General features: G+C 26.5%; 78 protein-coding genes (2 of these 78 cut by a window edge). 8 read left to right on the forward strand and 70 right to left on the reverse strand.

From position 1 onward, the window contains the following. The 62 genes from E0D94_RS12395 to E0D94_RS12690 form a co-directional block, all read right to left on the reverse strand. Positions 1-376, reverse strand: partial view of an ASCH domain-containing protein gene (locus tag E0D94_RS12395; protein ID WP_130807878.1) — the 5' portion only. 98 nt of this gene lie to the left of the window's left edge; only the first 376 of its 474 coding nucleotides appear in the window; the start codon lies at positions 374-376; its stop codon lies beyond the left edge, outside the window. 74 nt (positions 377-450) lie between these two features. Continuing rightward, positions 451-651, reverse strand: coding sequence for a GNAT family N-acetyltransferase (locus E0D94_RS12400; RefSeq protein WP_130807879.1), 201 nt, complete (start codon positions 649-651; stop codon positions 451-453). Next, positions 652-1,275: a hypothetical protein gene (locus E0D94_RS12405; protein ID WP_130807880.1), complete on the reverse strand. Its 624-nt coding sequence runs from the start codon at positions 1,273-1,275 to the stop codon at positions 652-654. A gap of 1 nt (position 1,276) precedes the next feature. Beyond that, positions 1,277-1,405 carry a hypothetical protein gene (locus tag E0D94_RS15145; protein WP_278044706.1) on the reverse strand — a complete coding sequence of 43 codons (129 nt, stop codon included), beginning with the start codon at positions 1,403-1,405 and terminating at the stop codon, positions 1,277-1,279. A 176-nt stretch (positions 1,406-1,581) separates the two neighbouring features. Further along, complete coding sequence (locus E0D94_RS12410) at positions 1,582-2,322, reverse strand: hypothetical protein (protein WP_130807881.1); 741 nt, start codon at positions 2,320-2,322, stop codon at positions 1,582-1,584. 213 nt (positions 2,323-2,535) lie between these two features. Beyond that, positions 2,536-3,093 (reverse strand): GrpB family protein, encoded by a 558-nt coding sequence (locus tag E0D94_RS12415; RefSeq protein WP_130807882.1) that lies wholly within the window; start codon positions 3,091-3,093, stop codon positions 2,536-2,538. Next, the gene (locus tag E0D94_RS12420; protein ID WP_130807883.1) at positions 3,090-3,380 is read right to left on the reverse strand and encodes a hypothetical protein; all 291 of its coding nucleotides are present in this window, start codon (positions 3,378-3,380) and stop codon (positions 3,090-3,092) included. The genes E0D94_RS12415 and E0D94_RS12420 overlap by 4 nt, the downstream gene beginning before the upstream one ends. 19 nt (positions 3,381-3,399) lie before the next feature. After that, entirely contained in the window at positions 3,400-3,759 is a 360-nt protein-coding gene (locus E0D94_RS12425) for a DUF6483 family protein (protein ID WP_130807884.1), read from the reverse strand. Between the two features lie 54 nt (positions 3,760-3,813). Beyond that, complete coding sequence (locus E0D94_RS12430) at positions 3,814-4,287, reverse strand: GNAT family N-acetyltransferase (protein WP_201750392.1); 474 nt, start codon at positions 4,285-4,287, stop codon at positions 3,814-3,816. 23 nt (positions 4,288-4,310) lie between these two features. Then, positions 4,311-5,354, reverse strand: coding sequence for a S66 family peptidase (locus E0D94_RS12435; RefSeq protein ID WP_207289770.1), 1,044 nt, complete (start codon positions 5,352-5,354; stop codon positions 4,311-4,313). Between the two features lie 22 nt (positions 5,355-5,376). Beyond that, entirely contained in the window at positions 5,377-6,150 is a 774-nt protein-coding gene (locus E0D94_RS12440; protein ID WP_130807886.1) for a class I SAM-dependent methyltransferase, read from the reverse strand. A gap of 54 nt (positions 6,151-6,204) precedes the next feature. Beyond that, positions 6,205-6,750: a GNAT family N-acetyltransferase gene (locus E0D94_RS12445; RefSeq protein ID WP_130807887.1), complete on the reverse strand. Its 546-nt coding sequence runs from the start codon at positions 6,748-6,750 to the stop codon at positions 6,205-6,207. Between the two features lie 54 nt (positions 6,751-6,804). Next, positions 6,805-7,356, reverse strand: coding sequence for a 2-phosphoglycerate kinase (locus tag E0D94_RS12450; RefSeq protein WP_130807888.1), 552 nt, complete (start codon positions 7,354-7,356; stop codon positions 6,805-6,807). 286 nt (positions 7,357-7,642) lie between these two features. Continuing rightward, positions 7,643-8,503, reverse strand: a complete 861-nt coding sequence (locus E0D94_RS12455) for an AraC family transcriptional regulator (protein WP_130807889.1) — start codon at positions 8,501-8,503, stop codon at positions 7,643-7,645. Between the two features lie 410 nt (positions 8,504-8,913). Next, on the reverse strand, positions 8,914-9,384 hold the full coding sequence (locus E0D94_RS12460) for an NUDIX hydrolase (RefSeq protein ID WP_130807890.1): 471 nt from the start codon (positions 9,382-9,384) through the stop codon (positions 8,914-8,916). Between the two features lie 61 nt (positions 9,385-9,445). Further along, positions 9,446-10,090 (reverse strand): CatB-related O-acetyltransferase, encoded by a 645-nt coding sequence (locus E0D94_RS12465; protein WP_130807891.1) that lies wholly within the window; start codon positions 10,088-10,090, stop codon positions 9,446-9,448. A 212-nt stretch (positions 10,091-10,302) separates the two neighbouring features. Then, positions 10,303-10,836: a GNAT family N-acetyltransferase gene (locus E0D94_RS12470; protein WP_130807892.1), complete on the reverse strand. Its 534-nt coding sequence runs from the start codon at positions 10,834-10,836 to the stop codon at positions 10,303-10,305. A gap of 98 nt (positions 10,837-10,934) precedes the next feature. Continuing rightward, complete coding sequence (locus tag E0D94_RS12475; protein WP_130807893.1) at positions 10,935-11,759, reverse strand: class I SAM-dependent methyltransferase; 825 nt, start codon at positions 11,757-11,759, stop codon at positions 10,935-10,937. 20 nt (positions 11,760-11,779) lie between these two features. After that, positions 11,780-12,277 (reverse strand): GNAT family N-acetyltransferase, encoded by a 498-nt coding sequence (locus tag E0D94_RS12480; protein ID WP_130807894.1) that lies wholly within the window; start codon positions 12,275-12,277, stop codon positions 11,780-11,782. 21 nt (positions 12,278-12,298) lie between these two features. Further along, the gene (locus tag E0D94_RS12485; protein ID WP_165442966.1) at positions 12,299-13,168 is read right to left on the reverse strand and encodes a metallophosphoesterase family protein; all 870 of its coding nucleotides are present in this window, start codon (positions 13,166-13,168) and stop codon (positions 12,299-12,301) included. Positions 13,169-13,199: 31 nt separating this feature from the next. Continuing rightward, positions 13,200-13,859, reverse strand: a complete 660-nt coding sequence (locus E0D94_RS12490) for a Type 1 glutamine amidotransferase-like domain-containing protein (RefSeq protein ID WP_130807896.1) — start codon at positions 13,857-13,859, stop codon at positions 13,200-13,202. 14 nt (positions 13,860-13,873) lie between these two features. Continuing rightward, complete coding sequence (locus E0D94_RS12495; protein WP_130807897.1) at positions 13,874-14,341, reverse strand: GNAT family N-acetyltransferase; 468 nt, start codon at positions 14,339-14,341, stop codon at positions 13,874-13,876. A 33-nt stretch (positions 14,342-14,374) separates the two neighbouring features. Further along, positions 14,375-14,842 (reverse strand): hypothetical protein, encoded by a 468-nt coding sequence (locus E0D94_RS12500; protein WP_130807898.1) that lies wholly within the window; start codon positions 14,840-14,842, stop codon positions 14,375-14,377. A gap of 69 nt (positions 14,843-14,911) precedes the next feature. After that, on the reverse strand, positions 14,912-15,424 hold the full coding sequence (locus E0D94_RS12505) for a GNAT family N-acetyltransferase (RefSeq protein WP_130807899.1): 513 nt from the start codon (positions 15,422-15,424) through the stop codon (positions 14,912-14,914). Positions 15,425-15,500: 76 nt separating this feature from the next. Further along, the gene (locus E0D94_RS12510) at positions 15,501-16,136 is read right to left on the reverse strand and encodes a TIM barrel protein (protein WP_242620544.1); all 636 of its coding nucleotides are present in this window, start codon (positions 16,134-16,136) and stop codon (positions 15,501-15,503) included. A 168-nt stretch (positions 16,137-16,304) separates the two neighbouring features. Continuing rightward, a complete protein-coding gene (locus E0D94_RS12515; RefSeq protein WP_130807901.1) occupies positions 16,305-16,796 on the reverse strand; it encodes a GNAT family N-acetyltransferase in 492 nt (163 codons plus the stop codon). A 13-nt stretch (positions 16,797-16,809) separates the two neighbouring features. Next, entirely contained in the window at positions 16,810-16,938 is a 129-nt protein-coding gene (locus E0D94_RS15150; protein ID WP_278044707.1) for a hypothetical protein, read from the reverse strand. Between the two features lies 1 nt (position 16,939). Continuing rightward, positions 16,940-17,920 carry a DUF4003 family protein gene (locus E0D94_RS12520; protein ID WP_130807902.1) on the reverse strand — a complete coding sequence of 327 codons (981 nt, stop codon included), beginning with the start codon at positions 17,918-17,920 and terminating at the stop codon, positions 16,940-16,942. Positions 17,921-18,089: 169 nt separating this feature from the next. Next, positions 18,090-18,650 (reverse strand): DUF4269 domain-containing protein, encoded by a 561-nt coding sequence (locus E0D94_RS12525; RefSeq protein WP_130807903.1) that lies wholly within the window; start codon positions 18,648-18,650, stop codon positions 18,090-18,092. A gap of 60 nt (positions 18,651-18,710) precedes the next feature. After that, positions 18,711-19,529, reverse strand: a complete 819-nt coding sequence (locus E0D94_RS12530) for a CPBP family intramembrane glutamic endopeptidase (protein ID WP_130807904.1) — start codon at positions 19,527-19,529, stop codon at positions 18,711-18,713. 105 nt (positions 19,530-19,634) lie between these two features. Beyond that, positions 19,635-20,165, reverse strand: a complete 531-nt coding sequence (locus tag E0D94_RS12535) for a GNAT family N-acetyltransferase (RefSeq protein WP_130807905.1) — start codon at positions 20,163-20,165, stop codon at positions 19,635-19,637. A gap of 79 nt (positions 20,166-20,244) precedes the next feature. Beyond that, a complete protein-coding gene (locus E0D94_RS12540) occupies positions 20,245-20,985 on the reverse strand; it encodes a GNAT family N-acetyltransferase (protein WP_130807906.1) in 741 nt (246 codons plus the stop codon). A 24-nt stretch (positions 20,986-21,009) separates the two neighbouring features. Then, positions 21,010-21,954, reverse strand: a complete 945-nt coding sequence (locus E0D94_RS12545; RefSeq protein WP_130807907.1) for a prenyltransferase/squalene oxidase repeat-containing protein — start codon at positions 21,952-21,954, stop codon at positions 21,010-21,012. 114 nt (positions 21,955-22,068) lie between these two features. Next, the gene (locus tag E0D94_RS12550) at positions 22,069-22,509 is read right to left on the reverse strand and encodes a hypothetical protein (protein ID WP_130807908.1); all 441 of its coding nucleotides are present in this window, start codon (positions 22,507-22,509) and stop codon (positions 22,069-22,071) included. Between the two features lie 100 nt (positions 22,510-22,609). Next, positions 22,610-23,488: an SPL family radical SAM protein gene (locus tag E0D94_RS12555; protein ID WP_130807909.1), complete on the reverse strand. Its 879-nt coding sequence runs from the start codon at positions 23,486-23,488 to the stop codon at positions 22,610-22,612. 16 nt (positions 23,489-23,504) lie between these two features. Continuing rightward, positions 23,505-24,203, reverse strand: coding sequence for a zinc dependent phospholipase C family protein (locus E0D94_RS12560; protein WP_130807910.1), 699 nt, complete (start codon positions 24,201-24,203; stop codon positions 23,505-23,507). 110 nt (positions 24,204-24,313) lie between these two features. Next, complete coding sequence (locus E0D94_RS12565) at positions 24,314-24,862, reverse strand: GNAT family N-acetyltransferase (protein WP_165442967.1); 549 nt, start codon at positions 24,860-24,862, stop codon at positions 24,314-24,316. Positions 24,863-24,933: 71 nt separating this feature from the next. Then, complete coding sequence (locus tag E0D94_RS12570) at positions 24,934-25,227, reverse strand: DUF3784 domain-containing protein (RefSeq protein ID WP_242620545.1); 294 nt, start codon at positions 25,225-25,227, stop codon at positions 24,934-24,936. Continuing rightward, a complete protein-coding gene (locus tag E0D94_RS14920) occupies positions 25,163-25,441 on the reverse strand; it encodes a hypothetical protein (protein ID WP_165442934.1) in 279 nt (92 codons plus the stop codon). The genes E0D94_RS12570 and E0D94_RS14920 overlap by 65 nt, the downstream gene beginning before the upstream one ends. 40 nt (positions 25,442-25,481) lie before the next feature. Next, positions 25,482-25,952: a GNAT family N-acetyltransferase gene (locus E0D94_RS12575; protein ID WP_165442968.1), complete on the reverse strand. Its 471-nt coding sequence runs from the start codon at positions 25,950-25,952 to the stop codon at positions 25,482-25,484. Positions 25,953-26,029: 77 nt separating this feature from the next. Continuing rightward, positions 26,030-26,518 (reverse strand): GNAT family N-acetyltransferase, encoded by a 489-nt coding sequence (locus E0D94_RS12580; protein WP_130807914.1) that lies wholly within the window; start codon positions 26,516-26,518, stop codon positions 26,030-26,032. Between the two features lie 220 nt (positions 26,519-26,738). After that, the gene (locus E0D94_RS12585; RefSeq protein ID WP_242620546.1) at positions 26,739-27,215 is read right to left on the reverse strand and encodes a GFA family protein; all 477 of its coding nucleotides are present in this window, start codon (positions 27,213-27,215) and stop codon (positions 26,739-26,741) included. 23 nt (positions 27,216-27,238) lie between these two features. After that, positions 27,239-28,447 (reverse strand): M1 family aminopeptidase, encoded by a 1,209-nt coding sequence (locus E0D94_RS12590; RefSeq protein WP_130807915.1) that lies wholly within the window; start codon positions 28,445-28,447, stop codon positions 27,239-27,241. Between the two features lie 232 nt (positions 28,448-28,679). Further along, positions 28,680-29,186 carry a 2'-5' RNA ligase family protein gene (locus E0D94_RS12595; protein ID WP_130807916.1) on the reverse strand — a complete coding sequence of 169 codons (507 nt, stop codon included), beginning with the start codon at positions 29,184-29,186 and terminating at the stop codon, positions 28,680-28,682. Positions 29,187-29,221: 35 nt separating this feature from the next. Further along, positions 29,222-29,704, reverse strand: coding sequence for a GNAT family N-acetyltransferase (locus E0D94_RS12600; RefSeq protein ID WP_130807917.1), 483 nt, complete (start codon positions 29,702-29,704; stop codon positions 29,222-29,224). A 201-nt stretch (positions 29,705-29,905) separates the two neighbouring features. Beyond that, positions 29,906-30,634 (reverse strand): aminoglycoside phosphotransferase family protein, encoded by a 729-nt coding sequence (locus E0D94_RS12605; protein WP_130807918.1) that lies wholly within the window; start codon positions 30,632-30,634, stop codon positions 29,906-29,908. A 172-nt stretch (positions 30,635-30,806) separates the two neighbouring features. Beyond that, positions 30,807-31,316, reverse strand: coding sequence for a GNAT family N-acetyltransferase (locus tag E0D94_RS12610; RefSeq protein ID WP_130807919.1), 510 nt, complete (start codon positions 31,314-31,316; stop codon positions 30,807-30,809). A 472-nt stretch (positions 31,317-31,788) separates the two neighbouring features. Then, on the reverse strand, positions 31,789-32,220 hold the full coding sequence (gene sufU, locus E0D94_RS12615; RefSeq protein ID WP_130807920.1) for a Fe-S cluster assembly sulfur transfer protein SufU: 432 nt from the start codon (positions 32,218-32,220) through the stop codon (positions 31,789-31,791). Further along, on the reverse strand, positions 32,210-33,448 hold the full coding sequence (locus tag E0D94_RS12620) for a cysteine desulfurase (RefSeq protein WP_130807921.1): 1,239 nt from the start codon (positions 33,446-33,448) through the stop codon (positions 32,210-32,212). The genes sufU and E0D94_RS12620 overlap by 11 nt, the downstream gene beginning before the upstream one ends. After that, the gene (sufD, locus tag E0D94_RS12625; protein ID WP_130807922.1) at positions 33,435-34,523 is read right to left on the reverse strand and encodes a Fe-S cluster assembly protein SufD; all 1,089 of its coding nucleotides are present in this window, start codon (positions 34,521-34,523) and stop codon (positions 33,435-33,437) included. Before sufD ends, E0D94_RS12620 begins: the two co-directional genes overlap by 14 nt. An 11-nt stretch (positions 34,524-34,534) precedes the next feature. Next, a complete protein-coding gene (gene sufB, locus E0D94_RS12630) occupies positions 34,535-35,944 on the reverse strand; it encodes a Fe-S cluster assembly protein SufB (protein ID WP_130807923.1) in 1,410 nt (469 codons plus the stop codon). A gap of 12 nt (positions 35,945-35,956) precedes the next feature. Next, a complete protein-coding gene (sufC, locus tag E0D94_RS12635) occupies positions 35,957-36,706 on the reverse strand; it encodes a Fe-S cluster assembly ATPase SufC (protein ID WP_207289773.1) in 750 nt (249 codons plus the stop codon). 127 nt (positions 36,707-36,833) lie between these two features. Beyond that, positions 36,834-37,613 (reverse strand): ABC transporter permease, encoded by a 780-nt coding sequence (locus E0D94_RS12640; protein WP_130807925.1) that lies wholly within the window; start codon positions 37,611-37,613, stop codon positions 36,834-36,836. Beyond that, entirely contained in the window at positions 37,603-38,244 is a 642-nt protein-coding gene (locus E0D94_RS12645; RefSeq protein WP_341274577.1) for an ABC transporter ATP-binding protein, read from the reverse strand. Before E0D94_RS12645 ends, E0D94_RS12640 begins: the two co-directional genes overlap by 11 nt. Positions 38,245-38,254: 10 nt before the next feature. Continuing rightward, entirely contained in the window at positions 38,255-39,847 is a 1,593-nt protein-coding gene (gene cls / locus E0D94_RS12650) for a cardiolipin synthase (RefSeq protein ID WP_242620547.1), read from the reverse strand. A gap of 63 nt (positions 39,848-39,910) precedes the next feature. Continuing rightward, positions 39,911-41,002 (reverse strand): amidase domain-containing protein, encoded by a 1,092-nt coding sequence (locus E0D94_RS12655; RefSeq protein WP_130807926.1) that lies wholly within the window; start codon positions 41,000-41,002, stop codon positions 39,911-39,913. A 77-nt stretch (positions 41,003-41,079) separates the two neighbouring features. After that, positions 41,080-42,027, reverse strand: coding sequence for a DMT family transporter (locus tag E0D94_RS12660; RefSeq protein ID WP_242620548.1), 948 nt, complete (start codon positions 42,025-42,027; stop codon positions 41,080-41,082). Positions 42,028-42,078: 51 nt separating this feature from the next. Then, positions 42,079-42,780 carry an N-acetylmuramoyl-L-alanine amidase CwlD gene (gene cwlD / locus E0D94_RS12665; RefSeq protein ID WP_130807927.1) on the reverse strand — a complete coding sequence of 234 codons (702 nt, stop codon included), beginning with the start codon at positions 42,778-42,780 and terminating at the stop codon, positions 42,079-42,081. A gap of 87 nt (positions 42,781-42,867) precedes the next feature. Then, positions 42,868-43,494, reverse strand: a complete 627-nt coding sequence (locus E0D94_RS14925) for a redoxin domain-containing protein (RefSeq protein WP_165442969.1) — start codon at positions 43,492-43,494, stop codon at positions 42,868-42,870. Between the two features lie 308 nt (positions 43,495-43,802). Continuing rightward, positions 43,803-45,587 (reverse strand): AlwI family type II restriction endonuclease, encoded by a 1,785-nt coding sequence (locus tag E0D94_RS12680; RefSeq protein ID WP_130807930.1) that lies wholly within the window; start codon positions 45,585-45,587, stop codon positions 43,803-43,805. 26 nt (positions 45,588-45,613) lie between these two features. After that, positions 45,614-46,735, reverse strand: coding sequence for a DNA adenine methylase (locus E0D94_RS12685; RefSeq protein ID WP_130807931.1), 1,122 nt, complete (start codon positions 46,733-46,735; stop codon positions 45,614-45,616). Between the two features lie 368 nt (positions 46,736-47,103). After that, the gene (locus tag E0D94_RS12690) at positions 47,104-47,679 is read right to left on the reverse strand and encodes a hypothetical protein (protein ID WP_130807932.1); all 576 of its coding nucleotides are present in this window, start codon (positions 47,677-47,679) and stop codon (positions 47,104-47,106) included. Between the two features lie 188 nt (positions 47,680-47,867). Here E0D94_RS12690 and E0D94_RS12695 point away from each other — a divergent pair, with 188 nt between their 5' ends. From E0D94_RS12695 to E0D94_RS12730, 8 genes are all read left to right on the forward strand, one after another. Continuing rightward, the gene (locus E0D94_RS12695) at positions 47,868-48,122 is read left to right on the forward strand and encodes a hypothetical protein (protein ID WP_130807933.1); all 255 of its coding nucleotides are present in this window, start codon (positions 47,868-47,870) and stop codon (positions 48,120-48,122) included. Positions 48,123-48,162: 40 nt separating this feature from the next. Continuing rightward, a complete protein-coding gene (locus tag E0D94_RS12700; RefSeq protein ID WP_130807934.1) occupies positions 48,163-48,516 on the forward strand; it encodes a hypothetical protein in 354 nt (117 codons plus the stop codon). Between the two features lie 360 nt (positions 48,517-48,876). Continuing rightward, entirely contained in the window at positions 48,877-49,926 is a 1,050-nt protein-coding gene (locus E0D94_RS12705; RefSeq protein WP_207289787.1) for an FtsK/SpoIIIE domain-containing protein, read from the forward strand. A 233-nt stretch (positions 49,927-50,159) separates the two neighbouring features. After that, positions 50,160-50,651 carry a hypothetical protein gene (locus E0D94_RS12710; protein WP_130807935.1) on the forward strand — a complete coding sequence of 164 codons (492 nt, stop codon included), beginning with the start codon at positions 50,160-50,162 and terminating at the stop codon, positions 50,649-50,651. Beyond that, a complete protein-coding gene (locus E0D94_RS12715; protein ID WP_130807936.1) occupies positions 50,638-50,832 on the forward strand; it encodes a hypothetical protein in 195 nt (64 codons plus the stop codon). The genes E0D94_RS12710 and E0D94_RS12715 overlap by 14 nt, the downstream gene beginning before the upstream one ends. Continuing rightward, entirely contained in the window at positions 50,829-51,314 is a 486-nt protein-coding gene (locus E0D94_RS12720; protein WP_130807937.1) for a replication initiation factor domain-containing protein, read from the forward strand. The genes E0D94_RS12715 and E0D94_RS12720 overlap by 4 nt, the downstream gene beginning before the upstream one ends. A gap of 50 nt (positions 51,315-51,364) precedes the next feature. Beyond that, positions 51,365-51,562, forward strand: coding sequence for a helix-turn-helix domain-containing protein (locus E0D94_RS12725; protein ID WP_207289789.1), 198 nt, complete (start codon positions 51,365-51,367; stop codon positions 51,560-51,562). A 75-nt stretch (positions 51,563-51,637) separates the two neighbouring features. Continuing rightward, positions 51,638-52,696 carry a site-specific integrase gene (locus E0D94_RS12730; protein ID WP_207289791.1) on the forward strand — a complete coding sequence of 353 codons (1,059 nt, stop codon included), beginning with the start codon at positions 51,638-51,640 and terminating at the stop codon, positions 52,694-52,696. Between the two features lie 69 nt (positions 52,697-52,765). Here the strand turns inward: E0D94_RS12730 and rpsI are convergent, their stop codons facing one another. The 8 genes from rpsI to E0D94_RS12770 form a co-directional block, all read right to left on the reverse strand. Next, entirely contained in the window at positions 52,766-53,158 is a 393-nt protein-coding gene (rpsI, locus tag E0D94_RS12735) for a 30S ribosomal protein S9 (RefSeq protein ID WP_130807939.1), read from the reverse strand. Between the two features lie 20 nt (positions 53,159-53,178). Further along, positions 53,179-53,607 carry a 50S ribosomal protein L13 gene (gene rplM / locus E0D94_RS12740; protein ID WP_130807940.1) on the reverse strand — a complete coding sequence of 143 codons (429 nt, stop codon included), beginning with the start codon at positions 53,605-53,607 and terminating at the stop codon, positions 53,179-53,181. 129 nt (positions 53,608-53,736) lie between these two features. After that, a complete protein-coding gene (gene truA / locus E0D94_RS12745) occupies positions 53,737-54,468 on the reverse strand; it encodes a tRNA pseudouridine(38-40) synthase TruA (RefSeq protein WP_130807941.1) in 732 nt (243 codons plus the stop codon). Between the two features lie 12 nt (positions 54,469-54,480). After that, on the reverse strand, positions 54,481-55,281 hold the full coding sequence (locus tag E0D94_RS12750) for an energy-coupling factor transporter transmembrane component T family protein (RefSeq protein ID WP_130807942.1): 801 nt from the start codon (positions 55,279-55,281) through the stop codon (positions 54,481-54,483). Beyond that, complete coding sequence (locus E0D94_RS12755) at positions 55,274-56,137, reverse strand: energy-coupling factor transporter ATPase (RefSeq protein ID WP_130807943.1); 864 nt, start codon at positions 56,135-56,137, stop codon at positions 55,274-55,276. The genes E0D94_RS12750 and E0D94_RS12755 overlap by 8 nt, the downstream gene beginning before the upstream one ends. Continuing rightward, on the reverse strand, positions 56,134-56,964 hold the full coding sequence (locus tag E0D94_RS12760) for an energy-coupling factor transporter ATPase (protein WP_130807944.1): 831 nt from the start codon (positions 56,962-56,964) through the stop codon (positions 56,134-56,136). Before E0D94_RS12760 ends, E0D94_RS12755 begins: the two co-directional genes overlap by 4 nt. A gap of 137 nt (positions 56,965-57,101) precedes the next feature. Then, entirely contained in the window at positions 57,102-57,443 is a 342-nt protein-coding gene (rplQ, locus tag E0D94_RS12765; RefSeq protein ID WP_130807945.1) for a 50S ribosomal protein L17, read from the reverse strand. Between the two features lie 30 nt (positions 57,444-57,473). After that, positions 57,474-57,671, reverse strand: the 3' end of a protein-coding gene (locus E0D94_RS12770) for a DNA-directed RNA polymerase subunit alpha (RefSeq protein ID WP_130807946.1). Its footprint extends 750 nt past the window's final position; 198 of the gene's 948 nt are visible here — the last part of the coding sequence; its start codon lies beyond the right edge, outside the window; the stop codon is at positions 57,474-57,476.

Below are 57,671 nucleotides of genomic sequence, written 5' to 3' on the forward strand. Positions count from 1 at the left end.
GAACTCTTCTCCAATATTCTAAAGACTTATCCCCTTCCCCTTCTATTTCTGCCATTTCTTCATTTACATCTTTAAAAGGAAGAATAATTATTTTTTTAATTCTTATAATACACTGAGCAGCTCCATCCCAATTAGTAATTATACTATAATCATAAACTTTAGGTAATTCTTCATCATCTATATCATAAATATCATAAAGTGATGCAGTTCCTCTTTTAGTCCCTTGTAGTACTAACTTTGCCAAATTATCAGCACTTTCTTTATCGCTACAAAAATACCATGATGTATAAGATTTATTAGTATCTTCTATATCTTCCCCTATAGAAAATAAGTAATCTTCCCACATTTTAATTACTGATGCATGTTCATTTTCCATATTTTCAATCCTCCAATATTTATTTTTATATATATTTCTTAATACTTTCTATATATTATAGTAATTATGCTATTTTAATTTAAAAATTCATATGCATACTCTATTTGTCTTTCAAATCCCATAGATTCATATGTTTTCATTGCAGATTTATTTAAAACTGAAGTTACTAAAATTGGATTTTTATATTGGCTAATTGCAATATCTATCATATGTCCAATTAATTCCTTTCCTAATCCTTTGCTTCTATAATCTTTATCAATATAAACACTTGTAATCTATGCAAATTTTCGTGTTTTTCCTATAAACCTTGCCATTCCTATAGGTTTATTTTCATAATATAAAATATAAACTCCCATTTTTACCTTTTCTAATATTTTTTCATTATTAGTAACAGATTTTATTTCTTGTTCTGTTTCTGCTTCTAAAAAAGATACTGTAAATTTCTTTATTACTTCTAAATCTTCATCACTAAAATTTGCAAGTCTAATTTTAGTTTTATATTTTTTATGAATATTTTTATATTTGTCTTGATTTAACTTATAAAAAATATTAGGAGTTATATTTCTTTTATAGCCTAAAATACTAATTATATCTTTAATATCTGCCATTTTTCCTGATAATAAAATTCTTTTATAATTTAATTCACTAATTTTAAATGCAATATTTTTTAATCCAATTTTATTTGTATATGAAAAATTAGTTAAATATGAATTTCCATCATTTTTTATATGCAAAATATCAATTATTCTTTCTTGAGTTTTATTAATATATAATTCACCTATATTTTTTATATTATTTTGAATCAAATCAATTAATATTGTATTGTATATTTCATCATTATATAAGAATTTTAATATTTTATTTTTCAAATTATCTGTTATAATATTTATTCTTTCCATATTAATTTTCACCATATTCTAAAAAGTATTTCTTAGATTTTTTTAGAATATCCCTTTCTTTTTCATATTCTAACACCCATTGAGGATTATAAGTTTCAAGCTTTACTACTCCTTTTGGTAAGCCTAACATGGCAAAACTCCTTTTTATTTCTATTTGTATTTTTAATCCTATTAACTCTTCTAATTTTAATATTATTTCATATTACTTTTAAATTCTACATTTGTTTTATAAAACCTTTATATATATAAGAAAAAAAGATTGAATTTGAAAAAATTCAATCTAAAATTATAATCTATTCATTTTTATCATTCAATGGTTTTTAAAGGTTTAAATTTTTCATCAGATAAAATAAAGTTAACTTTATTGTTATCGAATACATTAACTGATATTTCATTGCTCAAATACTTTGCTGACTCTTGTAATTCAGTATCATCTAGATAATCTTCATCAACAACAAAAGAAAGCTTATAAATGTCCTCGCTTTTATCAATCTTTAAAAATACAGGTGAACCACCATCAAATAATCCTTGTTGACTTAAATAATTCCCTAGTTCTTCTGCTTGCTCTTCAGTAACGCGTTCTGTATAATACAATTCACTTTCATTATAAGTAATCTTATTATCAGGTATATGTATTGTAGTTATCAATAGAAATATTAATATTGCTGATACAATTAAACTAATTATAACTGGAATTAGATATGATGCTTTTCGACCTCCATTGTCAATATGTTCTTTAAATAAATTAGATTGGTCGTGATAAGCATATATTGCTACTCCAATATTTAAAGCTGTAAATATAATCCTATCTATTCCTCCATCAATTAAATACTCTAAGGCTATAATAATAAATACACTTATAAATGTAATAGCTAAAGAATTTCTTTTCTTTTTACGATACCCTAATTTTCCACAATTTAATGAATAGAGAATTGCAACTGGTAAAAAAGAAAATATAGGACCCAAAACTAAAAAACCTCTTGGATTCCATAATTTTTTTCTTTCCTTTTCATTTCCTTGTTCAACTATATCTTTATCATATTCCATAAAATCCCTCCATATATTCAACCTTACTTATATGTTGTTAGTTTTACATTATATAAATTTATCTCAATTTATATATCCCCTTACAACTATTGATTTAAACCTTAATTTGGTTATTAACAATCTTAAGATTAAACTATCATCTATGATTCGGTTAGATAATAATTTTTATATTGAGTGATTTTATATATGGAGTTTTAAAAATTATTACATAATTTATTTACTATTTATATTTGTAATCCTATCTAGTTCTTCTGATTCCATACCTTCTGATTTCAATATTGAAGTTATTAATTCAGTTTTTCCTTCAATATATGAATCAATATCATTAGTATATTTATCTGCTAATTTTCTCTTTAATTTACTATATAACTCAACAGATTGCTTATTATTTCTTAAATGATTTCTTAATAATAAATGATTTATAAGGTTTTCACTATCCTTCATACAAACATATAAATGATGTTCCATCCAAGTTATTTTAGGATTATTTGGATCATATTTTAACATTTGTCTTCCTTCTATACCTAAATTCCCTATATGCTTATATCCAACACTTTCTAGTAATTCTATTGATTTCTTAGAATCTTCTTTATTTTCAATAATAATATCAATATCTAAAATAGGTTTTGCCCAAAGTCCTTCAACTGATGTGCTTCCTACATGTTCAACTTTCATATTTATATTTTCTAGTAAATTTTCATAAAAGCATTTTGCTTTATTAAATTCTTCTTTCCACTTAGGATTATATGGTTCAACTATTATTTTTCTCATTTCTTACTATCTTTCCTAAATAACGATATTCCTCCAAAGCCACTTATAATTGCTATATAAAATCCAAAGTCATAAAACCATCCTGTATTCATAGTTTCATATACCCTTATGTTTTCTTTAAATATCCCTGCTATAAGTGATATTGGTGCAATCCATCCATGCCAAACACCCCAAAAGAATCCAGCAGGATCCGATTGGGTATATGTACCATCTCCTGGAATACACCCGGATAATATTAAAGGTACTCCTAATGATACAATAAATAATAAAGGTAATTTTTTCTTCATAATATTCTCTCCTTCAAAATTATATTGATATACCAAATCCTTGTGCTATTTCCTTAAGCCCTAGTTCAATCTCTTCTCTAGAAAAATCATTTTCCTCAAGGAATTCATCACTTAGATTGTTAAGTCTATCATAAAAATCTAAAGCTAACAATATATGATCCTTATTTCTAACATCTAAATTCTCAAATAATAAATTTTCAGCTTCATTTATTTGTCCTTTTCCTATAAGCAATAATAATTGATTATGTATATAATCAGTGTGAGTATAATGCTCATTATTTGTTATTTCATAAGTAACAGTATCTTTATTTAAAAGGACTTTAGCTAAAAACCTTATTATATTTCTTATAATTCTCATTACATAGTCTTGCTCAAACATTAATACCACTCCTAATTGTGAAAATCATTACTTACTTAAGTTATAAAATTTAATTTATATCTCTCTGCTTAATCTTATCATATCTATACATCTTATCCCATTTTCTATAATCTCATCAGGATAATGTTTAATAAAGAAATCTCTATCAATTCCAATTATACGAAACCCACACTTTTGATATAATGCTAATTGTTCTAAACTAGAATTACCTGTTCCAACTTCTAAAGTTTTTTGTCCTAGTTTTTTTGTTTTTTCTATTGCATCTAAAACCATAATTTTGCCTATACCTAGTCCTTGTTTTTCTTCCTTTACTGCTATATTTATAAGTTCCATTGTATATGGTCTAGTCTTTAACAAAATGTACGCTCCAATAATTTCGTCATGCATCAATGCAATATAGCAAGTTCCTCTATTAATATATTCATTTATTGCATCTTTAGAAGGATCTGCTAAAAGTAATAATTCAATTGGAATTTTATCATCTTTTCTTAATTTACAAATTACAATATCATTATTAATTTTATTCATATATGAACACCTCTTATATTTAACTAATCATCAGATACTCCTGATTCATTAATTTTAAATGTTTTATTATCACAATCTATTTCTGCTTCAACTCCATAAGGTAATATACACATTGGAGAGGTATGTCCAAAATTCATATTATACATAATTGGTAAATCATATCTTTTTGATTCATCCCTTATAACTTTTAAATATTCCTCTTTATATTCTTCATAATATTTTTCATCTTGAGGCTTACCTATAATTAAACCATTTATTTTATCAAGAATACCTAGAGCATTATATGTTCTAAGATACCATTTTATATAATTTGGTGTAGGTTTATCTTCACTAGTTTCTAAAAATAAAATTTTATTTTCCCATTCTTTTAAATCAGGCCATAATTCTGTTCCTCTTAACCAGTCAAGTACCTCTATACAACCACCAATTAATTTACCTTTTACTTTGCCTTTTCCTTGAAGAATTTCATAACCTATTTTTTCAGTTTCTAACTTTCTTTTTATTTTACTATTTTCTTGTCTATCCCATGTCAACCACTCAGAAGTCCAATATTCACTTCCTTTTATTTCACCTATCACTTCATCACTAAATAATACTTTTTTAATCCAATTTATAGTATAATCATGCATTTCTACACTTTCAGCAAATTCTGCTAAGATACATGGTCCATAATAACTAGTTAATCCTGCTTTATAACACATAAAATGATTTATAGTTGTATCAGAATATCCCATGAATATTTTAGGATTATTTCTTATAACCTCAAAGTCTATATATGGTAAAAGTCTAATCGTATCATCTCCACCTATATTAGAAAATATTGCTTTAATTTCTTTATCTCGAAATGCATCCATCATATCTTTAGCTCTTGCCTCTGGATTTTCATTTAAATATTTACTACCTTTTAAACTATTTTTCATTTCTACAACTTTAAGTCCAAATACCTCTTCTAACCTTCTTTTTCCTATTTCATATCTATATCTAAATTCTTTATCTCCTGCTCCCCCCCATGATAAACTTACAATTGCTACTTTATCTCCTCTTTTTAGTTTCAAAGGTTTAATCATAATTATCTCTCCCTAGTACTATTTATAATTTCAATGCTTTAGTTGCAATAAATGTATCTATATATTCATCTAATAAATCTCCATGACCAGAACTATCTTCATAGAAACCACCAATTAAAAATCCTGCATCAATCTGTGCACCAATTTGGCTTTGTAAAGAATGTCCAAAGTCTAATGTATCATTATTTTTTATTCTTTCTTCTAATTGTTCCTTAGGAAGATCATCTATATCTGAATATGGTATACTATTTGATACAATTAATTTATTATTTTTTTCCCATTCATATAAATCAAATATAAATGAAATAGGATTTACAAATCCAGATATTAATACTCCACCTTTTTTTAATATTCTATAACATTCTTTCCATACTAATTCAATATTTGAGATAAAACAGTTAGAAACAGGATGGAAAATAAAATCAAAGCTTTCATCTTCGAATCTCGATAAATCTCTCATATCTCCTTGTTCTAATTTTATAGATAAATTATCTCTTTCTGATACCATTTCATCTTTTTTTAACTGTTCTTTACTATTATCAAAAACTGTAACATTAGCTCCTAATGCTGAATATATAGGACCTTGTTGTCCTCCACCAGACGCAAGACATAATACATTTTTACCTTTTATATCACCAATCCATTCTTTAGGAACAGGCTTTGTAGGAGTTAGCAACAATTCATATTTTCCTTTTTTTGCATCTTGTATTTGAGCTTTAGTTACAGGTATAGTCCATTTATTCCCTAATTTAACTTCATTATCCCAAGCCATACTATTATGTTTTAAAATATCCATATTTAAATCCCCTTTGTTTTTTATTACCTAATAATTCATCTCTTCTTAAATTCTCTATTTTAATCTTTCATAATCATTTTTAGTTAAGTTATAATATAACACATTTACTTTTTTATTATCTAATAATTTTATGTTTTCATTACGATTAAATTTATATCTAAAACCACATTTTTCATTAACTCTTCTAGACCTTTCATTGAAATCATAATGTCCACACCATATCAAATCTAAATTCATTTCTTCAAACCCATATTTAATTAAACGATTTACTGCCTCTGGAATATATCCATTTCCCCAGTATTCTGGATTTAAAACATAACCTATTTCTCTTTGTTTTAATTCTTTTAATTTATTATCTGGAGTTCTTTTATGTAATCCTATTCCACCAATCACCTTACTTTGTGACTTTAATTCTATGGCATAGACATCATTATTTTCTATAAATATTTTTATTATTTTTTTACTTTCATCTTCATCTTTATGTGGTTTCCATCCTGCATTAGGTCCAACTAAATTACTCTTTGCATATTCATACATATCCTTACTATCAGATTCTACCCATTCTCTTAAAATTAACCTTTCACTCTCTAATTTTTTCATAATATCTCCCTTCTTAATATTATAGGCTGTCCTATTTTAAAAGAATCTGTTAAATTAATTTATTTTACTATCTATGAAATCAATTACTCTATTAATTTCTTTATTATAATTATTATTTATTTCAAAATAATTAACTCCATTTTTATAACATTTTGCTCTAAATTTATCATGTTCATTAATAAAATCATCAACAGACCTATTTTCTTTATAAATTCTAGTTTCAATTATATTTCTATGTGAAATTATTCCTGATTCAAAATTTTGAATAATATACTCTCTAGAAAACCCTAAAAACACATTTATTATATTATCCTTATAACAATCTTCAAAGTCATTAATAAGACTTGGCATTAAATAACAACCTTCAATAATTATATTTTGATTATTTTCAACACATGTCATTATAATTCCTTTAATTATAGACCATAATTTCTCTGCTATTAATTCATCACTATCTGTAGGTTTAAAGCCAAAATCTATCCCACTTCTATACAATCCCATTTTCATATGATCAATTGAATAATAGGGTATATTATATTTTTCCATTAATATTTGAGAAAGATTTGTCTTACCAGTACAACTGTTACCTCCAATTAATATAATCATTATTACCATCCTTTAATTGCTTATTATAAAATTTAAATCTAACTGAATTTAAAATTTTAATAAGTGATATTAAAATAATATTTTTTTCAATATAAATTCCTTGAAAACAAATTATGTAGAATAAATATGATATATCATATTTATTCTACATTTATCCTTAATAACCCTTTTATTCTAAAACTTTTTTCTATTTCTCATACTTTGTTAGATTTTTCAGAGATATTCATTATCTCATTAAAACTAATATTAAAACTTATTCGTATCTCTAAAAACTGTATTTATAAATTTATTTTTTCTCAACAGGAATCCATATTTCACAAAAGCAATTTGATTTAAAATCTTCTGAATATAATTCAAAATCAGTATCATCAATCATAGTATACTCTGAGCTAGGAAGAAATTCGGAAAAAATTCTCTCCCATGTTGAACCTATACAATCTGCAGTTTCACCAATACATTTAAATACAGCCCATAATGTAGGTTTTACATCCCATATAGCATATCCATCAGGTATACTTTCACCATTGAACTCCATTCCGATACCATAATCAAAATATTTACTTTCCTTTGATATTGGTGCACAAACACCGTAAATATCATTATTAGTAGTATTTTGTTTTAAAGTATCAAATGTCCCATTGGCACCACATTCTTGCCAAAAATCTGGTATTTCAGTATTTCCCTCCTCTGAAATTGATTCATTTCTAAATTTTCTGACCTTAGCTAATAACTTAAATTCTTCTCGCTTCTCAATTCTGTAATCCATAATAGTACCACCTTCCAATTTAATTTTAATTACAAGGCGATTAAATGATTTTAACTTCGTACCTACACGTTTTGCCATACTTGGTGTAATGCCATGAAATCTTGTAAATGCCTTTGTAAAGCTTTCAGGTGAACTATACCTATATTTTAAAGCAATATCAATTACTTTTGAGTTAGATAGGGAAAGTTCTTGACCAGCCATAGACAATCTTCTATTTCTAATATACTCATTAGATGTAATGCCAGTAACTAAACTAAATGTTCTATGAAAATGATAACTTGACATATAAATGTGTTTTGCAACATCTTCATAAGTAATTGATTCTAATATATTATCTTCCATATAATCTATTGCCTTTTGTAAGTTTTGAAGAAAATCCATTTTCTCACCTCCTATATAAATTGTACTAAAGTGTAGCTATTATTTCCTATCTTCCCTTGCTTTTATCTGTCTTTATAAACTGTAGGATAAGAATTTTTATAATAAAGAATGTAAATATACTATTTTTTATACCTTCTGAATAGTTCAATAGAAGTCAATATACATACTATTAACATAAAAATACCGTTAAAATATCTTCTAGAGCTTATATTAAACACTCCAACAATAAGTGAAATAATTGAAGACAAAGTAAGTTATATTTTCCCTTGTTCTTTCTCTCCATTCTTAATAATAATTCTCCTTTTCATTTCTAATATAAATATTCTATTATCTCTAACTATAATTATTCTACATACCTTATTAAATTCATTTTTAAATAGAATATTAATATAGTTTCAAATAAAACTATACTAATATTCTCTATCTACAACATGTAAAACCTTATGATTAGATATTAAATTTTCATCTTTAAAAAACTCTGGATATACTTCATAATTTTTTATATCTTTAAGTGGAATCCATTCCAATTTTTCTTTAATACCATCTTCTGTTAAACTTTCATTAATTAAAAGATAATTATCTATTGGCTTCATATAATAATAAATGGATATTTCATGAAAATGTTCCCCAGTAGAGTCTAAGGTAAAGAAATTTTCATGAATATATCCCATTCTATCTATTTCAAATAATATTCCAGTCTCTTCATGGACTTCTCTTATTACTGCTTGTTCCATACTTTCATGTAAATTTACACGTCCACCAACAGAATAATAATAAGGCTCCCTATTACTTTTAACCATCAGTACTTTATTTTCATTAATAATAATTGCTCCAACACGATAATTAAACTTACCCTGTTCTGTTTTAAAAGTACAATCCATTATAAACTTTCACCATCTTTCTTATAAATATATGATTATTTTTATAATTCTAACTAAATTATTATATAAAAGTATATAACCGATCTATATCATCACTACAAATATAAGGCAATGCTTCATTGATTTGTTCTATTTCCCAATTCCACCATTTAATCTCTAATAGTTTTTCTATATCTGAAGCAGAAAATCTCTTTTTAATAACTTTACCAGGATTACCACCAACTATAGTATAAGGTTCTACATCCTTACTTACTACAGCTCTTGCTGCAATTATTGCTCCATCACCTATTTTTACTCCTGGCATAATAACTGCTTCTGTACCAATCCATACATCATTCCCTATAACTGTATCTCCTTTACGTCTAAATCCATCTTTAGCATTTGGAAATATTTCAGAATCAAAAGGATATACAGAAATCCATTTATTATTATGTCCTTGATTACCTGCAAGTAGAAAACTTACACCTGAACCTATTGAACAAAATTTCCCTATTTCTAATTTATCAAATAAAAAATCTTCCCCATAAATTTTCTTATAATTTTTAGTGCTTCCATCTCCCAATAAATATCTTACACAAATATCTTCAAATTCTTCTTTATGATAATATCCAGAATAATATGTAAAATCTCCAATTTTAATGTTTGGATTCTTTATATTTCCCTTTAAATATTTACTACTTAACCAGTTTTCAAATTTATTTTCCACTTAAATCTACCTTTCATGTTTTTTTCCTGTTTCATCTAAATTTTTTTACTATCTATAAACTAAGTTTTATAAAATATCCATTCTGCCCATTCTCCACTTTCATTAGACTATTCAATATATTTTACTAATTCACTTTTTAATACTTTAATTAAATTTTCAAATTCAGTAAATAACCTATACTATGTTTTTAATAAGTAATTATATTATGCTTATTATAGAGAAAATTCTAATTGATAGTCTCTAGGGTCACTTTCATAAAATTCTTTATTTATTTCCATTGCCTCTTTACATCCTATTGCAAAATAAAAAGCAATTGTTTCTTCAGCTGACCCTGCACATATATAAATTTTATCTACTTTCCATCCTCTTGCTACATCTGCTGAAAGCATGAATAATTTTTTTCCTATACCTTTACTTCTACATTCCAAAGTTATAAAAAGTTGATCTAATAAAACATAACTATATTCTTGTCCAAAAATTTCACGATTGATAGTTGAAAATCCTAATAACTTATTATTACTATCAAAAGCACCAATTGCACTCCCACCATTTTCAATAGTATCTTTCAAATTATTGTAATGATATTCATATCCATTTGGCCAGTCTAGATCATGGTAATTAATTTCAACTAATTGCTGCTTACCATTTACTTTCCTCCATGCTTTTCCAATATATTGAGATGGATCCATTTCATTTATGCACTTGCAATCTTCTATTGATAATTTTCTATAAATAATATTCTCCATTTAATTTTTACCCCCATATACTTATAAAATTATTAAAGGCTATTTAATCTGTTTTGTTTTAAAAGTAAACATATCTAAAATCACAAAAATAGTACAGATTATTCTTTAATTCCTTTAGCAAGTAGAAATTCTCCATTATCAACCATTGTTCTTTTAGTATAGGTTTTAAGTTCAATATCAATTATAGTTTCTAATGCTTTTTTATCTTTACATATTTCTTCAATTGATTGTGCATTGCCACAACTAAAACATGGACTTCCTCCCAATGTAATATTTTTAAAATCTCCATCTGTTAATAATTTTTGTAACTCTTCTCCTTCAAAAAAATGTCTAGGTGGATGAGTAATCTTTTCATGTTTAAGTAAATCGCCAGTCTCCATAACTTTATTTAATAACCAGTACTCCGGATTGCTAAAAAAGTCTAAATTTTGATTTCCCAATAACATTTTTAAAATTCCCCATTTATTATTAACACTTAATGCAAGTACCCCTTTGTGTTTTAATACTCTATAAAATTCAGAAATAACACACTCTCTATCATCTATAATATATGAAAGTGGAGCACCGTAGCAAATTATCATATCAAAACTTTCATTTTCAAAAGAGGATAAATCCTTAATATCTCCTTGAAAAATTCCTTCAATATTGTGATTCACATTTTGTTCATTTATCTTTTTCTGAGCAATTCTAAGTTGTTCATCAGATATATCAAACAATGTTACTTTACAACCCATATTTGCAAATTCAATACTATATCTACCCGCTCCACAACCTGCATCAAGTATTTTCATACCTTCATGTAAATGTTCTTTTATAAAATCCATATGAAGTATAAAATTAATTCTGCTATATATATCTTCTTCTAATCTATTCCATTCTCGAATCCCATACTCGTTATAAAACTCTCTTATTTCATTATCCATACAGTACGCTCCTTATGATTTTAAAGTTTTAACTCATAATACTCCTCTTTTTCATCTTCTGATATTTTATAGAATCCTACAGATGTAAACAGTCTTTTTGAACGTTCATTATATTTATATATACCTTTTAATTTGATACATGATAACCCAATATCTTTTGCTCTTTCAATAAGGACAGTTAATACTTTTTTTGCAATTCTCTTTCCCCAGTATTTTTTATTACCAATAACTATTGGCATCATTTTATCTGATAATGTTACATCACCAATGGGTATCCATGATTTCTCATGTGATATTTCTATAAAATACAACTCTCCATTATCACTTAAGTAAGTATACATTCTATTTATTATTTCTAAATCGTAAGTTTTTTCCGTTATACCTTCTGAATAATATAATACTTCAGAATCCTCATACCAAGGCAAGGCATATTGCCACTCATTCTCACATGATTTCCTTAATCTTAACTTTTCATCTATATTTATAATATTAGGTTGTACAAAATTCTCTATTGCCATTTTAATCACTCTTTCATTTACTTAAGAATCTTCTATTAACTTGTCCCTCTTATTATTCCATTGCTGTTCTGTTATTCTCCAAACATCATTAGGAATGTATTTATATCTTGAGTATCCTAATTTCTTTGCGTTTCTGTTAGCCATTTCTATAAATTCAATATTTCTATTTACTCCTTCCCTTAAACTCTGAACTACAATTCGTGACCAAATCCCACCCTTATGATATAAATCTTTAATTTGAAAATCTTTTTCTAATCTATCTATATCATATTTCACTTTATGATGTTCAACAGTCCATTCATCATTTGACCATGATAGGATTGAGAATTCTGCTGAAGTCTCCTTATTAAAATGTCCTCCAACTGATCCAGGATTTAAAACAAGTTTGCCATTTATAAATTTACTCCATTGTTGATGAGTATGACCACAGATTAATACTTTTTCATCTATATTATTTAGAATTTCTACAAGTCTATCCTCTTTGTGGGGATAAAGATGTTCGTAAATATCTTCTGTAGAACCATGAACTACTCTAATAGAGTCAAAATCTTGAATTTGTATTGTTTCTTGATCAGATAGTTTTCTTATAAACTCAATGTTATGAGATTCTAATTCATCTCTAGTCCAAACCATAGAGTCTAATTGTCTATATTTATTCCAATCAACAGTTGTATCATCAATAGTTCTAAATATGTACTCTTCTCTATTACCACGTATAATCCATCCCTTTAATTTAGATATCCTATTAAGAACTTCATTAGGATGAGGACAATCACTAATATGATCACCTGCTATAATAAAATACTCAATTCCTTGATTCATTGAGTATTCAATCACCACTTCTAGTGCAGTCAAATTTCCATGAATATCTGATAGCACTGATATTTTCATTTTTTCACCTTCTTTAGTATTCCTATAATAATTAATCATCAATTTTTATTACATTGCCAATAACTTCTATATTATCACCATTATATATCAATCCAGATTCATCAGATATAGCATATATTATTTTATTTTTTTCTTTCAAGATTGGAAATTCATTTTTTAATGGACTTCCTTCATAATGTACTTCAATATAAAAATCTGAGCTTGTCAAGCCAAGTCCTTTATAAAAACTAAATTCAGTGTAATCTTTATCAGGAGTGCAGAAATATTCAGGCAACTGAATCAATGCTCCGGCACTTGCACCCATTACTATACCTTTAAAAGATTTGATGATATCAACAAGCCCCTTTTCTCTTAGACGTTCCATTGCTTTATCAGGTAATCCTCCTGTCAAAAAAATGACATCAGAACTAGAAATCTTTCTTTTCATTACATTTAAATCATCGTTATAATAATGAACTATATCAATATTACTATCAGAAACTCCCAACTTGCTAAATTGTTCTGCAATTAATTCATAGTACTCTCCACCTTTATTACAATAGCGATCATACTCTGAAACTGTAGGCATTTTTTGTTGTGAGTGTGAAAATGGTATAACCACTACTTTCATACTATCGTTAATATAATCTAATAGTTTTTCTCGTAATTCTCCTTCACCAAAATCATAAGAACTAGTCAATATATTAATCATTATTTACACCTCATTTATAGATTTTTTCTCATTTTTACAAAATCATATTTCTCTCCATTTGTCTCCTGTATGTAATCCTCTACTATATCAAACCCTATTTTTTGATATGTTTTTATTGCCCGTTTATTAAACTTTGCAACTGCTAACATCAAATAATCTCTAATATAATTGAAATGTTTTACTCCAAAATCTATGCCAGATATGACAAAACTAGGGCCGTACCCTTGTCCTGTAAATTCAGGTTTTAAACCAAAACCAATCCACATGATATTATTTTTAAAATAGTATGAATAAAATCCAATTAATTCTTTATTTTTATTTAAAACTGCAAATTTATACTTCCACTGTTTTGAATCTAAAAATTCTTCCAAATCTTCTTTATCTGCCGTCATATTGTAAAAAGAATAATCCCCTTTATATTTCCAGTTATATGAAATTTCATTTGCATATTTCTCATTCATTGGTATAAAATTATACTCCATAAAAAATCAACTCCTATATATAAATATTAATTGCTAAAATAAAAAATTTATAAAGAAAGAAATAATAAGACCAAATAGAATACTATAAAGAATCATTTCTAATTGAAATTTTAAAATAGCTTTTTTCTTTAAATATTCACTTTTAAAGTAAACGTAACCTTCTATATTGTCTATAAAGGGTGATGTTGAAGCTATATGTGTATATATGAACATTAGACCAGAAAAGAATAAAAATTTTAACATAAAAGAAAATTCTACTAAATTATCTATAAATGGATATAAAACAATTGACATTAAAAACCCTCTTAAAATTTGTGCAGGCATAAAATATCGTGAAACATATAAACTTTCTTCTTTATTTGACATATCCCTTAAAAAACTACAAAGTCTTTTTCGACTTTCATAAATATCTTTGCTAATTTTTAGAGCTATTACTCCCGCAATTAAATAGGATACTACATGAGACAAGATAAAAAATAAGCTAAATTTTATATATTCCATAATATCCCCCCAAATATTTAAATAGTATTCTAACCAGATTACTCTAACTATACAGTATTTTTCTTAATCCTATTTCTCATATTCACGATTTAACTCATAGTCTACAGTAGATTGTAGTACCCCCAGCTGGTCTTTCCATGAATCAATTCGTATGCCTTTCTTTTTAAAACCTATTTTCTCATATACATGCTGTGCTCTTGTATTATTAAGATTAGTATCCAATATAATTTTATTTACTTTCATATCTTCAAATAAGTATTTTATCAACAGTTCTATAGCCTTTGTTCCATACCCTTTCTCTTGATAAGTAAAATCACATATTTTAATACCTATTTCAGCAATTTTATTTACTATTTTATAACTCATCTCACCAATTTCTTTATTATCAATTTCTATTATTAACCTTCTCGCATTACTAGTTTCATTACTTAAAGTATCAATTAACTCATCAATATCAACGTTAAGTCCCTTTGGAAAACCAGCATGAGCCATTATTTTTCCATCATTCCACCATTTGCAAAGAATTTTAGCATCATTTTCATCTGCTTGTCTTATGACTAAATTTTCATTTTTTAGATACATATTAGTCCCCTTAAATAATTAATAGTTTTAAATAATATTTTTGATTAAAAGTTATTTTGAATTAATTGTTATAAATCTATAAATTAAAATATTCTTCTATTTTAACTTTTGAATTAATTATATCTTCTGAACTCTGCACTATTTCTAAGATTATCTTTCCATCAAATTCATTCAATATATTAGTGAAAATATAACTATAATCAATATTACCTTGACCTATAGGTAGATGTTCATGGACTAACTTCATACGTCTATCTGCTACATGTAATATTTTAGGAATCTTTATTTCTATCATAGATTCAAGATGTTCATAATCATCTATATGAGCTATATCAAGAATAAATTCTAATTTAGGATTTTGTTTGAAAATAATTTCTATTTCATTTGTTGTATTAAATACACGATCTAATCTACTGTTATTTTCCAAATATAAGGTGATATTTTCTTTTTCTAATTTTTCTAAAGCAAATGTCATTTCATCTGATAGTTTATAGATTGTATTCCTATCTATTGTTTCACTTTCACATATTGGATGTATTATTAAATCATCATGTCCTAAATATTTTAATATTCGGACTAATTTTGGTACATGTTCCCTAAATTCATTTATATCTAAAACCGCATGAATTATTGTTGGAAAATTATTATCTTCAGCAAACTTTACTTCTTCTTTATAGGGATTAAAATATCTTGCTAAACATCCTATTTGCATAATTTCCCCTCCATGTAATTATTTAATTTTAAAATTATTATTTTTTATTTAATATATATAAATTCATATATTTCATTGTTACCTGAGAAATTGTATAGATAGTATTTTCCATTATATCTTCAACTACAAATTTCTTTACCATAATCTTTCATTTTTATTTAACTTACCCTATATTGTTTTTGCATATAATAAATTATCATAATAGTTCTTATTAAATTCTACAGCCTTACTAAGTAATCCTTCTTTTATATAATTATTTTTTATGGCTACCTTTTCACTTGCCTTATTTTTAGGATCCATTCTAATTTCAAGTCTCACTAAATTTAATGTATTAAAAGCAATTTTTTCTAATTCTTTTACTACTTTAGTAGCTATGCCAAATCCTGAGTAATTTCTATCTATAAAATATCCTATTTCACCTATATGGTCATATTCTTGATAAATTGTAATTCCACATCCTCCAACAACTTTCCCTTTAAATATAATTGCATAATTATATTCTAAGTTATTTTCTCTTTTATATCTCCTTCTTTCTATCCATCTACTTTCCATTTCAATTGAATCAGGTATAGTTGAATAATAATATGTAGAATCAATATTATTTAGTATTTCATAAAAATCTTTAGCATCTTCTAGTTTTGGATATCTTAATTCTATCATTTTAGCCTCCTAATTAATGTTGCCTTATGATATTTAAATGATTCTTTAAAAAATCTATATTAGAATTATAAATTTCAACAATATCTTTTAAATCCTCTTTTTCTAATAAGTCTACATAAAAATCTTTGTTTTCAAAAATCATATTAATTACTTGTACTTGTAGCTGCTACTGTAGAAGCAGTTATTGCAGCAATCATTGTAGCTTGTTGAGCTGCAATAATAGCTTGAATTGAAACATTAAGAGTTGTATCAACAACCATGTCACCTGATTTCTCTTTAATATATTCACTAGTAATAATTGCTGAAGCCATTAGTAAATTCATACCTTTTCCTAACCATTTATATCTCTTTTGATTTTTTAAATAAGTAGCAATTTCAACTAAATCGACCATTAATTCATTTTTATCACTGTCAATAAGACTTATTAATCCAATAGCAGGATAATAATCTGCATAAATTTTAAATTTATTTCTCTTCAAATAATTATATATATTCTCACATTTATCAACAGAATATCTGACATCTTTTTTACTGAATGCCATGACATGAGATAACATTTGTAACCCATTACTTTTACTAAATCCTCTACTATTAAGTTCTTGATAATAAGCTTCCAATATATCAGTATTATGCTCTGTACTTGCAAGTAAAATAGAAAGAGCATAATCATCTCCACTAGTTAAAAATGGATGATTCTGCTTCATTTCCTTATATATCTGCATTGCTTTTTCACTATAACTAGATAAATCATCACCTTCATAAACACTTAATAATGCATAGAGTGCTGTTGGCAAATAAGTAGAATTCTTAAATCCAATAGATTTTAAAATCTTCTCATTATCAATCATAAATTTAAACTGATCTTTAGGTGAATCTGAATTAGCGCATAATAAACCACTCATAGCAAACATCATGTGTCCTCTAAAAGGAGAAAACATACCTGTGTTACTTTTAATATAATCTTTGACTTCTTTAATCTGAATAGTATCCAGTTCCTTTTCTTTCATCGCATAAGTTAATGCAACTAGATGTCTTGCCATATCATTTTCCCATTTAAATGATTCCCTTATATCTTCATAGTATTGCATCATCTTATTAAGTTTGTCTTCATATCTTGATTTCATAATTACCTCCTAGATTATTTAAAAAATATATAAGCCTTTCAAATCTATAATACCTTAACTTATTCATTTAAAAAGGATCTATCTTTTATATCATTTATAAATAAGAAAAGTTATTAATATAGATACCATAATATATATAGTAAAATCAATAATTTTCAAAAAAAACACATCACTCTATCATTTTTGATAATTTTTCATCATTAAAATATTCTAACTTTAATAATTCATCATATGGATTCCCTTCTATATTCAAACATTTAGCAAATGCTGGCTCTGTTTTTATACCTTCTTTCTTTAATTGTATTATTTTTCTTTTAAAACTATCTCCACCTATATTTAATAACCTTTTTTCTATTAACATATGCTTATATCCGTTCTGTTCTACAGTTGGTAATGACTGTCCAAATATTTCAATGATAAATTCATCACATATAAATTTTGAAACCATATTTTTAATTCCATCTTTTTCATATCTGTTTATTTTGAATTTTTTCATTTTATAAAAATTAGTCCGTAAAACTTTTTCAAATTCATCAAAATCATATACTTCACATATAATATCTAAATCACTATTTTCTATGTCTATATTAATTGGAATTGTCCCTACTAAAATTGGATTGAACTTTGTTAAAACATCAAATACTTCTATTTTTTTCAAAACTTTATATGCTCTTTTCTGTTTATCATTTCCCTTTAATAAATATGATATATTTCCAAATATATATGACATTACTTTCTCCTTTATATTTCTATATAATGCTTTAATCTAATTTTTCAATTTCTGTTAATTCTAAGATATTTTAAAATATTTATTATGTGTAACATCTCTTCTTTGATTATAGATAATTCCTAATATCACAGCAACAATAAATTCTATAATATATAAAATAAGTATTTTAAACCCTATATCTAATCTTAAATATCCATCACTACCTATATATACTGCTAGACCAATACAAGCGTTATACCAAGCGTGTGCTACTACACATAAAGTTATATTTTCACTATACTTATATAACGTAGAAAAACTAAAACTTAATATAATTGTCATTATAATATACAAACTAAAGCTAATTTCACTTTGAACTGTTCCCTTTATCATCCACAATGGAAAATGCCATATAGCCCATATAACCCCTACAACTATAGTGGCAGGTATATAACTAATTACTCTTTCTAGTTTTGGTTGAAGATAACCTCTCCATCCTATTTCTTCAAATCCTCCACCTACTATCATAAGAGGTAAATTAATAAACATATATATAATTGAAACAGGATTTTCTATTCCAAGACCAAACCAAACCATAAAAAATCGCCATAAAATATATAATAAAAATAGTAAAACAACCTTTTTAGTAATATTCTTATTAAATATAAAATCTCTAAATGAAGTAAATGAAAATTCTTTAGGATATTTTTTATAAAGTATATAAAAACTCATCATAGGACCTAATGCTCCTAATAAATAAGGAATCCAAAATAACATTTCTCCGTACCAAAGTGTATTAAAAAAATTATTTCCTATTATAATCAGACCCCAAAATAACCATGTTATAGTAAATGTATATAGCAAAAACAATAATATTTTCTTTTCTATTTTATTTTTCATATCAATAATTATCCCCCCAATCTATATCCTATTTTCCAAATATACTCCGTTAATTATTTATGCTTTCAAATCTCAATTATATAGATAAAAACTTAATGACTTTTATTATTGATTATTATGAATGTGTACTCTGCTATATAATAAACCATCTACCCATTTATCATTTATTTTCATAACTTTCTTCTCACTACCTACCAATGTAAATCCATTTTTCAATAGGACTATTTGTGATCCAATATTTTCTGTAGATGTGCCTGCTTCAATCTTTCTCAAACCATATTTAGTAAATCCTTGTTCAATAACTTGTTTTACTGCTTTTGATGCATAACCCTTTCCTTGATACTCTTTTCCTATGCGATAACCTAACTCTGCTTTTCGTACATGTTCTCCTTCTATAGAATGAAGATTTACTCTACCTACTATTTTCCCAAAATCATCACGAATAATATGCATATAACATTTACCACTTAATTGTTCTTCTATTAATTCTTTCATAATTTCTTCAAATCTTTCAATTTCAAAATATCCTTCTGGTCTTGGAGGAAGTACACTTTCAAAATACTCTCGATTTTCAAGCTCAAATTCATAAATATCTTCAATGTTTTTAATATTTATATTCTCAATTCTTATGCTCATATAAAAACCCTTTCTTATGAATTATTTATATTTATTTGAAGTGTTACTAAACTTCTTTTATAATACTCATATTCTTTTGTTAATTGTATAATGTTACTGAAACAATTACCTCTGTAGACTTAATTTCAAAACCTAAACTTTCTGCAAGTTTAACAGATGGGATATTTTCAATATCTACTAAATAAATTGGCAAAATATATTTATCTAAGCACCAGTTTATGCACCCTTTTACAACTTGTTTCCCATACCCTTGATTTCTATATTTAGGGTCTGTAAATACTGCAATATTACCACCAAAAAAATCTATATCAGATATTTTTGCTGAACTAACAATATTATTTTCTATTAATACTACATACTTTCTACCTTCCTCAATTTCTTTTCTCATCTTATTCCATATCATTATTTTCTCTTTTTCATTCATGTTTTTATTTGATTCAAATAATATGGACTTTGTAAGTGGAATAGCTTGTCCATTATTTAAATTCATAATATTTTCTTCTTTCAATGTTAGTCTATACACTTGCCTTACTTTAAAATCATTAAGTTTTGATTGAAAGAAATCATGGGAAATTTCTATTACTTGATTTAAACTCTCTATATTTTTTCCATTAATAAATTTAGTAAAGCTATTATAAAACTCTGGAGCAATTGAAAAAACAACACTGTCTTCTAATACAGTAGCAATCATTTTATAAACATACTGAAAGTTCAAAGGTACATTTCTCTGAACTGAGGAAAAAACACTTTTGCCACTTTTAAATTGTTTTTCATCTATTCCAAGATAATCATTATAGTACTTTTTAAAATCAACTTTCAATAAATTATCTCATTTCACATTATATTAATAATGTCTTATTACTTGTCCTAATTCTATCCTATCAAACTTCAACAATATTAATAAGGTTTCCAGTGTTCTTATCCCTGTCCAATCTTTTTTAGCTTTTTCCCATTCACTAAGGTATCTATCCCATTCCCATGTGGGACTAATTTTTCCATATTCATTTAATTTATCTATTAAATAATCTAATTCTTTATTTAAAAGTTCACTATCTATTCCAAAATAGTTCTTTGAATCAAATTCTATAAATCGTAGTGGAGTGGGAACATAATTTTCCCATTCAGATTCATTAGTATTAATCAATTGCTTAATTGCTAGTTCTAGTTTATCAACTAATTGATTTGAAAAATCTTCATCTAAAGCATTGTATAAACGAATATAACAATATATTTCATGTTCTGATTTAAACTCTGTATGACTATTCAATTTATCAATTGCATATTTTATTAAAGACTCAATATCTATATTTTTAAGATGTTTTTTATATCTATATAGATATCCTATTAATTCAGCTGTTGGATTCCCCCATGAATAATCAATAACTGTCATATTAATATCTTCTTTATACTCCCACCAAGATGCATGTGGATACTCGTTTACTTTCTTAGAGACACTATACCACCCATTTCTTTTACTATCAAAAGTTTTTTCTAGGTATTCAACAGCTCTACATAATATTTCTTCTGCCTTTTCACTATAATCGATACTACTTAAATATTTCAAACCAATAGATGTAGCCATAGGTGATGATTCTATTAGTTTAAAATCTGGTTCTATACCATTCCCGAAACCTCCATCATCATTTTGAAATTGTTTCAATGAGTTCAGTATATTATCTGCATTTCCATCGTTAAAATAATAATTGAAAATATCTCTTTCTAGTGGTCTACTTTCTTTATTCATATATCCATTTAATCTTTTAAAAACAGTTTCAGATAGTTTCTTCATATTTAAACCTCCCATTTTTGAACCAATACACTTTTCAAATATAAGTTATATAACTTCATATAACATTTTAAATTAAGAAAAATATACTTAAACTGTATTAGTTAAAGTATTTTATCAATCTCTTGGTAATGATTCAAACTCTGTAATATTAACAATTGTTTTATTATTAGATCCAGCAGAAATATAAACATCTTCTCTGTTATCGCTATACCAGATTTTCCAATGTATATATGCAACCCCTTTTTTACTTAAGGAAATTATTTCATCTGCCTTTCTTTCTGGCAAATTAACATCATTATCCCATACTAGATTAGATTGAAATTCTAGCCACACTTTCGCTATATTTCTGTCCCTACTAGAACTTGATAATTCCCACCAATCCTCTGTATAGATATCTTCTACAGTTATACCATCTGCCCCTTTTGTTTTTTGTTCCTGCTCAACATATGTACGCAAATGGTAACTATTAGATTTGCTCCAATTATTTAAAAAATATATAGACATTATTATTATTGCTACTAATATTATAATTAAAATATTTCTCTTATTTTTCATAATACTCCTTTCTTAATTAAGTAATATTAAAGTGATTTCATTTCCCGTTTATTAACATTTTTCTTTTCAAATTGACTACTATACTCTAATATATCTTTAACTATTCTAAGCCAGGTAATTTTAATTGTTCATACTGATTTTTTTCCTCAAATTTATGAAGATAATTGAAGCATTCCTCAACACCATACAATATGCCATTGGATTCACATGCTCTTTTCACCATATTCATTAATCTATCATTATTAGGACTTGGTATCTGATATGCATATCTATATTTTTCTATATATCTACTCTTCATTCCCGGAAAATATTCATCAAGTTTTTTATAGAAATATTCTCTATTTCCTTCTCTTAAGGTTAACCCCATTCCGAAACAAATAATGCCATGTACCTTAGCTTCTATACAATAATCTAAGATTCCCCTTATATTCTCTTCTGTATCATTGATAAATGGTAAAATAGGACTTAACCAAACTATAGTAGGAATTCCATTATCACGCATTATTTTCAGCACCTCAAACCGTTCTCTTGTAGTGCTTACATTAGGTTCTATAACTTTACATAAATCTTCATCATAAGTGGTTAATGTCATCTGAACTACACATTTTGTCTTTTCATTGATTTTTTTAAGTAAATCCAAATCCCTTAGAATTCTTGCAGACTTTGTTTGTATGGCCAATCCAAATCCATAGGAATAAATGAGTTCAATACACTTTCTAGTGTTCTCTAGTTTTTCTTCTAAATGGATATATGGATCCGTCATTGCTCCAGTACCTATCATACACTTTTTTCTCTTTCTTCTAAGCGAATCTTCTAGAAGTTTTGGCGCATTAATCTTTACTTCTATATCTTCAAAATCATGATTCATCTGATAACATTTACTTCTTGAATCACAATAGATGCAGCCATGAGTACACCCACGATATATATTCATTCCATTTTTAGCTGATAATATCCCTTTTACCTTTGTTTCATGCATAATATTCTCCTCATTTTTAAATACTTTTTGCTCTAAATTTTCTTTTAGAAGAAGTTAATTCTTTACTAATAGTAATTTCTCTATTATTAAATATATGTTCAATGGCTTTTGTAGTACTATCTATATAACTATCCATTTCTTTTTTTGTTAAATAGTTATATTCCCTATCCAAGTCCCCTTCAAAGTCTTCATAAAAATTAACTATATATTTTATCTTCGTTATTATAGAGTTTTCAGGAAAGAACTCCAAGTACTCTGGGAATACATCTACATATTTAAGTATTCTATAAAAAATTGATTCTTTATTATTCTTAAAATACATATGATCCAGATCATACCAATCCTTTTTCACTTTCCATATAAACTTTTCATCTGTCTTAAGCTTGTCATATATATTACTATTTTGATTTTGCAACATCTTTGACCATTCAATATCTGATAGTAAATGTGCATAATATCCTATTAAAAATGATTCTTTTTCCTTGTTTTTATAATCTTGTCTTAAATATGAATCATAGAATTTCTCTGAATCTATTTTTCCATTTTCATTAAACCAATGAGTTATTTTCTTAGGTGGTTCAAATTCACTCCAATCTTCATTAGCTTGATTACAATCTGGTCCTAGATTACCAATTAAAAAGGCTTTTTCATCTAAATCAAAACCCAAATCCAATAATTTTTCTGCAATTCTTATATGTGATCCCCATGTTGCCATTATATTTCCTCCTTTATTTCATTACTGCTAATAAAATGTTATGAACTGTATATAGACTATATATTGTTTATATCTATAGTAATGAATCTTTTACTTGCTTTAAAATATTTTTAATTAATAATTTTTCCCATAACTATCGTATTTAAATATTGGTTATTCCCAATATAATGGTCATCTATTTTCTTTCCCTCTACTTTGAATCCATACTTTTTATATAATTCTATACCTCTAGTGTTTTCTTCTACAACATCTAATTCTAATCTTCTTAATCCAATTGATTGAGACCAGTTTAACATTTCTTCCATAAAATACTTAGCTATTCCTGTACCCCAATACTTTTTCTCTACTCCTATGACAAAACTTCCAATATGCTTAATTCTTTTTAAATTTCTTGATGATATCGCAAGGAATCCTACTATTTGATTGTCTACTAGTGCAACTAGTAATAGTCCTTTATCACTTTGTAATAAATTTTCTATCTTTTTTTCTTGATCTTCAACTTCCGTATTAATTTCATCAGGTTCTCTCATCATAAACTTAGTTTCACTTGCTAATTTTTTTAATAGTTCTACCATTTTGTAAGCATCAGAAGTTACAGCATTTCTTATTTCTATCTTCTTGCCATTTATTATATAATCCTTTGAATTAATAATTGCCACCATAATCTCCCCTTTTACAATCATATTCTTAATCCTAGAATAATAAATATAAAGTTAATGGATTACTTTATCTAAAATAATCCATTATTATATTTTTGTTGAGCTTTAAACATAATAACAAATCCTATTACAAAGGAGATTACAAAAATTAACCAACCATAACCAGTATCTGTAATAAAATTAATTATCCCTGTAACTATCATTACTATTCCAATAAGAATGTATGATTTACCTATCTTTTCAGTATAAATTTTTTTGTTATTTTCAGAAATTTTTGTATGGTGATATTTATGAATTAGATTAATTTTTTCTTTTTTCCATATATACCATCCTAAAAATAATAATAGTAACCCTAAAACTAACATTAATATCAGCCCAAACACTCAAATCACTTCCATTCAATAATTTTAAACTAAATCTATTTATCAATACTATGATATATATTTTTATCAAAATAGTATAATTTCCCTGATTAGTTCCTAAATATTTATTAACTTTTCTATCATTGTTTAATTTATATAAGAATTCATTATCACCATACTTAAAAGATTTTAAAAATAATCTTTTTGAAGTTATCATTAAACTATCCCCCTTGTATTCTAAGATTTTACTATATTATTTAGTTACCAATATATTTTGCTAAAAATAAGCAGGGGTTCTCTAAATTCCAAATTAAAGGAAATACTTCTAATGGATAAAATCCATTTTTAAAATAAAACCTCCTTGTTCGTTCATAAGGTTCATATTGTATTGATGAGTCTAGTGTTTTTACTGTAATAAATTTATACCCACTTTCTTTACAATAATTTTCAGCAGTAATTAGTAGATTATGACCTATACCTTGTCCATGATATTCTTCTAATACTCCTAAATTATATATACTAACTGTATACTTATTATGTACTTTTAAAGCAATAAATCCAATAACTTTACTTTTATCAAAAACTCCAAAGAATAACATATCTCTATGTTCAATAGACTTATTTTTAATATCTTCTGGTGGACTAAACCATTTTGGCAATGCATTCATAATTTTAAGTGTAATACTGGTTATTAAACCTTTATCAACTATTTTTTTAATCTTAATCAAATTCATTTCACTCCTTATAATTAAAATGCTTTTTTATTTAAAATAATAGCCCAAAACTTTATTAGCATTAAATATCTTTATATATATTCTAAAATAGTTGTTCTTGGAAAAAATCCATATCTAGCATAAAATTTAAAAGCTTCCTCATTTCCTGATGCAACTCCAATTTTTATTCTTATTACACCATTATTTCTAATCCAGTCTAATGAATTTTTCATAAGAGTATCTCCTATTTTTAGTCCTCTATAGTCATCTTCTATATAAATTGAATTAATTTCTCCAATACTTTCTTTTAATATAGATGCTATTACATATCCTATATATTTACCTTGTATAATATCTTTTGCCAAAGTTATAAATACTTGTTTATCTTCACTTTTCTCTATAACTTCTCTTCTATCTTTAAAACTAAACTTTTTAAACCTTTCTTTAAAGTGAATAGAATTTTGCATATGGTGATCATTAAGTTTTTTCCATAAAGGTTCAACAAATTCTAACAACTCTTTTCCACCTTCTATATAATCTATAGTTTTCTTATTGAAACTATTTTCTTTTACATTCCTCACTTTAACACCTCACTTATACCATCACTCAAATCCATATATTACATATAGATTTTTGATATTCTATAAACTTTTTTTATTATCCAAGTTTTCTCTATATTCATGAATTTCACCTTTTATCTTTACGTGATTCATTGTAACACTCCATTCAAGTAATTGATAACACATAAAATATAATAACCTTTTTCAAAAGACATTAATAAACTTTATAATCATATTTTATTTATTTTGGTAGTTTATCAAATTTAGTTACCTTATCTAAGTCATTATCCCAGTTAGCTTTACTTTCTAAGTAAATATGACCTTGAGGTTTAATAGGTACTTTGCTATCAAGAGATCCTGCTGGAACAACCAATAATTGTCCATCCATCTGAATATTTGGAAGTGCAGATCCACAATTAGAGCAAAAACTTTTTATGTGTCCACTAGATTTATAGTTAAAAATTTTTGCTTTATTTTCACCAGATAACCACTTTAACTTAGCTGTGGAAGAAAATAGATTTGCAGCATGTGCTGATCCAGTATCTTTACGACAATACTTACAATGACAAAGAAAGAAATTTTCAAAATCCCCTTCTACTTCAAATTTAATTTCACCACAAAGACATGATCCTGTATGTTTCATAATTATTGCTCCTTCTTTAAATTTTTCGGGGGTTAATTCATCTGCTATACTTTTATATTCTTCATAATACTCCAACTCAGAATAATATTTTCTACTTTTTATTTTAAATGTAAAAGTTTATCTAGCAATTTTTCTGTATTATTGATTTTATTAATATGCATTTCATTTAAAAGTTTTTCAAACTTTTCTTCTCCAATTTCTTTTTCTAATTCATGTAATAAAATACATCCCTTTATATATAAAGTATCAAATACATTTTTATGTCCCCTATCTATTCCTTTTATTGGTGGTAGTTCCTTGGAATTTTCTATGTATTTATCAATTATGTCTTTAAATTCTTTCTCACCATAGTATTTCCTTATAGCTATTAAACTAGAATACTCTGCAAAAGATTCATTTAACCAATCTTCCCATGTATTTATATCAGCCTTTGACCACCAAAGATGTGATATTTCATGAGCAAGATACTTGAAATTTCCAATTTCACCAGATAAATATTTATAATGAGTAAGTGCTTGATTTACTTTTAAATTTGGAAGAACAATTAATCCTGGTCTATTATAACCTCCACCATCTTCTCTAGGTAGAATTACTATTGAGTAGTCTTGATGGCTTATTTCTCCAAATTTATTAGTAAAAGTTTTAAATATGAAAATGGATTGTTCACTTAATTTCTTAGCAATTGTCTTATGTTCCTGATTAATATAATAAACTTTGATATATACTTGTTTTATTTGGCTACTATATTGATTCTCAATAAAATATTCTGAAGCAAGAAAGGAACAATCAATAAAAGGGACTTTTTGTTCTATAATCCACCCCTTGTCCACTTTCTTTGTAATATTACTACCAACTACAGCATAATTACCTTCTTCAAATAAAATCTTAACTTTAAAATACGCTTTATCAAAGCTTTCAACTAAAGGAAACCATGGAGCATATACTCCAAGCTCTATCCATTTTTCTGTAATTCTATTAACACCTGAACTTCCTAATCCTCTTATTTGTCCACTATAATTAAATTTAATATCAATTTTATCTCTTTTAAATAATGATTTATTAAAATAAATAGTAACTTTTTTAGACTCAGAAATAAAGGGGTTCCAGTTTGCTATATCTTCTTCAACTCTATACTTAACTAAATTATTGCAATTTATATTATGAATAATTAAATCTTTATGTATATAAAAATTTAATCTGTTTATGTTTTCTTCATTACAATAATAAGTTAATTTAGTATCAACTTTTATTGATTGTTTTTTGGGATTAATACTTAATTCAATATCATAGTAATTATGTTTTATCATATTCTCTTACTCCTCATTTTAGCTGATTATTTAGAATAATATACTACTATATTGCTACAATTCACATGATTCTAATGAACTATATACAAATAATATGTTATGCATACTACATATTATTTACATTGTAATATGCCTCTTTGGAAGGCTACTTTATCATTATTTTCTATTCCAAATAACGCTTCTTGCAAATCAAATGTACTAGCATAGAATTTTGCTCTTTTTATATAGCTATCTATAGCTCAATGATGAACTCAATATTTGAATTTTCATTTTCATCAATTTGCTCAACATATATCTTTTCAACTACTGTTTCAAAAATATTCACTATATCTTCTGTTTCACTAAATGCTGACTCAAATTTACTTATATCATCTAGTTTCCCAACTGTAAGATGAGGAAAATACGTGAGTTTCTTATATAAAAATTTGTTTAAAATTCCTGTATATAATTTATCATGTATTTCAATTATTTTATCATTACCCTGTTTAATATTTAAAAATAAATAATAATCTGATGTTCCTGTTATACCTCTTAACCTAATTTTAAATTTATTTATGTCTTTCAATATTTCTATCATATGTTTTTTAAGTTCTTCTGTATTTATATCACTTTCAAATGGAAAAACTAGAGTAATATGAGGTTTAATGCAAGTATATAGTGGGTCATATTTACTTCTAATTTCTTCTATAATTTCAATATCATTTAATTTAGGAAAAATAATTATAGATCTTTTTTTCATGTTTTTCACTTCCTTATGTTTTACATGTTTTATTTTTATAAATCATTCATCACTTTCTCATAATAGACAATAGTCATTTTGTCGTTTATCTTCTTTTCTTTTCCAGTCTTTTTGTAACCTAGTTTTTCATATAGATAACAATGTCCTTGTTCTTGTAAAATTGTGTCAAGTTTCCACTTTCTAGCCCATGGATATGTTTGTTCTATTATCTTAAATACTTTTTGTGCAATCCCTTGACCTTGATATTTAGGTAATATAAATACAGGACTAATTCTACACATGTTCTTACTTTCGTTTCTAATTACTCTTATTGCTCCTAATACTTTATATTGACCTTGAATTAAATAATAGTCTGTAAAAGATTGATTAAAACGTCTATATATATCATCAATTTCTTCATTTCCTGGATTTGTATCATAATCTTGATATTTTTCAAGTAATGAATTAAAAGATTCCCTCTGCATATTATAAATAGTCTCACAATCTTGTATGTTTGCTTTACTAACTGAAACCTCCACAGTTGTTCCTCACTCTCTTTAAAAACTTTCATCTGTTATATGTAACTCTATATAATAAGTTTCAATATATCAAAATAATATCCTAATATTTATCATTCAATTTGAAATTTTCAATAATTTCATTACCTTCTTTAATTCTATATTTTTTTCTAAATTCCTTTTTATTTATAAATTAGAATTAATTCTATTATATATATTTAATTACTCACATATAAAACTTTTCCAATAATTCCAAGCTTCCAAATACTTAGATAAATCTTGAGGATGATGTTCAGTACAAGTTGCTATTCTATTATATAATATAATTAAAACATATTTATAAACTACGTCTTTTTCATAGTTATTTATTTTTAAGTAATTTATTGCTGTATTTAAAGTTTCTATTGTCAAGTCGTCTGGTGATGAACAAAATGCATAAAGTAAATCATATATAGGCTCTCCTACTATAGGTGTAGGATCAATGACAGCACATAAATGTTTCTCACAAAATATAAAGTTATGTATGCCACAATCCCCATGAAGAAAATATTTATCTTTTGCATTAAAATTACTTGCCAAATTTCTTACAAGTAAATAATCTTCTTCTGTTAACGTAATTTTAAGTCTTTCTTTTGAATAATCAATATTTTCAATAAGAAATTGTTCCCATGAATCAACTAAATTTTCAGCCCATCCCCATCCTTTAAAATGTGAAATAGATCTGTATTGATTAATAAGGCTTATTACAAGTTTCTGCAACAAATAAGATTTATTATAAATTTGACTTTTAATCTCTCCTTCTATAAATGAATAAACAAAATATTTTTTTGATGGTTCAACATAAACTAGCTTAGGAAGTATTTTAATATTGTTATAAAATTTAAGAAAATATGTCTCTAGACAAATGACAGTAGAGTTATTTGCTTTTACAGCATACAACTGGTCTATCATTATAAATAAGAACGAATACAGTGCTAGTTGTTCCTCCAGTTAATAGATTATATTTCTATTTACTTGTGTCAATTATACCTTTTGATTTCAACTCATAAATAATATTATCAATTGTCATATTATTTACCCTCCTCTTAAAATAGTTAGTTTTTTTAGTTCATATAAGTCTGATTTATTCATCATTAATATGTCTTATATATCGTACTTCATTTAAAATCTTTTCTATTTTTATTTCTTTTATTACTCCATCACAAGTAAATCCTAGTTTTTCATAAAATGCCCTAGCATTTAAATTTTCTTCAAGTACCCAAAGAGATATACCTTTGTAACCCCTATCGTATAATTTATTAATTCCCCAGTTCATTAAAATGCTTCCAAAACCTTTGTTCCAATACCGAGGTAATAGATATATTCCCCATATTTCACCATAAGCATCATCTAAATCATTATCTCTATTCATTCCTAATGTAATAAATCCAATAACTATATTATCTAATACCATCACAGCTATTTCTTTCTTTTTCTCTTTTAGTAATTGTTTAAAATAATCTTCTCTCTTCTTTACATCAATTTTATCTAATACTTCATCAGATACGATGTTTTTATATGCAGTTTTCCATGATTCTGAATGAATAATAGATAAATCTTTTGAATCTTCTTTTTTTGCCCATCTTATATCCATATCAATTTCCCCCTAAAGATTATTTTCAGGTATTGTTTTAACAAATTTTTTTTTTTAGTAAAACTAATAGTGGTATAGCAATAAATATATTCAGGAGATTAAACAAACCAAAAGTTATCACATTTATATGGAATATCAATGCCACTTATTAATCCTATCTTAATCCATATACCTTTACTAATTATTAATATAGAAAATATAATTTAAGAAAGTGTAAAGAATATTGTTATAAGATCAGTATCAGCTAGTGTAGAAATCATTTCATATTATGTTAATACTAGAACTAAGTTAATTATACTTGTGCAGATATACATTATTGAAGATAGTAGTCTAGTTATATTATATTATCCAATATGTATCACCTTTTTAATTTTAGTTTTTTCTTATACTATATTTTATTCCACAACCCATCTTCAAACCCTCTTTTTTCACACAAAAAAAGATTGAATTCCAACTGGAATTCAATCTTTTACTAAACATCTTCTTTTATTGATTCACCTAGAGCATGCCATGCTAATACTGCACATTTTACTCTTGCTGGCATATTTGAAATGTTTTGAAGTATAAATGCATCTTTTAATTTTTCAAATTCTCTTTCATCTGTTATTTCTTTTTTAATCATTCCTATAAATAATTCTACTAAATCATAAGCTTCTTTTTTTGTCTTTCCTTTTATTAGATCTATCATCATTGATGTGGAAGCCTTGCTTATTGCACATCCATGACCAATAAAAGTTGCGTCTTTTATAATATCTCCATCAAATTTTAATTGTAATGTGATATCATCTCCACATGATGGGTTGTGTCCTCTTTCACTATGGTCTGGATTTTCTAATTGTTTTTCATTATGTCCACTTGTATTGTGTTCCATTATGAGCTCTGTGTATATTGAATTAAGATCCATATCCTAACCACTTCCTTACATTTTTTAAACCTTCTATAAATATATCTACTTCCTCTAATGTGTTATAAATATAAAAACTTGCTCTACATGTTGCATTTATTTTTAAATATTTCATCAAAGGTTGAGCACAATGATGTCCTGCTCTAATTGCTATTCCATAGCTATCTAGTATTGTAGCAACATCATGTGGATGAACATCATCTATATTAAATGATATAACACTACTTTTTTTATCTAAATCTTCTGTGCCATATATAGTTATATAAGGTATCTCTTTCATCTTCTCTAGAGCGTATTCAGTTAATTTCATTTCATGTTTCTTTATATTTTCTAATCCTATATCTTCTAAATACTCTATTGCTCTCTTTAATCCAACTGCTGCTTCTACATTTTGAGTTCCTGCTTCAAATTTATATGGGAGTTCTGCAAATGTTGAAGATTGTTCTTCTACATATTCAATCATATCTCCACCAGATAGAAATGGACTCATTTTTTCTAAAAGTTCTCGTCTTCCATATAATACTCCTATTCCCATAGGCCCTAACATCTTATGTCCTGAAAAAACATAGAAATCTGGATTTAATTTTTTTATATCTACCTGTGTATGAGGTGCAGCTTGTGCTCCATCTATTATAGTTATTACTCCTTTTTCATGAGCATAATCTGTTATTTCTTTTATAGGATTTATAGTTCCAAGTACATTTGATATATGTGCTGCTGCTACTATTTTAGTTTTTTCTGTAACTTTACTTTTAAAGTCTTTCATATCAACAGTATAATCATCATTCAAATATACATATTTTAGTCTAGCTTTGTTTTTTCTTGCTACCATCTGCCAAGGTAGTATATTGCTATGATGCTCTGAAATTAAAACTACTATTTCGTCGCCTCTTGTTACATTTTCAAGTGCATATGAAAATGCTACTAAATTTAAAGCTTCTGTTGTATTTTTAGTAAATATTATACTTTCAACATAGGGAGCATTTATGAAGTCTTTTAATTTTTTTCGTGCACTATCATACATCTCTGTTGCTCTTATGCTTAGAGTATATGCTCCCCTGTGTATATTTGCATTTGATGATTTATTGTACTTTTCCATAGCGTCTAGTACACTAATTGGTTTTTGAGTAGTTGCTGCACTATCTAAATATACAAAGGTATTATCATTTACATTCTGATCTAATATAGGGAAATCTTTTCTGATTTTTTCCATATTAAAACTTTTCATTTGTAATTCTCCAGTCAATATCCTTCTCTATTCTCTCCCTTAAATCTTCGAAAGGAATTAAATCTATTATAGGTCTAAATGATGCTTCTATTATCATTTTTTTAGCATCTTTTTCACTTAAACCTCTACTCATAAGATAAAATAATTTAAGTTCATTAATTTGCCCAGCAGATGCAGCATGTTCTCCTTCTACATCATCTTCTCCACATATAAGAGCTGGTATTGCATCTGATTTTACACCTTTGTCTAAAAGAATAACATATTCGCCTTCTTCTCCTTTAGATCTAGTTGAACCTTTTTTGAAATCTAAATTTCCTCTAAATACTTTTTTTGCTTTGTCTTTTAATGCTCCTTTGGTTTCTATATTACTTAAACATCTTCTTCCAAAGTGATTCATTGTATATTCTAAATCTAATCCCATTTCATCATCACCAAAGTATATACTCTTAAGATTTGCTGATGAATTATCTTCTAATAAATTGGTTATAAAACTAGTTGATGTTATTGCACTGCCTAGTTCTACAGATATAAAATTCACTTCTGCATCTCTACCAACAAATGCAATATTTGAATCAAAATTATGAGATGTTTTACTCATAGTTTGAACTTTTATCACTGTTATATTTGAATTGTCTTCTGCATATATTTTTGTAACTCCATTATGAAATGATTTTTCTGTTGAAGTATAATCCATAACTACTGTAACTTCACTATTCTGACGTGCTAATATTAAATTATGGTCTAATACTAATGATTCTTCATTGTTCATATTGAAATCTAATCTTACAGGTTCCTGTATTTTCTGACCTCTTTCTAAATCAATTATTACTCCTGTATTAAAGAATTTTTCTGTTAATTTCACTAATTCTTTATCTACTCCAAATTCACTATCAACTTTTAAATACTTTGTATAATTATTTATTTCTTCTTTTGTATTTATATGTTGTATATTTAAATCTTCTATTTTAGGAATATTTAACGATTTATATTCTCTATGTTCTGGTATTTCTACATCTTTTAGCCTTATTCTTTTCCACTTAGGTAAGTCAACCTCTTTATATTCTTTTAAGTTCATATTTTCACCCCTTAGCCTATTGTTCCTTCGAGCTCTAATTTAATAAGATTATTAAGCTCTACTGCATATTCAAGTGGTAATTCTTTGGCTATAGGTTCTACAAATCCTCTTACTATCATAGCCTTTGCTTCTTCTTCATCTATTCCTCTACTCATTAGATAAAATATTGCTTCATCACTAATTCTACCTATTTTTGCTTCATGTCCTATGTCTATATCATCATTTTTTAATTCAATTATTGGTATTGTATCTGAATTAGATTCATTATCAAGCATAAGTGATTCACATGATACTGTTGATTTACTTCCATGAGCATTTGGAGCTACTCTTAAAAGTCCTCTATAGAATGCATATCCACCATCTTTTGATATAGATTTTGAATTTATATTTGATGTTGTATGAGGTGCTGCATGAACTACTTTAGATCCAGTATCTAGATATTGTCCACTTGCTGCAAATGTAATTCCTGTAAATTCTGCTTTAGCTCCTTCTCCTCTTAATATACTCATAGGATAAAGCATAGATACTTTGGAACCAAATGAACCTGATATCCACTCTATCGTTCCATTTTTATCTACGGCTGCTCTTTTAGTATTTAAATTATACATATTTCTAGACCAGTTTTCTATTGTAGAATATCTTAATTTTGCATCTTCCTTTACAAACAACTCAACACATCCTGCATGAAGATTGTTTACTGAATACTTAGGTGCTGAACAACCTTCAATAAAATGTACCTCTGCACCTTTTTCTACAACTATAAGTGTGTGTTCAAATTGTCCTGCTCCTGGAGCATTAAGTCTAAAGTATGATTGAAGTGGTATATCTACCTTTACTCCTTCTGGTACATATACAAATGAACCACCTGACCATACTGCTCCATGAAGTGCTGCAAATTTATGATCATTTGGAGGTACTAATTTCATAAAATATTCTTTTACTATATCTTCATAATCTTTTATAGCTGTATCCATATCTGTATATACTACACCTTGATCCACTAATTCTTTTTTTATATTGTGATAAACCACTTCAGAATCATATTGAGCTCCTACTCCTGCAAGTGACTTTTTTTCTGCTTCAGGAATACCAAGTGAATCAAATGTCTTTTTAATATCTTCTGGCACATCTTCCCAACTAGTACTCATATCTGCATCTGGACGTATATAATTAACTATATTTTCTATATCAAGCCCTGATAAATCTGCTCCCCAAGTTGGTACTGGCTTAGACTTAAATATATCTAATGATTTAAGTCTAAAATCTAGCATCCATTTTGGCTCATCTTTTTCCCTTGATATTTCCTTTACTATTTCAGGAGTTAATCCTTTTTCAGTTTTATATTTATATTTAAACTCATTTTTTATATCATATATGCCCCGATCTATATCTGCTATATATGTTTTCTCTCTTTTTTCCATTATTTTCACCTCTTATGAAAGATCTTTTTTAAATTCTTCATAACCTTTTTGTTCAATTTTATCTGCTAATTCTGGTCCTCCAGTTTTAACTATTTTCCCATCTACTAACACATGTACATAATCAGGTTCTAAATAGTCTAAAATCTTATTATAATGTGTTATTACCAATATTGCATTTTCATCATTAGAATAGGCTTTCACGCCTTTAGAAACGATTCTAATTGCATCAATGTCAAGTCCTGAATCTGTTTCATCTAGTATTGCTAATTTAGGCTCTAAAATTGTCATTTGTAATATTTCATTTTTCTTTTTTTCTCCACCTGAAAATCCTTGATTTAAATATCTCCCTGCATAATTTTCATCCATTTCAAGTAATTCCATTTTTTCTTTTAGAACTTTCCTAAATGCAAAAATTCCTTGCTTTTCATCAGTGATAGCTGATTTTGAAGTTCTAAGGAAATTTTCTACTGTAACTCCTGGTATTTCTTCTGGATATTGAAATGATAAAAATAAACCTTCTTTTGCTCTTTTGTCTACTGATAAATCATTTATATTTTTATCATTAAATATTATCTCTCCATCTGTTATTTCATGTTTTGGGTGTCCCATTAGTACATTTGCAAGAGTAGATTTTCCTGCCCCATTAGGTCCCATAATTACATGTATTTCACCTTTGTTTATTTTTAAATTTAAACCTTTTAATATTTCTGCATCTTCTACTTTAGAATGCAAATTTTTTATATCCATTATTTTTTCCTTCAAATCTTCCATCTCCTTATCCGTTAATCAATTCCTAGTAATTCACTATGAATTAAACTCTAATTATATCCTACTATATTACTTGGTATTAGTCAATAAAAAAATGGGAACATTTACTGTTCCCATGGCTTTATTTTAATTGTTCTCTATGATTAAAAAAAGTTTTATAACCTAACTGTAAAAATATTATTACAGTTAATGATACACTTCCTATTATTCCAAGCATAATAGCTATTTGATACTTTATTGATGTAATAGGAGATATACCTGATAATATTTGCCCTGTCATCATTCCAGGTAAAAATATAATCCCCATACCCATCATAGAATTTATAGTAGGCATAATTGCAGAATCAAATGCATTATTTACAATTTTTTTAGATGATTTTTTTGAATTAGCTCCAAGCATAAGAGCAGTTTCAACTTCATCATATCTTGAATTAAACCCATCTATAAGTCTTTCTACTCCTAAAGAAATACCTGTCATAGAATTTCCTATAAGCATACCTGCAAGTGGTATAAAATATTGAGGCTTGTACCATGGTTCTATTCCAACCACTATAAATAAGAAAAAAAGTATAGATGTAATTGTACCTATGGTCATTGAAATTGCTATTATCTTTTTTAAACTATTTGATATGTCAGTTTTTACTCTTTTAAATATATTAAATACAGCAAAAGTCTCCATTATAAGTATTATTATAATTGTAACTAAAGGAGATGGGTTTTCAAATATATATACTAAGATATATCCTATAAGTCCAAGCTGTAAAGTCATTCTCAAACTTGCAATTAATATTTCTCTTTCTCTATTTATATTTTTTATTTTTACTATAAATAGTAGTATAAGTACAAATACATAAGCACTGGCAAGTTGTAAAAGAGTTATATCTACTATTTTATCTGTCATCTATAACACTTCCCTTATTTATTCTAATTATATCGTCACCATATTCTTCTGCTATTTTAACTGAATGAGTAACCATAATAACTGTTTTATTATTTTTTTTTGCAAAATCAACTATACTTTTTATTACGAATCTTTCTGTTTCATCATCAAGTGATGAAGAAGGTTCATCTAGTAAATATACTTCTCCATCAGATAAAAGAACTCTTGCAAGTGATAACCTTTGTTTTTCTCCACCAGATAAATTTTTAGCATTAGTATCTAATGATTTATTTAAATTTGATATTTCAAGATATTTATTCAATATATCATCACTTACTCTTTCTTTTTCTTTGAATTCTAATGCTAAATTCAAGTTTTCTCTTATAGTTCCATCAAAAACTACAGGATTTTGAGATAACATTATTACTTGTCTTCTTAAACTTACAGGATCTATATCTAATATGTCATTATCATTATAATAAACTATTCCTCTATCTGGACTTTTTAAATTGTTTAAAAGTCTAAGTAAAGTAGTCTTACCACTACCACTTTGTCCTAATATGCATGTTACTATATTTTCTTTTATTCTTAAATTACCAATGTCTAGTATATCTTTATATTTCACTTTTTCTAATTTAAAAATGTAGTTCATTATATCACTCCTAAAGTATTGGGGATAATATTCTTCCTATTGCTTCTTTGAATTTTTGTAAAGCTCCTCTTTGTTCATATTCTTCATAATTTATTCGATCACAATTTTTAAAATCCTTTAGAAAATCTTTTTCAAGTCTATTTGCTATGTCTTTATCATATACAAATGCATTTACTTCAAAATTTATATGAAAACTTCTATTGTCCAAATTAGCTGTTCCTACAGATGCTACCATATCATCTACAAGTAATGTCTTTGCATGAACAAAACCTTTTTGATATCTATATATTTTCACTCCTGCTTTTAATAATTCTGATACATATGATCTAGAACCCCAAAATGCAACAATATGATCTGCTATATCAGGTATTATTATTCTTACATCTATTCCACTTAACGCAGCAGTTCTAAGAGCCACATTCATGCTTTCATTTGGTATAAGATAAGGAGTTGTAATCCACACTCTATCATTTGCATATGTTATAAGCGAAAAATATGATTGCATAATTGATTCCCATTCAGTATCTGGTCCACTTGAAGATATTTGTATTAATTGTTCTCCATAGTATTTTAATTTAGGAAAATATTTTAGATCTTCCAAATTCTCTTTTGTACAAAAATACCAATCATTTAGAAATATATTTTGAAGAGCATATACTGCCTCCCCTTCAATTTTTATATGAGTATCTCTCCAAAAACCAAATTTCTTGCTTTTGCCTAAATACTCATCTCCTATGTTTATACCCCCAGTAAAAGCTATATTACCATCTATTATTACTATTTTTCTATGATTCCTATAATTTATATCACGACTTAACCCAGGTAAAAACACTGGAAGATAACCCTCAACTTTTACTCCTGCATCTTTCAAACTCTTTATATATTTTTTTCCTAACCTCCAACTTCCTGCACTATCATATATAAATCTTACTTCTACTCCTTCTTCTGCCTTTTTTATTAATATATTTTTAATTTCATTTCCTATGTTATCATTCTTAATTATAAAGTATTCTATATGTATATGTTTTTTGGCATTAGATAAATCTTTTTTTAATTCCTTAAATTTTTGCTTTCCATTAGTCAATATCTTACTTTTATTATTTATTGTTACTGGAGATTTTGAGTTATTTAATATAAGGCTTATAAGTTTTTTCTTTAAAGAATGTTTTTCTTCTGAAAATATTTTCGATTCTTTTACTGCATTTAATTGAATTTCTGCTATATCTTCTAATGATTTAGTTCGTATATTTTCTTCTTTTTGAAATATTTTTTTCTTTCTTATATTTTGACCTAAAAATAAATATAAAACAAAACCTACTACAGGAAATATAAATAAAACTAAAAGCCATGTAATAGTTGTTTGAGGATCTTCATTTTCAATAAAAATTATTACCCCTATTGATATAGTGTAAAATGTAAATAAAAATGATAATATACTTCTAAATTGAAACATAAATTCTCGAACCATGTCTACTATTCCTCTTTGAGCTGAATTTTTGTCAAAAAGGGACAGTATATTTAAATCTAATAAAAAGTTAGGCACTACATATATTATAAATAATATTATAGCTATTATTAAAAAGTATTTTTTAATTTTATTCATTCTACCAACTACTTTCTCATATGTATTCTTAATATAATTATACCATTATATATTCATATTAACCTATATATTCAATTTTATTAACCAAAACTTAATACCAGAACTTGTAAAACCTAAATCCCATGGTACTCTAAACCTATCTGTATTGTGTGAATGTACTAATCTATAACCTTTTGAATCGATTCCACTTACTACACATATATGAACTACCTTTCCTTTTTTTTCATATGCTACAATATCTCCTTTAGATAATTGATATGAAGCCTCTAATACTTGACTATAATCTCCATACTTTATTGCCTTACTACGTCCACTATAAATTATATAATCCTTAAAAGCTTGTGCATTTACCCATGATTTTGTACCATCTTTTTCATAGTTCCATGAATATGTCTTTTTAAACTGTCCACCTTCAAACAATGATTGAGATGCAAAATTAGCACAGTCTCCACCTATTGAATTATAATCTTTATACTTATTATTATATTTATAATTATTTTCTCCATTATCTGCAGCACCTAGATACTTATCCATATATTTTACTATTTCTTCTCTTCTATCATTAGTTTCTAAGTTTTTATTTCCTTTTGTTATAATCGTTTTTATATTTTCTATATCATCTTTTTTTATGCCAAGATTATCTCCAAAAGGATCATCATACCAATCTTTTGTAATAATCCATTTATTATCTCTTTTTTCTATATCCATAGCATGATAAGTTCCTATTCTAAAAGTATTTATATTTTTTATATCATCTTTGTAAACATACTTATATTCTGTAGATAAAGTAATATTCAAGCTTGCTTTTTCATCATATTCTTTTACCCAATTTATTATAGGAGTAGCTTCTATAGATATTATTTTTATTCCCTGCTTTTTTGACCAACTATGTAAATAATTCATTTTATTTATTTCATGTTCATATGCCCAAACTCCATATTTTTTATCTAAATCATAAAGTTTTTCTATGGTTTTTTCTTTTTCTTTTAATATGGCATTATTTCTAGTATCTATATTATTTTTTATTATAGTATTATAATCAGATTCACTTAATACATCTATAGTTTTATTTGAATAGAATAATATAATGCTTATACATAATGCTATTATAATTAAAGATACTATTAATATTTTCTTTTTTATCACTATAATCATATAGATTCCCCTTTCATAATATTAATTTATGATTAAAAATATAATTATAGAATAAAAAATAAGAATTACCCTGATTACTAATCAGGATAATTCTTATTTAATGTATTTTTTCTTTTATAGTTTACAAATATTATCCCTGAAGCTACTAAAACTAATGCTCCAAACATATATATTGTGAATTCTTCTTTTGGTAAAAGTAATACTGATAAAAATGATCCAGTAACTGGTATTACAAATTTAAACATTGTTATTTCTCCAGCTCTATTATATTTTAAAAGGGCATACCATAGTGAAAATGCTGTTGCTGATAGAAATGCAGAATATAATAATAATCCTGAAGATACTGGGTTAAAATTTAACATCTCTTCTGCACCACTATAACCTACTATAAGTAATATCAATGAGCCTAAAAACATTTGCCAAGCTGTTACTATAAATGGATGTATTTCTTTTGATAATTTTTTAGCTAGAATTGTTCCAAAGGCAGAAACTAGTCCAGATATTATAAGAAATCCTTCACCTCTAAAAGTAAAGTTTAAATTAAAACCACCTTTTCCCCAATTAACTAAAATTATTCCTAACAATCCTGAAATTAATCCTATTGTTTTTTTAAAATTCATTTTATCATCATGATATATGAAATGTGCAAGTATTACTACAAAAAATGTTCCACTTGAAGCAAGTATAGAACCTTTTATCCCACTTGTATATGCTAAACCATTGTAAAAGAAAAAGTATTGTAAACTAGTTTGAAGTAGTCCTAAAATTAATAGAGATATCACAGTTTCTCTTTTTATTTTTATTGGTATTTTTAAAAAAAGCATTACTACTACAAAAATTAAACATGATGCTATGAAAAATCTCATTCCTGCAAATAATATTTTAGAATATATATCAACTGCTGCTATCTCTAGCTCACTATAGCTTATTTTAAGTACAGGAAATGCACTTCCCCAAAGCATAGAACAAAAAATAGCTATTATTGTAACAGATACTTTATTTTTTAATAATTCACTTTTATCCAACTTTCTACACCTCTTTTATTTTCTTTAGTTATTCAATACTACAATCATATACTATTCAAAATGTTTTATAAATCCTATGTATATAGCCCATGCTATCTTTTGTTGATATTCTTCATTATTAAGTAGTTTTTCTTCATTTGGATTAGATAAAAAACCACATTCAACTAATACAGAAGCAGAGTCTGCTTCTCTTATAAGATAAATACTATCTCTAGGTTGTGGTACTCTTTCATTATTTTTATCTAACATTCTTCTAAGTTCTTTTTGTATTCCTTTTGCTAGTACTTTACTTTCTTCAGATCCTTTTTTATAAAATGTCTGTGCACCATAATATTGAGACTGAGGAAAACTATTTAAATGCACACTTATAAAAATATCTGGTTCAGAACCATTTATTAATATTCTTCTATTTCTTAAATCTTCATTTTTTTTCTGCCTATATGTTTTAGATTCTTCAGTATCTAAGCCTTCATCTATATCTCTTGTAAGTACAGCAATCCCTCCGCCTTGTTCTATTAATCTTCTCAATTTTAATGTTATTTCTAGATTTATTTCATCTTCTTTTTTAGTCAAATTTCCTATTGCACCTGGATCAAAACCACCATGACCAGCATCTAATACTATTATTTTATCCATTAAAGGTGTTGAAGTTTCTAATACTATATCTTTTTCGTTAAAAAAGTATAAAGATACAGCAAGTATTATTATAGGTATAAAAATTATATCTCTTTTTCTTATATTCAGTTCTCTCAATATATATCACCTTCCTTATATTATAAATATTTTTAAGGAAGTATTTATATTACAGAAAAATAGAGAAGTAGATATCTACTCCTCTATTTAATATTTACCTACATAATCCCAACCTAATGGTATACCAGGATTACCTGGCTTCCATCCTGCTTGAGCCCCTCTTCCAGTTCTTCTATTGAATTGTAAAGCCATTATTATTCTGATAATCTCATCAATATTTCTAGCTACAGGCTGAGGATTAGTCATCCATGCTTGAATTTTTCCTTCTGGGTCTATTATAAATGCGCCTCTCCAATCAAAACCTTCATTTTCATTTAATATGCCATATTTTTTAGATACTCTTTGAGTCCTATCTGATAATAATGGAAAGTTTATTTTTCTCCCTGATGGAGAAGTTTGTTGAAATATCTTATGAGAATAAATACTATCTGTACTTATTCCTAATACCATAGTATTTAATCTTTTAAATATTTCATGTCTGTCAGCAACTGCTGCAAGCTCCGTAGGTCAAACAAAAGTAAAATTTGATCCATAGAAAAATAAAACTACCCAACAACCTAAATAATCTGATAGTGATACATTTTTAGGTTTTCCTTTTACAATACCTTCTAATGTGAAATTAGGTGCTTTATCTCCTATGTCAAAATATTTTATATTATTTTTTTCATAAGGTCTACAATAAGATTTATATTCAAAACTATTATTCATTTTCATACCTCCCACCTATAATAATATATTATGATTTTATTATTATAAGAGTTCTATTAAGTAATAAAAAAAGACACTCATTTGAGTGTCTTTTATCATATATATTATCTCTTTGAGTAATATGATTCTAAGTTTTAAGTATATTACATCCGTTATAATACTTCTATATACTTATTCTATAGAAGTATAAATAGATAAAAAAATATAGAAAAGGATTAAGAAGGATATTAGTTGAACCAATTTGCACCATAATAGATGTTAGTTGAATACAATTATAAAATAAATTAATATATTTTTACTATATTATAATTATTTTATTTATGTTGATGCTTTAATATTTTATTATTAGTAGTATTTTCATTTTTCCATTCTTTAATAATATTATTTATATTCACTTCCCATTCCATATAATTTGATACGTTGAGTGCATTTTTATTAATTTTAGATATAAGTTCAATAAAAATATTAATATCTAATTCATATATATATATATGGGAAATAACATCAACATACTGTTCTATTGTAATAGGAATTACTGGTACATTCCTACCTATCCAACTTTCTTTATTTAATATAAAGAATTGCCATATTAATCTAACGTTCATTTTCTTTGATATAAATATTCCATATACATCCTTTTCTTTATACTCTTCTATAAATTTCAATACATGATCAATAACAGATGATCCTTCATGTTCCCATTGTCTTACACCTGACATTAACGATACTTCAGGAATTATAATAAACCCATTAAAATATACTTCCATGTCAGGTGTGTTCCCTCCTCCTGGTGCAAAACTTTTTGGTGTCAAATCTTCTTCAATCTTAAAGTTTCTTTTTACTTTATGTTTCCCATTAATCGCTACTAAAGATTTCCAAGTGTTAACTTCTAACCATAAAGCTGCCATATCCTCATTTCCTTTATTAATATCTTCAAATTTATTTATTATTTCTTTTCTTGAACTTCTTCGCTTAGATAAAGATTGAATAAATATTTGTTCATTTATGTTTAATAGACTTTCTGATAATTTTTCATCTGCAATTACTAATTTTTTATACTCTTTAGATTGTATTAATTTTTCAATTTCTGGTAAATTTTTAATGAAAAACTCTTTATTAATTTGTTTTTCTTGTTTAATAATATTTTTATAATTTTTCATTTTATTATTTACTATAATTTTTCTATCTTCTTTGTTATCCCACGGTAATATAATATTATACGGGGACCCAAAATATTTCATATATAAATCTAGATTTCTTTCATTATTGTATATAAATTTATATTTTTCTTGTAATAGCTTTATTTTAACTTTAGAATGTTCTGGAATATAAAGTTTAGTATAAATACCCCTACCTCTAGTTAAAAAAAGTCCTGTATATGTAAGCGCTCTTATAAAAGCATCTGCATAGTCTATATATGTCATTGGCTTATTTTTAATTTTAGGATAAGTGTTTTTTAAGATGTCTTTATAAATTTTCATAACATCTTTTGTTTTTAGTTTATTTGTCAAATTATTATATTTATTGCGAAACTTTTTTATTGCTTCAATAGTTATATCTACTTCTTTTATATCCATACATCCAAATAATAAGCCTATTTCTAACTGAGTTAAATATTTAAAGTGTTTAAACACTTCAATTAAAATTTCCATAGCAAAAACATGATTACCTTTATATTTCTTTTTTACTATAGGAGAAGGAAACTGTAATTTTAATAACTGTTTTAGAAGAAATTCATCATTCATTTTTTTATTTACAATTAGTTTTCCTATATCAGTTACTTTTACAATATTTTTGTTATCTACATATCCAAAACCAAAAAACTCAAAAGAAATTTTATCATTTCTTGCTGCACTTTCAACATCCACTTCATCATATTCTCCCGACATAAATTCATCATAACTTAGTTTTAGCCCTTCTTTGTGTGCATTATATATATATTCTCTTCTTATAATATTTATAGGCTGTTTTGTATTTTTGCTTTTTTTATATTCATCTTTTAAGTTCCAGTTCTTGCCTTCTAATGCTGCAAAATACGGAAACCATTCTATAGTTCTAAGAATACTTCGAGGTTTCATCCTAAACCACCATGAATTCATCTAAAACTCTCCTTTAAGAAATATGTTTATTTGATAGTTTTATAATTCGTTATAATCAAATGTTCTGCATTTTTATCATTTCTATTTTGAAAACTTACTAAATATTTTTTATCAAAAGGTTTTATATAGAACTCTTTGTATAAAGAGTAAATAAAATCAGTATTTTTTATTATTACCATAAATTTTGCTTGAGTTTTTTTAAGGTAATCAGCAAGTCTTTCTTGATCGTTATGTTCAAATTTATTTTGAGCATAAGTTGAAAAATCACTATCATATGGAGGATCTAAAAAAATAAAATCCTTAGTAGTAGGTTCAATTTTATTTAAAAATTCTTCAAAGTCTAAATTTTCAATTTGCGTCTTATTTAAATGCTTAATTAATTGTGAGTATCTTAACTTATTTATTTTTGATTTAAAGTCTTTTCTATTGTATGATATTCCTCCGTAAGGAACATTGAAGTTCCCTTTTTTATTGTACCTAAACATTGATGAATAACAGTATTCTCTTATGAAGTAAAATATTGCAGTTTCAAATGAACTATTAATTTTATATACATTAATATTATTATATAAATGTCTAAAATGCATATAAAAACCACTTTTAAACGCGGCTTCATAGTTATCCAAAATATCTTTTTGTGATAATTCACCTTTTTCTTTTTCAATTTTCTTCATTCTTTTAGTTTTATTTTTTAAATTTCGTTCAAGTTCATTTAAAAAATTTTTCAGATTTATATTAAAACTTGTCTCAAGTAATCCATTTAATTCTTTATTGTGTTTAATTATAAAACTAATTACAAAATCTTTAAAATCTAAATCTGACAATTGGTTATTTCTAAACTCTATATATTTTTCAATTAATTCTTTTTCATTTTTTTTTACAATTTCTTCTAATAATAACCAGTTATGATTTATAGCTTCTATTTTATTAAAAAATTCTTGATCTTGATTTTTTATACACTTATATAAGTTTATTAATTCGTTTGATTTATCATTTATATAGTATTCTTTAGCAGAATTTATGTCCAAATATACAGCTCCTCCTCCAACAAAAGGCTCAATATATCTGTCAATTTTCTTTGGCAAGTTAGGAATTATAACCTTAAGTTCTTCTTGTTTCCCCCCTGGCCATTTTACAAATGGTTGCATATTACTCCTCCTTAATTTCTACGAAAAAGATAATTAATACATTTAACATATTTTTTATTTTATCATATTTAAAATTTTATTTAATACATATATTCTTTTTAACATAATACTGATTTATTTATCTTATTTTATATGTTTTTTTACATTTCTTAATATATATAGAAAACAAAATGTATATTAAAAGATGAATTTTAATGTGTTATAAAAAAATGATATTTTTACCTCTATAATTAATGTTTTTTATCATTTATATATTACAATTCATACATTATATTATTATGATATCATATATGCTCCAATAAACAATTATAAAAATAATTCTAAACAAATATTTATATAATAATTTTTTATTTATTAAATATTACTTTTTATTTTTTATTTTTAATATATATTTTATTTTCTATATACTCTATAGCTTCACCTATTTCTTCACGAGAAAAATCTACTATATTCCTTAAACTTCTAATTGCTAAATTTTTAGTTAATTTTTGAGAATCAAATTCTATATTAGGGAATAATTCTTTAAAACACATCCTCAACATATCGTCTTTTATAATTTGTTCAGCTAGTCCTTTATAAGAATCTATTGAAGGTATTGTGTCCTCTTCTATCTTTTCGTAAGTTCGATGAGAATTATATTCTTGCTCCTTATCTATTTCAATTTGTGCTCTTTGTTCAAATTCACTCTTTTGTTTGTATTTATATTGAAGATCTCGCAATCGATTTTCTTTTGCTTTTTCTAATTTTAATACATCACTCTTTTTATATCTTATATCCTTATTTCTTTTCGGTTTAGGTTGAATACATTCTATATTTAATTCTTTCAGCCAATTATATATTGTCTTAGGTGTTACAATAGCTTTTGTTTCATATTTTTCTTCAAAGTAATTTAATATCTCTTTTGGTGAAACTTCTTCATTTAATCTGATGTAATCTTTTCCCATCTTCATTACCCCTTTTCTACTTTATTTCATTTTTTCTTGATGATTATTTTATTTTCCATATGATTTCATTGTAGCATAAGCATTTTAATTCATCAAGAACAATTTTATATTTCTTGATGAATTACATTGATTCATATAGAATTTCTTGATAAAATATAAATAAGTTAGAGAAAGGAGGTGATTAAATTATGTGGTTCAAAGGCTATCATAAAAGCAAGCTTTCTTGGTCTTATCCAGAAATAGAGAGTATAGACTATTTTTTAGAAGATTTTAAAGAAGAATTAACTGAAATTAATTTAGAAGATAATATTCTATTACTTGAAACATACAGAGATGAATTAAAAACAAAACCAGTAATTCTTACTTTAGGAATTTGTGAGTTAGAAATTCAAGGATTAGACGAAGCAGTAACGGTATTAAGAGGTCTTAAAAGTATGCATTAGAAAATTATATTTAAAAATAAAAAAAGGAGTGAAATTAAATATGAAAAAATTAAGACAATTTAATAAATTTGATTCAGTAGAGTTTTTTAAAGATAAAGATGTAAGAGTTATGGCCCACGAGCCTTGGAATGAATATGATGATGGGCAAATTACTAAACAGTTAGGTACAAAGTATAAATGCGTTATAGCTACAGATAATACGAAATATGATGGTACGAATGTAGCCCCTGATCTTAATGCTGGAGAACAAATCGATGTGAAAGTGCCACATCCTCCAAAAGATTATAAAAAGTTCAGCAAAATCAAGTTCATAGATGCTAGTGCATCTGTTTACGGTACTTTTATGTCAGAACTCTCTGTAAAGGCAGATGATGTAGATATTCAATCAAAATAATAACTCTAAAGAAATTTTATTATACTTTAGAACTTTTGTCAATAAATTGTAATGTATGTATCCGTTCCTGAAAAAGGGCGGATACATATTGATTAGGATGTGATTTGTATTAAAAAAACTTATAGGATGCAAAGAGGTTTAATGTCATTTTTATTTATTACCTTTTTTATTTTATTATGGTTGTTTTTTAAAAATATTTATCCATTAATAGCTGAATTCATAACTATAATAAATTTACCTTATATTGAATCAAATATTTTCTTAATTCCTGCTAGTTTTATGGTAATCATCATATTAATGTGTTGGTCAATTCGCAATAAATTGTGGCTTGGTTTATCCTTTTCTATCAATCATTATTTTATGGTTAAAAGAATAAGAAGACATATTAAAGATGCGAGATTTGAAGATGAAAGGGAATTTGATAATTTAACCGTTAAATTACCCACCATTAAAATAGAATTTGATGATACTACTTTAAGGACTACTGGAAAAGTATATATAAAAAATTCAATTAAATTTGATAAGAAACTTGAAGATATGAGAATTGATTCATCTTTAAAAGGATATATCAGTGAACGTAAATACTTATCTAAAGATAGAAATTGGTATATATATGAATTTTATTCAATCAATTCTCAAAAACAATTTGAAATTAAATCAAAATCTGATTTTATTGAATGGTCGAACGAAACTTCAGATGACTATTCATTACGTTTAGATAATCGTACTACTGTTCCATTACATCACATGGGTTTAGTAGGACAAACTGGTTCAGGTAAATCATTTTTTATTCAAATTTTATTGGAACAATTGTTATCAAAAAATGTAAAACATGAATTATTTGTTATTGACCCTAAAAGAACAGATGTCTATCAGATAGCTAAGCATAATATAGGTAGTAATCAAACTGCTGATAAATCAAATGCAATTGAATTAATTAAACACTTCCATGAAAAAATGAAAAGTCGTCAAGATGAATTACAAGATTTTTTTAAATCAAATCCCAACAAAACATATAAAGATGCAAATTTATCAGCTTTAATTTTACTTATTGATGAATTTGGAGCATTAAGAGAATCATGGAAAACTTTACCTAAGAAAGAACGTGATGAAATTGATAGCATATTATCAGATGTTGCTTTTATGGGTCGTCAACTCGGGTGTATTCTATGGATAGCAACTCAACAAATGAATGCACAGACTATGCCTACAGCAATTAGAGAGCAATTAGTTTTAAAAATAGCTCTTGGTGATAGTGATGAGCAAACATATAGAACATTATTTGCTTCTGGAGTTGACATACCACCAGTTCAATTTTCTGCTGGACAAGGTGTATATAGCTATCCTGTTGTAGCTAGTGTGGATAATCCAAAATTATTAGTAGTACCTTATTGTAGCTTTTTAAATTAAATTCCTTAGCTTTTCTTAAGGGAAAGCAACACAGAGAGTGGAAGGGGACCCGCCTGTTAAGGCGGGGTAAGGTTCCACTCCGTGTTTCACTCCTTTAGAAGAGCTGGGGTATATGGTAATCACCCCAGCTCCACTCAAGAGCAAAGTGCATGATAAACCTTATCCTCACAAGGTTTTTGATGCAAAAAACTTTGCTCAACCTTTTACTAATATATAGAGAGGATTGATAAAATATGATTCAACCAGATATAGACCAGTTTACACTTATACTTAAGCCAACTATCAGTTTTGATTTTGATTGTTGGCGGGATTGGCTCGCTAATAGTTTGATAAATACATTTTTAGTCAATTCTAAAATGTTATCCTTATTTGATTATTTTGATGTGTCTGATGTTAAATTACCAGAAGGATATACATTCGGTTATTCTTTTAATAACTCACCATTTTATTTTTGTATTGCTTATCATGAAGCTTTTTCAAAAATGGGAGTCATTATAAAATTTAGTGCATATGCATGGCATGAATATGTTAAAAGATACAATAATCAATTTAATGAGTCAATAAATTTATACAGTTTTTTGATGATGATTGAATCAGATGAGTATGATTTTAGACTATCAAGAATAGATATTTGTTGTGATTTTTTTAATGAAAAAATCAATATTCCAGAATTAAAGCGTTCAATTGAAGCAGGAAGGTGTGAAGTTAGATATGGCAAATACTAAAGTAAATTATTTAGAAAAAGTGGTTCAAGAAAACAAATTAAAACCTTATAAAAGAAATACTTCTAGAATAACTGATGTGTCAAAAGACTTTAACGCTGAAACAATTTATATTGGTTCTAAAGGTAGAAATACTAAAGTTCATCTTCGTATATATGATAAAAAGGCAGAACAATTATCGTGAAATATATGAGACATATTGCAAAAGAGGTTGATGATTGGGTTCGTGTTGAAGCTGAGTTTTCTGGAAAATATGCACATCAATTAACAGATGCTATATTGAATTGTAAAAATGATGTAGAATTTAAAAATATAATTATTAGTTCTCTATTAGATAGATATATGTTTTTTTATGTCAAATCTAATAGACCTCATAAAATCACTAAATTAATGTTAGAACTTTTAGATGAAAAAAATTTTCAATTTAAATCTCCATCACCACGTAATAATTTATTGGATCAATCTATAGATCATTTAATAAAAGGATCTGGTCTTATACCTACACTATGGAAAGTAGGAGAAATATGGGGAAAAGAAGTAACGCTAGAATTAATGGAACACTTATATTCTCATTATGAAGATTTTGCACCTAATGATGATCATATATCTTGGATTAATAAGTATAAAAATCTATATTTGCTTGAAGGAAAGCCTTGGAGCAAATAAATATATATTAAAAATTTATAAAAAATGTGCATTAAAGGAGGAAAAACTTTATGATTGCTGATATGCCTAAGAAAGATTATCCATATCTTTTGACAAAAAAACAAGCTTCTCAATTTTTAGGTATTGATCCTAAATCATTTGATAAATACATACGCCCTAATAATAATCTAAATCGTTTTATGATTGGCAGACATGAAAGATATACTGTAGAATCTTTAAAACAATTTATTGATTCAAATTCTATTTAATTTATTGATAGTTGATAATATGCTAGATTCGTAATACAATGAATTTGTATTCAACTAGCATCTATCAACTATAGTATGAAAGGAATTGATAGTATGGCTAGTATTATTAAAAGAGGAAAATCTTATAGAGCACAAGTTTCATTATATAAAAATGGAAAACACAAAAAACTTACAAAGTCTTTTCCAACTAAAAAAGAAGCAGAACTTTGGGCATTGGAAATGGAATTAGAAAAAGGAAATGGAAAACAACTTGCTCATGGAAATACAACATTTGCAGATTACTTTGAAGATTGGATATACCTTGTAAAGATTAATGATGTGAAAGAAACAACTTTTCAGTTTTATATAAGGACTTCTAACTTAGTAAGAGAATTATTTAAGGATATTAAATTAAAAGATTTAAATGATATTATTGTTCAAAGGAAAATAGATGAATATGCTAAGACACATTCTAAAAGCACAACTCATACACTTCTTCTTAAAATTAGAACTGCATTAAAGGATGCTTATTCGAGAGGTTATATATCAAATGATTTTTCTGGATTAGTAAAATCCAGAGGGAAAATACTCTCTAAACGAAATAAAGCTTTATCAATATCTGATTTAAAAAAGCTTCGCAACTATACTTTTCAACATCCAGAAAATGAGTTTAATTTATTTGTATTACTTGCATTAGAAACTGGCATGAGACGGGGTGAATTGCTTTCTATTCGTCCTGAAAATATCTTTGAATATGGAATAGAGGTTAGAAACTCAATTAGCCCTACATCTAATGATAAATCATTAAAAACTAAAAGTGCAAAGCGTAACGTTTCTATAAATAAAGAAGTTTATGATTTAATAACTAAAATTCCAGTTAAGCAAAATGGATATATTTTTCTAACTTATGGTTTCAAGCAATCAGAAATGCTCGCTAAATTACTTGAAAAGTTAAATATTGAAAAAACAACTTTTCATGGACTAAGAGATACACATGCATCTTTTTTATTCTCTCAAGAAATAGATTTAGTATACGTATCAAAAAGATTAGGTCATAGTAGCATTCAAACAACTCAAAATTATTATCTTGAATTAATGCCAGAAAAAAAGCACCAGCAAGATGCTGATGCTCTAAAATTATTAAATTCTTTATAAAGTTTATTCTTGATTTGAACCAACTTGAACCAAAATAGTCCATTATATGTTGGTATATCAATGTTTTGCCTATCTCTTTGAGAATTGTGGACTTCTTCTTGCTTTCTTTAGACCATATTTCTTTCTTTCTGTCATTCTTGGGTCTCTTGTAAGCATTCCTGCTTTTTTTAGTGTTGGTCTAAGTTCATTGTCAGCTTTAAGTAATGCTCTTGATATACCATGTCTTATAGCTCCTGCTTGACCAGTATAACCTCCACCATTTACATTTACTAAAACATCATATTTATCAGATGTATCTGTTATAACTAACGGCTCTTTTACTTTAACTTTTAATGTATCATAATTAAAATAATCGTCCATATCTCTATCATTAATTTTTACATTTCCTGAACCAGGAACTAATCTTACTCTAGCAATAGATTTTTTTCTTCTTCCAGTTCCATAAAATTGTACTTTCGCCATTTAAAATCCTCCCTTCCTGACTATATTTCGTAAACTTCAGGTTTTTGAGCATCGTGATTATGTTCAGTTCCACTATAAACCTTTAGCTTTTTAATCATTTGTCTTCCTAAACTGTTCTTTGGTAACATACCTCTTACAGCTTTTTGAACTGCTAATTCTGGTTTCTCTTGCATTAATCTTTTATAAGTCATTTCTTTTAAACCACCTGGATGATTTGTGTGGTATCTGTAAAGTTTTTGGTCAAGTTTTTTACCTGATAATTCTACTTTTTCAGCATTTATGATTATTACATGATCACCTGTATCAACATGTGGTGTATAAATAGGCTTATTCTTACCTCTTAATATTTTTGCTACTTCACTAGCAAGTCTACCTAATTTTTTACCTTCAGCATCTATAATATACCATTTTCTTTCAATTTCATGGGGTTTAGCTATAAAGCTTTTCATTTCTTTCCCTCCTCATTGCACTTTCATTTTAAATTTTAAGTTTAACGTCAATAAAAATCCGGGGCTAGTGGATTTTTATCTTTACACTCCTTTTATTGTAATACAACCTACCATGTGTGTCAAGACTTTTTAATAATAAACTTCCATCAAATATAGTGCATGACTTGGTGCTGTAATACCTGCTCTTTTTCGATTTTTTGCATCAATTATTTCTTTTATATTAGATTTTATTCTGCCTCTAGCTACATCTACCAAAGTACCAACTATTATTCTTATCATATTATATAAAAATCCGCTACCTTTAAATGTAAGTTCTATAATATCATCTTTTTGTTCTATATCTATATTATATATTGTTCTTATTTTATTGTCTGTACCTTCTTTTATAGATGTAAATGAAGTAAAGTCATGAGTTCCTATTAGCATATTTACATTTTGTCTGAATTTGTTCATATCCAATTTATATGGCACATGATAAGCATTATTCCTATATATTGGACTTCTTACTTGAGAGTTATATATTATATATTTATATGATTTACCTTTTGCATGATATCTTGCATGAAATTCATTATTTACTTCTTCTACTTTTCTTATTGATATATCCTCTGGTAATAAACTATTTAATCCCCTCATAAGTTTAAATTCTACTATATCTGAATTAGTAAAAAAGCTAGCAGTTTGACCAAATGCATGTACACCTTTATCTGTTCTTCCAGAAGCTTCCAGTTTCACTTTATCTCTTGTTATTTTAAATATAGCATCTTCTATTATTTCTTGAATAGATATTTCTGTAGGCTGCTTTTGCCAACCTTTATAATTGAAGCCATCATATTCTATTGTTATTTTTATATTGCGCATATTTTACATCCTCTAAATTACATATCTAAATAATATTATTATTACTAAAAGTAAAACAGATATACTCATAGCAAAAAAATCTCTCATTCCAAGGGTTAAAACTTTCATTCTAGTTCTATTTTCTCCACCTCTATAACATCTTGCTTCCATTGCCATGGCAAGTTCATCTGCTCTCCTAAATGCAGATATAAAAAGTGGTACAAGTAAAGGTACTAAACTTTTTGCTCTATTCATTATATTTCCGCTTTCAAAGTCTGCTCCACGTGCCATCTGAGCTTTCATTATTTTATCTGTTTCTTCTAATAGAGTAGGTATAAATCTAAGTGCTATTGTCATCATCATAGCAAGCTCATGTGCAGGAAGCCCTACTTTTCTAAAAGGGTTCAATAATTTTTCTATACCATCAGTAAGTGATATAGGTGAAGTAGTAAGTGTTAATAATGAAGTCCCTATTATAAGAAAAACAAGTCTTAATGCCATAAATGTTGCTTGTCTTAAACCCTCTATAGTTATTTTCAAAGGTCCTAATTTATATAATACTTCTCCAGGAGTTAAAAGTGCATTTATAAAAAACGTTATAAGTATTATAATGAACAAAGGCTTTAATCCTTTTAATATGAATTTTAAAGGCACCTTTGATAAAAATATTGATATAAATATGAATGCTGTAACAAATAGATATGGGGTAAAACTATCTATAAAAAACAACGAAATTATAAATAATAGTGTTATTGATATTTTAATTCTGGGATCCAGTTTGTGAATAACTGTATTACCTGGAAAGTACTGTCCTATTGTTATGTTTTTAAGCATCTCTTTTACTCCTTAAATATTTTAATAACTCCACTTCAGCTTCTTCTACTGTAAGTACATCATCTCTTATATCTTTACCTCTCTTTTTTAACTCTCTCATTAAATACGTTATTTGTGGTATACCAAGTCCTATTTTTTCTAGCGCTTCTACTCTTTTAAATATTTCTCTAGGATTCCCTACCATATTAACTTTACCTTTATGCATAACTATTATTTTATTTACTAACTTTGCTATATCTTCCATACTATGAGATACAAGTATTATTGTAATTCCGTATCTATCATAAAGTGATTTTACTTGCCCTAATATTTCATCACGACCTTTAGGATCAAGCCCTGCTGTAGGTTCATCTAGTATTAATATATCAGGTTTCATTGCAAGTACACCTGCTATTGCTACTCTTCTTCTTTGCCCACCACTTAATTCAAAAGGAGATCGTTCTTTTACTTCTTCATAGTTAAGTCCTACAACTTCCATAGCTTCTTTTACTCTTATTTTTACTTCTTCTTCACTTAATCCTAAATTCTTAGGTCCAAATGATACATCTTTATATACTGTTTCTTCAAATAACTGATGTTCTGGGTATTGAAAAACCAAACCTACTCTTTGTCTTATTTCCTTAAGTTTTACATCTTTTTTAGTTAATTCAGTATCACCTATGAATATTTTCCCAGAGGTAGCTTTAAGCAAACCATTTAAATGCTGAATAAGAGTTGATTTACCAGATCCTGTATGGCCTATTAACCCTACAAACTCACCTTTATCTATTTCTAAATCTACACTATCCAATGCCTTAATTTCAAATGGATTTCCAGGATTATATATATGATTTAAGTTTTCTATTTTTATTTTCATATTAATTTCACCATTTCTTCTACAGTTAATATATTAGTTGGAATATCTATTCCTCTATTTCTTAATTTATATGACAACTCCGTTACTTGTGGAATATCAAGTCCAAAGGCTTTCATTTTATCTACTTGAGAAAAGACTTGTTTCGGTGTCCCTTCAAGTACTATCTCTCCTTGTTCCATAACAACTATCCTATCAGCATCTACTGCCTCGTCCATATAATGTGTAATATGAACAATAGTCTTACCTTCTTCTCTGTTTAATTTTTTTATAGTTTCCATAACTTCTATTCTTCCAGATGGATCAAGCATAGCTGTAGGTTCATCTAATATAATACATTCTGGATTCATTGCAAGTACACCTGCTATTGCTATTCTTTGTTTTTGACCACCTGATAAAAGATGTGGTGCATGTTCTTTATATTTTGTCATCTCTACTATTTCAAGTGCTTTATCTACTCTTTCTCTTATTTGACCTGGTTCAATACCTTGATTTTCAGGACCAAAAGCTACATCTTCCTCTACAATTGTAGCCACTAGCTGATTATCAGGATTTTGAAATACCATTCCTGCAGTTGATCTTATATCCCAAAGTTTTTCTTCATCTAATGTATCCATACCTTTAACATATAAATTTCCTTCTGTAGGAAGTAGTAAAGCGTTTATATGTTTTGCAAGTGTTGACTTTCCAGAACCATTATGTCCTAGTATTACAACAAACTCACCTTTTTTAACTTCTAAATTTACGTTATTAAGTGCAATATTACTTTGTTCTTCATTATTTTTATATTCATATGTTAAATTATTTGCTTTAATCATTATTTCATCCATATTCTTCTTTCCTCTCTATATATAAGAGTATCTTACCTATCCATTTTAGCACAGTAAGTAAGGTAGTTCAAACATTTATATATTGTAAAAAATAAATAATTAAAGGAGCTAAGAATATTCTTAGCCCCTTTAATTATTTATACTAATTCAATTATAGCCATTTCAGAACCATCGCCTCTACGAGGTCCTAATTTCATTATTCTTGTATATCCACCATTTCTATCTTCATATTTAGGTGCTATTTCTTCAAATAATTCTTTAACTACTGTTTCATCATATATATATGCTAATACTTGACGTCTTGAATGTAAATCACCTTTTTTGCCAAGTGTTATCATTTTTTCAGCTAATTTTCTTGTTTCTTTAGCCCTTGTTACTGTAGTTTCTATTCTACCTTCTCTTAAAAGACTTGTTACTAAGTTTCTTAACATAGCCTTTCTGTGGTCAGTAGGGCGTCCAAGCTTTCTTAACTTAGCCATCTCGTATCCCTCCTTCTTGTTAGGGTAATTCTATTCTTCAGATTTTTCTAAACCTAAGCCCAAATCTTTTAACTTTTTTTCTACTTCATCAAGAGATTTTTTACCTAAGTTTCTAACTTTCATCATATCTTCTTCAGACTTATCTGTTAATTCTTCAACAGTATTTATGCCAGCTCTTTTTAGGCAGTTATAAGATCTAACAGAAAGATCAAGTTCTTCAATAGTCAT

The organism is Senegalia massiliensis (assembly GCF_900626135.1).
Classification (GTDB): Bacteria; Bacillota; Clostridia; order Tissierellales; family SIT17; genus Anaeromonas; species Anaeromonas massiliensis.

Excerpts from the sequence above, each read along its gene's own strand:
- E0D94_RS12405 (WP_130807880.1), bottom strand. The coding sequence starts at position 1,275 with ATGGAAAGAATAAATATTATAACAGATAATTTGAAAAATAAAATATTA.
- E0D94_RS15145 (WP_278044706.1), bottom strand. The coding sequence starts at position 1,405 with ATGTTAGGCTTACCAAAAGGAGTAGTAAAGCTTGAAACTTATAATCCT.
- E0D94_RS12410 (WP_130807881.1), bottom strand. The coding sequence starts at position 2,322 with ATGGAATATGATAAAGATATAGTTGAACAAGGAAATGAAAAGGAAAGA.
- E0D94_RS12415 (WP_130807882.1), bottom strand. The coding sequence starts at position 3,093 with ATGAGAAAAATAATAGTTGAACCATATAATCCTAAGTGGAAAGAAGAA.
- E0D94_RS12420 (WP_130807883.1), bottom strand. The coding sequence starts at position 3,380 with ATGAAGAAAAAATTACCTTTATTATTTATTGTATCATTAGGAGTACCT.
- E0D94_RS12425 (WP_130807884.1), bottom strand. The coding sequence starts at position 3,759 with ATGTTTGAGCAAGACTATGTAATGAGAATTATAAGAAATATAATAAGG.
- E0D94_RS12430 (WP_201750392.1), bottom strand. The coding sequence starts at position 4,287 with ATGAATAAAATTAATAATGATATTGTAATTTGTAAATTAAGAAAAGAT.
- E0D94_RS12435 (WP_207289770.1), bottom strand. The coding sequence starts at position 5,354 with ATGATTAAACCTTTGAAACTAAAAAGAGGAGATAAAGTAGCAATTGTA.
- E0D94_RS12440 (WP_130807886.1), bottom strand. The coding sequence starts at position 6,150 with ATGGATATTTTAAAACATAATAGTATGGCTTGGGATAATGAAGTTAAA.
- E0D94_RS12445 (WP_130807887.1), bottom strand. The coding sequence starts at position 6,750 with ATGAAAAAATTAGAGAGTGAAAGGTTAATTTTAAGAGAATGGGTAGAA.
- E0D94_RS12450 (WP_130807888.1), bottom strand. The coding sequence starts at position 7,356 with ATGATTATATTAATTGGAGGTAACAGTTGTACTGGTAAGACAAATCTT.
- E0D94_RS12455 (WP_130807889.1), bottom strand. The coding sequence starts at position 8,503 with ATGGATTTTCTTCAAAACTTACAAAAGGCAATAGATTATATGGAAGAT.
- E0D94_RS12460 (WP_130807890.1), bottom strand. The coding sequence starts at position 9,384 with ATGGATTGTACTTTTAAAACAGAACAGGGTAAGTTTAATTATCGTGTT.
- E0D94_RS12470 (WP_130807892.1), bottom strand. The coding sequence starts at position 10,836 with ATGGAGAATATTATTTATAGAAAATTATCAATAGAAGATTGCAAGTGC.
- E0D94_RS12475 (WP_130807893.1), bottom strand. The coding sequence starts at position 11,759 with ATGGATAATGAAATAAGAGAGTTTTATAACGAGTATGGGATTCGAGAA.
- E0D94_RS12480 (WP_130807894.1), bottom strand. The coding sequence starts at position 12,277 with ATGGCAATAGAGAATTTTGTACAACCTAATATTATAAATATAGATGAA.
- E0D94_RS12485 (WP_165442966.1), bottom strand. The coding sequence starts at position 13,168 with ATGAAAATATCAGTGCTATCAGATATTCATGGAAATTTGACTGCACTA.
- E0D94_RS12490 (WP_130807896.1), bottom strand. The coding sequence starts at position 13,859 with ATGATTAATATATTGACTAGTTCTTATGATTTTGGTGAAGGAGAATTA.
- E0D94_RS12495 (WP_130807897.1), bottom strand. The coding sequence starts at position 14,341 with ATGGAGTATAATTTTATACCAATGAATGAGAAATATGCAAATGAAATT.
- E0D94_RS12500 (WP_130807898.1), bottom strand. The coding sequence starts at position 14,842 with ATGGAATATATAAAATTTAGCTTATTTTTTATCTTGTCTCATGTAGTA.
- E0D94_RS12505 (WP_130807899.1), bottom strand. The coding sequence starts at position 15,424 with ATGTATCTAAAAAATGAAAATTTAGTCATAAGACAAGCAGATGAAAAT.
- E0D94_RS12510 (WP_242620544.1), bottom strand. The coding sequence starts at position 16,136 with ATGCAAATAGGATGTTTAGCAAGATATTTTAATCCCTATAAAGAAGAA.
- E0D94_RS12515 (WP_130807901.1), bottom strand. The coding sequence starts at position 16,796 with ATGATAGAATTAAGATATCCAAAACTAGAAGATGCTAAAGATTTTTAT.
- E0D94_RS15150 (WP_278044707.1), bottom strand. The coding sequence starts at position 16,938 with ATGATTTTTGAAAACAAAGATTTTTATGTAGACTTATTAGAAAAAGAG.
- E0D94_RS12520 (WP_130807902.1), bottom strand. The coding sequence starts at position 17,920 with ATGAAATCAAGATATGAAGACAAACTTAATAAGATGATGCAATACTAT.
- E0D94_RS12525 (WP_130807903.1), bottom strand. The coding sequence starts at position 18,650 with ATGTCATATATATTTGGAAATATATCATATTTATTAAAGGGAAATGAT.
- E0D94_RS12530 (WP_130807904.1), bottom strand. The coding sequence starts at position 19,529 with ATGAAAAATAAAATAGAAAAGAAAATATTATTGTTTTTGCTATATACA.
- E0D94_RS12535 (WP_130807905.1), bottom strand. The coding sequence starts at position 20,165 with ATGAGCATAAGAATTGAGAATATAAATATTAAAAACATTGAAGATATT.
- E0D94_RS12545 (WP_130807907.1), bottom strand. The coding sequence starts at position 21,954 with ATGAAGAAACTATCTGAAACTGTTTTTAAAAGATTAAATGGATATATG.
- E0D94_RS12550 (WP_130807908.1), bottom strand. The coding sequence starts at position 22,509 with ATGAAAAATAAGAGAAATATTTTAATTATAATATTAGTAGCAATAATA.
- E0D94_RS12555 (WP_130807909.1), bottom strand. The coding sequence starts at position 23,488 with ATGCATGAAACAAAGGTAAAAGGGATATTATCAGCTAAAAATGGAATG.
- E0D94_RS12560 (WP_130807910.1), bottom strand. The coding sequence starts at position 24,203 with ATGGCAACATGGGGATCACATATAAGAATTGCAGAAAAATTATTGGAT.
- E0D94_RS12570 (WP_242620545.1), bottom strand. The coding sequence starts at position 25,227 with ATGTTAGTTTTAGGGTTACTATTATTATTTTTAGGATGGTATATATGG.
- E0D94_RS14920 (WP_165442934.1), bottom strand. The coding sequence starts at position 25,441 with ATGATAACTTCAAAAAGATTATTTTTAAAATCTTTTAAGTATGGTGAT.
- E0D94_RS12590 (WP_130807915.1), bottom strand. The coding sequence starts at position 28,447 with ATGATAAAACATAATTACTATGATATTGAATTAAGTATTAATCCCAAA.
- E0D94_RS12595 (WP_130807916.1), bottom strand. The coding sequence starts at position 29,186 with ATGAAAAAAAGATCTATAATTATTTTTCCTAAATTAAATGATATTGAA.
- E0D94_RS12605 (WP_130807918.1), bottom strand. The coding sequence starts at position 30,634 with ATGATAGACCAGTTGTATGCTGTAAAAGCAAATAACTCTACTGTCATT.
- E0D94_RS12610 (WP_130807919.1), bottom strand. The coding sequence starts at position 31,316 with ATGGATATAAGATGGGCAAAAAAAGAAGATTCAAAAGATTTATCTATT.
- sufU (WP_130807920.1), bottom strand. The coding sequence starts at position 32,220 with ATGGATCTTAATTCAATATACACAGAGCTCATAATGGAACACAATACA.
- E0D94_RS12620 (WP_130807921.1), bottom strand. The coding sequence starts at position 33,448 with ATGAAAAGTTTTAATATGGAAAAAATCAGAAAAGATTTCCCTATATTA.
- sufD (WP_130807922.1), bottom strand. The coding sequence starts at position 34,523 with ATGAACTTAAAAGAATATAAAGAGGTTGACTTACCTAAGTGGAAAAGA.
- sufB (WP_130807923.1), bottom strand. The coding sequence starts at position 35,944 with ATGGAAAAAAGAGAGAAAACATATATAGCAGATATAGATCGGGGCATA.
- E0D94_RS12640 (WP_130807925.1), bottom strand. The coding sequence starts at position 37,613 with ATGACAGATAAAATAGTAGATATAACTCTTTTACAACTTGCCAGTGCT.
- E0D94_RS12645 (WP_341274577.1), bottom strand. The coding sequence starts at position 38,244 with ATGAACTACATTTTTAAATTAGAAAAAGTGAAATATAAAGATATACTA.
- cls (WP_242620547.1), bottom strand. The coding sequence starts at position 39,847 with ATGAATAAAATTAAAAAATACTTTTTAATAATAGCTATAATATTATTT.
- E0D94_RS12655 (WP_130807926.1), bottom strand. The coding sequence starts at position 41,002 with ATGATTATAGTGATAAAAAAGAAAATATTAATAGTATCTTTAATTATA.
- E0D94_RS12680 (WP_130807930.1), bottom strand. The coding sequence starts at position 45,587 with ATGAATTCATGGTGGTTTAGGATGAAACCTCGAAGTATTCTTAGAACT.
- E0D94_RS12685 (WP_130807931.1), bottom strand. The coding sequence starts at position 46,735 with ATGCAACCATTTGTAAAATGGCCAGGGGGGAAACAAGAAGAACTTAAG.
- E0D94_RS12690 (WP_130807932.1), bottom strand. The coding sequence starts at position 47,679 with ATGGGAAAAGATTACATCAGATTAAATGAAGAAGTTTCACCAAAAGAG.
- E0D94_RS12695 (WP_130807933.1), top strand. The coding sequence starts at position 47,868 with ATGTGGTTCAAAGGCTATCATAAAAGCAAGCTTTCTTGGTCTTATCCA.
- E0D94_RS12700 (WP_130807934.1), top strand. The coding sequence starts at position 48,163 with ATGAAAAAATTAAGACAATTTAATAAATTTGATTCAGTAGAGTTTTTT.
- E0D94_RS12705 (WP_207289787.1), top strand. The coding sequence starts at position 48,877 with ATGGTTAAAAGAATAAGAAGACATATTAAAGATGCGAGATTTGAAGAT.
- E0D94_RS12710 (WP_130807935.1), top strand. The coding sequence starts at position 50,160 with ATGATTCAACCAGATATAGACCAGTTTACACTTATACTTAAGCCAACT.
- E0D94_RS12715 (WP_130807936.1), top strand. The coding sequence starts at position 50,638 with ATGGCAAATACTAAAGTAAATTATTTAGAAAAAGTGGTTCAAGAAAAC.
- E0D94_RS12725 (WP_207289789.1), top strand. The coding sequence starts at position 51,365 with ATGATTGCTGATATGCCTAAGAAAGATTATCCATATCTTTTGACAAAA.
- E0D94_RS12730 (WP_207289791.1), top strand. The coding sequence starts at position 51,638 with ATGAAAGGAATTGATAGTATGGCTAGTATTATTAAAAGAGGAAAATCT.
- rpsI (WP_130807939.1), bottom strand. The coding sequence starts at position 53,158 with ATGGCGAAAGTACAATTTTATGGAACTGGAAGAAGAAAAAAATCTATT.
- rplM (WP_130807940.1), bottom strand. The coding sequence starts at position 53,607 with ATGAAAAGCTTTATAGCTAAACCCCATGAAATTGAAAGAAAATGGTAT.
- truA (WP_130807941.1), bottom strand. The coding sequence starts at position 54,468 with ATGCGCAATATAAAAATAACAATAGAATATGATGGCTTCAATTATAAA.
- E0D94_RS12750 (WP_130807942.1), bottom strand. The coding sequence starts at position 55,281 with ATGCTTAAAAACATAACAATAGGACAGTACTTTCCAGGTAATACAGTT.
- E0D94_RS12755 (WP_130807943.1), bottom strand. The coding sequence starts at position 56,137 with ATGAAAATAAAAATAGAAAACTTAAATCATATATATAATCCTGGAAAT.
- E0D94_RS12760 (WP_130807944.1), bottom strand. The coding sequence starts at position 56,964 with ATGGATGAAATAATGATTAAAGCAAATAATTTAACATATGAATATAAA.
- rplQ (WP_130807945.1), bottom strand. The coding sequence starts at position 57,443 with ATGGCTAAGTTAAGAAAGCTTGGACGCCCTACTGACCACAGAAAGGCT.